The organism is Desulfosarcina sp. (genome assembly GCF_046496365.1).
Taxonomy (GTDB): Bacteria; Desulfobacterota; Desulfobacteria; order Desulfobacterales; family Desulfosarcinaceae; genus Desulfosarcina.
Genome location: NZ_JAWOHB010000205.1, coordinates 1 through 57,671 on the forward strand (window position 1 = coordinate 1; position 57,671 = coordinate 57,671).

The 57,671-nt window shown below is 57.6% G+C and carries 50 protein-coding genes, 1 tRNA gene and 1 other RNA gene (1 of these 52 running past the window's edge); 20 read left to right on the top strand and 32 right to left on the bottom strand.

Features of this window, described 5'->3' with window-relative positions:
• The 6 genes from R6V78_RS19405 to R6V78_RS19430 all read right to left on the bottom strand — a co-directional run.
• A partial coding sequence (locus R6V78_RS19405) for a fibronectin type III domain-containing protein (protein WP_410291043.1) occupies positions 1-1,316 on the bottom strand: 1,316 nt, incomplete at its 3' end.
• 181 nt (positions 1,317-1,497) lie between these two features.
• A complete protein-coding gene (locus tag R6V78_RS19410) occupies positions 1,498-2,334 on the bottom strand; it encodes a rhodanese-like domain-containing protein (RefSeq protein ID WP_410291177.1) in 837 nt (278 codons plus the stop codon).
• 84 nt (positions 2,335-2,418) lie between these two features.
• A complete protein-coding gene (locus tag R6V78_RS19415; RefSeq protein WP_410291044.1) occupies positions 2,419-8,670 on the bottom strand; it encodes a hypothetical protein in 6,252 nt (2,083 codons plus the stop codon).
• Positions 8,671-8,705: 35 nt separating this feature from the next.
• The gene (locus R6V78_RS19420; RefSeq protein WP_410291045.1) at positions 8,706-9,614 is read right to left on the bottom strand and encodes a transglutaminase-like domain-containing protein; all 909 of its coding nucleotides are present in this window, start codon (positions 9,612-9,614) and stop codon (positions 8,706-8,708) included.
• Between the two features lie 369 nt (positions 9,615-9,983).
• The gene (locus R6V78_RS19425) at positions 9,984-11,681 is read right to left on the bottom strand and encodes an ABC1 kinase family protein (protein ID WP_410291046.1); all 1,698 of its coding nucleotides are present in this window, start codon (positions 11,679-11,681) and stop codon (positions 9,984-9,986) included.
• A gap of 10 nt (positions 11,682-11,691) precedes the next feature.
• Positions 11,692-12,009: a phasin family protein gene (locus R6V78_RS19430; RefSeq protein WP_410291047.1), complete on the bottom strand. Its 318-nt coding sequence runs from the start codon at positions 12,007-12,009 to the stop codon at positions 11,692-11,694.
• A 417-nt stretch (positions 12,010-12,426) separates the two neighbouring features.
• Between R6V78_RS19430 and R6V78_RS19435 the strand changes: the two genes are divergently transcribed.
• From R6V78_RS19435 to R6V78_RS19500, 14 genes are all read left to right on the top strand, one after another.
• Entirely contained in the window at positions 12,427-13,176 is a 750-nt protein-coding gene (locus R6V78_RS19435) for an AAA family ATPase (RefSeq protein WP_410291048.1), read from the top strand.
• Between the two features lie 27 nt (positions 13,177-13,203).
• Positions 13,204-14,154 (top strand): histone deacetylase, encoded by a 951-nt coding sequence (locus tag R6V78_RS19440; RefSeq protein ID WP_410291049.1) that lies wholly within the window; start codon positions 13,204-13,206, stop codon positions 14,152-14,154.
• 44 nt (positions 14,155-14,198) lie between these two features.
• Positions 14,199-14,873, top strand: a complete 675-nt coding sequence (locus R6V78_RS19445; protein WP_410291050.1) for a CBS domain-containing protein — start codon at positions 14,199-14,201, stop codon at positions 14,871-14,873.
• Between the two features lie 16 nt (positions 14,874-14,889).
• Positions 14,890-15,723 carry a 50S ribosomal protein L11 methyltransferase gene (locus R6V78_RS19450; protein WP_410291051.1) on the top strand — a complete coding sequence of 278 codons (834 nt, stop codon included), beginning with the start codon at positions 14,890-14,892 and terminating at the stop codon, positions 15,721-15,723.
• 25 nt (positions 15,724-15,748) lie between these two features.
• Complete coding sequence (locus R6V78_RS19455) at positions 15,749-16,588, top strand: MBL fold metallo-hydrolase (RefSeq protein ID WP_410291052.1); 840 nt, start codon at positions 15,749-15,751, stop codon at positions 16,586-16,588.
• Between the two features lie 99 nt (positions 16,589-16,687).
• A complete protein-coding gene (locus R6V78_RS19460; protein ID WP_410291053.1) occupies positions 16,688-17,443 on the top strand; it encodes an SIR2 family NAD-dependent protein deacylase in 756 nt (251 codons plus the stop codon).
• Between the two features lie 35 nt (positions 17,444-17,478).
• Positions 17,479-19,038, top strand: a complete 1,560-nt coding sequence (locus R6V78_RS19465) for an ASKHA domain-containing protein (protein WP_410291054.1) — start codon at positions 17,479-17,481, stop codon at positions 19,036-19,038.
• Positions 19,039-19,401: 363 nt separating this feature from the next.
• On the top strand, positions 19,402-19,848 hold the full coding sequence (locus R6V78_RS19470) for a cytochrome c3 family protein (protein ID WP_410291055.1): 447 nt from the start codon (positions 19,402-19,404) through the stop codon (positions 19,846-19,848).
• A 74-nt stretch (positions 19,849-19,922) separates the two neighbouring features.
• A complete protein-coding gene (locus tag R6V78_RS19475; protein WP_410291056.1) occupies positions 19,923-21,206 on the top strand; it encodes a 4Fe-4S dicluster domain-containing protein in 1,284 nt (427 codons plus the stop codon).
• Positions 21,196-22,158 carry an RnfABCDGE type electron transport complex subunit D gene (locus R6V78_RS19480; RefSeq protein WP_410291057.1) on the top strand — a complete coding sequence of 321 codons (963 nt, stop codon included), beginning with the start codon at positions 21,196-21,198 and terminating at the stop codon, positions 22,156-22,158. The genes R6V78_RS19475 and R6V78_RS19480 overlap by 11 nt, the downstream gene beginning before the upstream one ends.
• A gap of 1 nt (position 22,159) precedes the next feature.
• A complete protein-coding gene (gene rnfG / locus R6V78_RS19485; RefSeq protein ID WP_410291058.1) occupies positions 22,160-22,753 on the top strand; it encodes an RnfABCDGE type electron transport complex subunit G in 594 nt (197 codons plus the stop codon).
• A 13-nt stretch (positions 22,754-22,766) separates the two neighbouring features.
• Complete coding sequence (gene rsxE / locus R6V78_RS19490) at positions 22,767-23,390, top strand: electron transport complex subunit RsxE (protein WP_410291059.1); 624 nt, start codon at positions 22,767-22,769, stop codon at positions 23,388-23,390.
• Between the two features lie 20 nt (positions 23,391-23,410).
• A complete protein-coding gene (locus R6V78_RS19495; RefSeq protein ID WP_410291060.1) occupies positions 23,411-23,983 on the top strand; it encodes an electron transport complex protein RnfA in 573 nt (190 codons plus the stop codon).
• A gap of 20 nt (positions 23,984-24,003) precedes the next feature.
• Entirely contained in the window at positions 24,004-26,088 is a 2,085-nt protein-coding gene (locus R6V78_RS19500; RefSeq protein ID WP_410291061.1) for an FAD-dependent oxidoreductase, read from the top strand.
• Between the two features lie 90 nt (positions 26,089-26,178).
• On the opposite strand, the gene R6V78_RS19505 is transcribed toward R6V78_RS19500, so the two are convergent.
• The 14 genes from R6V78_RS19505 to ffs form a co-directional block, all read right to left on the bottom strand.
• A complete protein-coding gene (locus R6V78_RS19505) occupies positions 26,179-27,159 on the bottom strand; it encodes an RluA family pseudouridine synthase (RefSeq protein ID WP_410291062.1) in 981 nt (326 codons plus the stop codon).
• Positions 27,160-27,170: 11 nt separating this feature from the next.
• Complete coding sequence (locus tag R6V78_RS19510; protein ID WP_410291063.1) at positions 27,171-27,716, bottom strand: CarD family transcriptional regulator; 546 nt, start codon at positions 27,714-27,716, stop codon at positions 27,171-27,173.
• A 261-nt stretch (positions 27,717-27,977) separates the two neighbouring features.
• On the bottom strand, positions 27,978-30,002 hold the full coding sequence (locus R6V78_RS19515) for a sodium-translocating pyrophosphatase (protein ID WP_410291064.1): 2,025 nt from the start codon (positions 30,000-30,002) through the stop codon (positions 27,978-27,980).
• Positions 30,003-30,020: 18 nt separating this feature from the next.
• Positions 30,021-30,605, bottom strand: coding sequence for an aminoacyl-tRNA hydrolase (pth, locus tag R6V78_RS19520; RefSeq protein WP_410291065.1), 585 nt, complete (start codon positions 30,603-30,605; stop codon positions 30,021-30,023).
• 48 nt (positions 30,606-30,653) lie between these two features.
• On the bottom strand, positions 30,654-31,271 hold the full coding sequence (locus R6V78_RS19525; protein WP_410291178.1) for a 50S ribosomal protein L25/general stress protein Ctc: 618 nt from the start codon (positions 31,269-31,271) through the stop codon (positions 30,654-30,656).
• A gap of 33 nt (positions 31,272-31,304) precedes the next feature.
• Positions 31,305-32,255, bottom strand: a complete 951-nt coding sequence (locus R6V78_RS19530) for a ribose-phosphate diphosphokinase (protein WP_410291066.1) — start codon at positions 32,253-32,255, stop codon at positions 31,305-31,307.
• 32 nt (positions 32,256-32,287) lie between these two features.
• Positions 32,288-32,362 (bottom strand) — tRNA-Gln (locus R6V78_RS19535).
• Positions 32,363-32,380: 18 nt separating this feature from the next.
• Positions 32,381-33,283, bottom strand: coding sequence for a 4-(cytidine 5'-diphospho)-2-C-methyl-D-erythritol kinase (gene ispE / locus R6V78_RS19540; RefSeq protein WP_410291067.1), 903 nt, complete (start codon positions 33,281-33,283; stop codon positions 32,381-32,383).
• Positions 33,284-33,306: 23 nt separating this feature from the next.
• Positions 33,307-33,627 (bottom strand): DUF1844 domain-containing protein, encoded by a 321-nt coding sequence (locus tag R6V78_RS19545; protein ID WP_410291068.1) that lies wholly within the window; start codon positions 33,625-33,627, stop codon positions 33,307-33,309.
• Positions 33,628-33,827: 200 nt separating this feature from the next.
• Complete coding sequence (gene serA, locus R6V78_RS19550; RefSeq protein ID WP_410291069.1) at positions 33,828-35,408, bottom strand: phosphoglycerate dehydrogenase; 1,581 nt, start codon at positions 35,406-35,408, stop codon at positions 33,828-33,830.
• A gap of 251 nt (positions 35,409-35,659) precedes the next feature.
• On the bottom strand, positions 35,660-36,049 hold the full coding sequence (locus R6V78_RS19555; protein WP_410291070.1) for a hypothetical protein: 390 nt from the start codon (positions 36,047-36,049) through the stop codon (positions 35,660-35,662).
• A 242-nt stretch (positions 36,050-36,291) separates the two neighbouring features.
• Positions 36,292-38,217, bottom strand: coding sequence for a molecular chaperone DnaK (gene dnaK / locus R6V78_RS19560; protein WP_410291071.1), 1,926 nt, complete (start codon positions 38,215-38,217; stop codon positions 36,292-36,294).
• Between the two features lie 44 nt (positions 38,218-38,261).
• Complete coding sequence (gene grpE, locus R6V78_RS19565; protein ID WP_410291072.1) at positions 38,262-38,894, bottom strand: nucleotide exchange factor GrpE; 633 nt, start codon at positions 38,892-38,894, stop codon at positions 38,262-38,264.
• A gap of 234 nt (positions 38,895-39,128) precedes the next feature.
• Positions 39,129-39,373, bottom strand: an RNA gene (ffs, locus tag R6V78_RS19570) — signal recognition particle sRNA large type.
• A 194-nt stretch (positions 39,374-39,567) separates the two neighbouring features.
• On the opposite strand from ffs, the gene R6V78_RS19575 reads away from it, so the two are divergent.
• From R6V78_RS19575 to R6V78_RS19595, 5 genes are all read left to right on the top strand, one after another.
• Positions 39,568-39,954: a DUF3568 family protein gene (locus R6V78_RS19575; RefSeq protein ID WP_410291073.1), complete on the top strand. Its 387-nt coding sequence runs from the start codon at positions 39,568-39,570 to the stop codon at positions 39,952-39,954.
• Positions 39,929-41,401, top strand: coding sequence for a tRNA lysidine(34) synthetase TilS (tilS, locus tag R6V78_RS19580; RefSeq protein ID WP_410291074.1), 1,473 nt, complete (start codon positions 39,929-39,931; stop codon positions 41,399-41,401). The genes R6V78_RS19575 and tilS overlap by 26 nt, the downstream gene beginning before the upstream one ends.
• Positions 41,402-41,475: 74 nt before the next feature.
• Entirely contained in the window at positions 41,476-43,428 is a 1,953-nt protein-coding gene (ftsH, locus tag R6V78_RS19585) for an ATP-dependent zinc metalloprotease FtsH (protein WP_410291075.1), read from the top strand.
• Positions 43,429-43,544: 116 nt separating this feature from the next.
• Positions 43,545-44,432 (top strand): dihydropteroate synthase, encoded by an 888-nt coding sequence (gene folP, locus R6V78_RS19590; RefSeq protein ID WP_410291076.1) that lies wholly within the window; start codon positions 43,545-43,547, stop codon positions 44,430-44,432.
• Positions 44,433-44,573: 141 nt separating this feature from the next.
• Positions 44,574-45,347 (top strand): type III pantothenate kinase, encoded by a 774-nt coding sequence (locus R6V78_RS19595; RefSeq protein WP_410291077.1) that lies wholly within the window; start codon positions 44,574-44,576, stop codon positions 45,345-45,347.
• A 74-nt stretch (positions 45,348-45,421) separates the two neighbouring features.
• Here the strand turns inward: R6V78_RS19595 and R6V78_RS19600 are convergent, their stop codons facing one another.
• The 12 genes from R6V78_RS19600 to R6V78_RS19655 all read right to left on the bottom strand — a co-directional run bounded on the left by R6V78_RS19600 (position 45,422) and on the right by R6V78_RS19655 (position 57,070).
• Positions 45,422-46,366 carry an MBL fold metallo-hydrolase gene (locus tag R6V78_RS19600; RefSeq protein ID WP_410291078.1) on the bottom strand — a complete coding sequence of 315 codons (945 nt, stop codon included), beginning with the start codon at positions 46,364-46,366 and terminating at the stop codon, positions 45,422-45,424.
• A gap of 3 nt (positions 46,367-46,369) precedes the next feature.
• Positions 46,370-46,528 (bottom strand): hypothetical protein, encoded by a 159-nt coding sequence (locus R6V78_RS19605; RefSeq protein WP_410291079.1) that lies wholly within the window; start codon positions 46,526-46,528, stop codon positions 46,370-46,372.
• A gap of 49 nt (positions 46,529-46,577) precedes the next feature.
• A complete protein-coding gene (locus R6V78_RS19610) occupies positions 46,578-47,234 on the bottom strand; it encodes a zinc-ribbon domain-containing protein (RefSeq protein ID WP_410291080.1) in 657 nt (218 codons plus the stop codon).
• 48 nt (positions 47,235-47,282) lie between these two features.
• Positions 47,283-48,446, bottom strand: a complete 1,164-nt coding sequence (locus R6V78_RS19615) for a type IV pilus twitching motility protein PilT (protein ID WP_410291081.1) — start codon at positions 48,444-48,446, stop codon at positions 47,283-47,285.
• A gap of 45 nt (positions 48,447-48,491) precedes the next feature.
• Positions 48,492-49,574 (bottom strand): type IV pilus twitching motility protein PilT, encoded by a 1,083-nt coding sequence (locus R6V78_RS19620; RefSeq protein WP_410291082.1) that lies wholly within the window; start codon positions 49,572-49,574, stop codon positions 48,492-48,494.
• Between the two features lie 107 nt (positions 49,575-49,681).
• On the bottom strand, positions 49,682-50,179 hold the full coding sequence (locus tag R6V78_RS19625; protein ID WP_410291083.1) for a DivIVA domain-containing protein: 498 nt from the start codon (positions 50,177-50,179) through the stop codon (positions 49,682-49,684).
• A gap of 24 nt (positions 50,180-50,203) precedes the next feature.
• A complete protein-coding gene (locus R6V78_RS19630) occupies positions 50,204-50,503 on the bottom strand; it encodes a YggT family protein (RefSeq protein ID WP_410291084.1) in 300 nt (99 codons plus the stop codon).
• A gap of 239 nt (positions 50,504-50,742) precedes the next feature.
• Entirely contained in the window at positions 50,743-50,940 is a 198-nt protein-coding gene (locus R6V78_RS19635) for a MoaD/ThiS family protein (RefSeq protein WP_410291085.1), read from the bottom strand.
• Complete coding sequence (locus R6V78_RS19640) at positions 50,941-53,079, bottom strand: aldehyde ferredoxin oxidoreductase family protein (protein ID WP_410291086.1); 2,139 nt, start codon at positions 53,077-53,079, stop codon at positions 50,941-50,943. It abuts the gene before it with no gap.
• Between the two features lie 34 nt (positions 53,080-53,113).
• Entirely contained in the window at positions 53,114-54,268 is a 1,155-nt protein-coding gene (locus R6V78_RS19645) for an NAD(P)/FAD-dependent oxidoreductase (RefSeq protein ID WP_410291087.1), read from the bottom strand.
• A complete protein-coding gene (locus R6V78_RS19650) occupies positions 54,261-56,351 on the bottom strand; it encodes an FAD-dependent oxidoreductase (protein WP_410291088.1) in 2,091 nt (696 codons plus the stop codon). Before R6V78_RS19650 ends, R6V78_RS19645 begins: the two co-directional genes overlap by 8 nt.
• Before the next feature lie 5 nt (positions 56,352-56,356).
• The gene (locus R6V78_RS19655) at positions 56,357-57,070 is read right to left on the bottom strand and encodes a FadR/GntR family transcriptional regulator (protein ID WP_410291089.1); all 714 of its coding nucleotides are present in this window, start codon (positions 57,068-57,070) and stop codon (positions 56,357-56,359) included.
• Between the two features lie 304 nt (positions 57,071-57,374).
• Between R6V78_RS19655 and proC the strand changes: the two genes are divergently transcribed.
• On the top strand, positions 57,375-57,671 hold the start of the coding sequence (gene proC, locus R6V78_RS19660; protein ID WP_410291090.1) for a pyrroline-5-carboxylate reductase. The gene runs 558 nt beyond the window's last position; the window shows 297 of its 855 coding nt (coding positions 1-297); its start codon is at positions 57,375-57,377; the stop codon falls past the right edge of the window.

Sequence of the window (57,671 nt, forward strand, 5' to 3'; positions counted from 1 at the left end):
GCGTCATGGGTGGCATTTCGAAAAACAATCCCCTTCCAGTCTCCCGGCTGCGGAGAGGCGGCATTGGAAGTGAAAAGGACGGGCTCGGCCTCCGTTCCCTGAACCGACAGCGCGCCGTGATAGCCCCGCGTGCCGTAATAGTGCGAACCGATATAAAGCCCTGTGCCCGGTTCGAACCGAACCTCCACGCCAGGCTCAATCGTCAGGGTTACTGAGGCCGGCGCTGTGTGTGTGTAATAATCGTAGTTCGAATGTCGCACCGTTATGTCACCCGTCACCACGTAAGGGCTGTTATCCATGCTCCAGGTCGTATTCTGAGCAATATTTCCGCTAACGGCAGTGCCAGGCATAAGGGGCGCCGCAATGGTCGTCACAGCCTCATCCACTCCTCCCGACAGATTCACCGCAACCACCGCAAAATAATAAGTCCGCCCGCTCTCCATCCCGCCGATCGTCACGGTGGAATCGGTTGAGGTCTTACGGGCAGTCATACCCTGGATGGTGAGAAAATCGGTCTCGCCCACGTAAACAACATAGTGATCCACGTAAGCTTCAGGAGAAGGCGATTCCCAGGAGAGATCCACAAACGCCGGTCGCGAGGCGGCAACTAGGCCGACAGGGTTCTCCATTACGGTGTAACCGGTAACGGATACGCCCTCGCTTTCGTTGCCGGCATGGTCGTAGGCGGTGATTCTGATATCGTAAGCCGAAGCGGGCGAAAGGCCGGCTTTCTGCATGCTCGACTGGGCGGCGGGCAACAGTTCGGCTTCGGTCGCGCCGTTGAAATAGAGCTTGTAGCCTGCCAGGTCGCCGATGGTATTGACCGAATGGCTCCATGCAAAGGTGAGGGATGTCTTCCGGCTGTCGGTCAGCGCCAAGCCGGAGATATTCTCGGGAGGGTTGTAGTCGCTGATCGCGGGCAGATCCGCGCTGAGGGTGTTGTTATCCTCGTTGATTTCGCTGATTGCATTGCCGCTGTCCACCGTTACGGTAACGACCCGGTCACTGGCGTACAGCGTGGTATCGAACGCCACCGTTACCGTTGCACCGGGTCCCAGGGGGAATTCGGTGGTGGTAACATTCATGTCGCCCAGGTTGGCCGCGTCCACGCTAAAATTCACGCTGAATGTGGCCGCAAAACTATCCGTGTCCGCATTTTGAATCTCCGCGATCAGGGTGATATCCTGACCTTCCTGAAGATCGGTGGCCGGGTCCCAGGTAATGGAGGTAACCACCAGATCGGCGGCCATTGCGGAGCCCATGCCAAAGATTAGCACCGCGATCAGTGTCAGAACGAGTTCACGAAGGCGTTGCATGTTGATCCTCTCTTGATGGTTTCCTTGGTGGATCTTCCGCGCATGAAGCTTCACTACAACCTTGAAAACACCCCCACCCTGCCCCTCTCACCAAATCGGCGCGGAGACATGAAAGCCACTTTTTACCGACTTTTTTGGACCAGGCAGTATCACGGTTTCCCTCCCTCGAACCCTCAAATCCTCATTCCTTCTCCCCACATCCCCCGCACGGACTGAACATCACCAACCGCTCACTGCGCGGGCGCCACGACTGTGACAGACCTTCCAGGTATTCCCCGTAAGCCTTGATGCCGCCATCGAGATAGAACACATTTTTTAGGCCGGCGCGGTCAAAGGCGCTTCGAAAATTGGGATACCCTTTCCCGTTTTCGTTGACCACCAGAACTGTAAACGACCCTTTGCGGGTATGGGTTGCTTTGAAATTCGCAACCTGAGTGGTCAGATCACCCGGATCGCCAGCCAAGGGCAGGTGGATAGCGTAGGGCATCAGTTGAACCGATGCGGGCGAGTGCGCGGCAGACGCGTCGCAGACAATGTGCCCGGGATCATTTTTCTCCAGGAAGAAGTCCGCCGGGGCAAGGCGGTCATAGGCCATCTGCCGCACCGGGTCTCCCGCCATGGGGCCGCCGTGGCTGCGCCACGCGTGCATGCCGCCGTCGAGAATGCGGAGGTCGAAGCCTTGGTTTCTCAGTTCCCGGCAGGCGGGCGACAGACGCTGCGAAGAGAGGCCCTGATCCACCAATACGATGGGAGCGGATTTGAGGTGCGGCTTGGTTTTAATGAAATGCAGGGAGAGATTGATGGCTCCGGGAATATGCAGCGCGGCGTATTCCGGAGCGCTCCTGATATCAATAAGCAGCAGTTTCTCGCCGTTTTGGACCCTGGCGATAAGCGACTGCGCGGACACCACCAGATCAGTGTCTTGAGTGCGTGTGATTCTCTTTATCAGGTCGGCGGAAATCGGATCGGCATCGACCCTGGCGATGGACAGCAATGGAATCAGGCCGATCAATGGCACCAAATATGTGCTGATTATCCTGATCGATCGGTTAGTCAAAATATGGATATGAAAATTCATTGATGCTTCCTGTTTTTCGATGGCTTATTCCAAAATTACATCCAGCGCGGTTTCCAGGTCGGCTGCAATGGTGATGACATCGCTCCATTGCTGCCGGCCGTCCAGGTCCGTTCTGAAACGGTACCGGCCTTCGGGCAGAATGAATTGCACATTGCCGCCGCCGTCGGTGTTCTCATAGCGTCCCAGGTAACTATCCGTGGCACTGAACAGGTACACCCGCGCGTTTTCCAGCGACTCGCCCGAGCGGGTCACATGGATGGCGACTTTGCCCTGGTAAATGGTCACCGTGGTATCGGCCGCCTGGAAATCATCGGACCAGTATTGCTGCCCGAGGTTGTCACAGCGGACCTGGTAAGGCTGGTCCGGCAGGCTGAACACGGCTCTGCCGGCGGCATCGGTTGTCCGATACTGTCCCAGGTAGGCGCCGGACGGAGAGAATAGGTAGGCCCGCCGGCCGTCCAGAGGCTGAATGACCCCCTGGTAATCCCCATGCAAGGTGACCGTAACGTCCGTGTGATCGATGACCATGGTTTGGGCCAGGGTGTCGGGAATGCTCACCACACCGCTCCAGTATGGGTACCCCAGGTAGTCCGCCCGGAACCGAATGGTGCCGTTGGCCAGGTCGAAAGCCACCCGGCCGTCGTGCCCGGTCGCGCCTTTCAGGCCGAGGTAAGCACCACTTTCAGAGAAGGCATAGCAGTTGATCCCGAACATGGGCGCACCGGCGTCCCTTTCCAGGGTCAGGGAAACATTCCCGCCGCCGACACTGATCAACACCTGGTTTTCCGCATCGGCCGCCAGCGCCGCAACTTCACTCCAGTAGTGACTGGCCTGGTAGTCCGCCCTGAATTTGAAACTCCCGGCGGGAACCCAAAACCGCACCGCGCCCGTTTCATCAGTGGTTGCATAGCGGCCCAGGTAGGCATCGCCGGCGGAGAACAGGTAGACCTTGACCCCCGCGGCCGGCAGCCCTGCACCGGTCACCGACACCACGGCATCGGCTATGGGAATGCGCACCGTCGGGTCCACCCAGTTGAAGGGATCGGACCAGAATTTACTGCCGCTATAATCGACCCGTACCATGTAAGGCTTGTCAGGCAGGTCGAAAACGACCCGTCCCTGAACATCCGTGTCGCCATGAATACCGAGATACGCACCAGTATGGCTGAAAAGATGGGTCGGTATCCCCGCAAGGGCCGTGTCCACCCCCTGATGGTCGCCCACCACACTAACCGCCACCGGCTGGAGAGCGATGGTCAAGACAACATCCACATCGGAGAAAACCTGGATACTCTCCTGCCAGAAGGAATATCCCAGGGTGTTGGTGCGCACCCGGTAGGTCCCTTCGGGGACGCTGAATTCAACGCTGCCGTCCTCGACGGTCTGGGCTGACAAGCCCAGGTATGCGCCGTTTTCAGAGAACAGGTACACCTTGAGGCCGGCAAAGGGCCTACCGGAATCGGTTTGCACAGTTACCCGCATGCGACCGCCGCCGGCATCGACCACTACCGGGGACATATCCTGCGCCACAGCAACGTCCCCACTCCAGTAGTGGCTGCCGAGGATATCGGCCCGGAAGCGGAAGGTGATGCCGCTGGGCAGGTCGAATTGCACCTGGCCGTTGATGTCAGTCGTCGCATAGCGTCCCAGGTAGGCCTCCGCCTCGGAGAAAAGATGGACCTTGACACCGTGAACGGCTGTCTGGGACGCTATTACCTGAACGCGAACCTGCGTTGCGGGGATGGCCATTACTTGGGAGACACTGCCGGGAATCGCGACCGGTTCGCTCCAGAACTGGTGCCCCAGGTAATCCACACGGAACCGGTATGCGCCGTCAGCCAAGTCAAAGGTGGCAGAACCGGTTTCACCGGTGGATGCGGCCAGACCGAGGTAGACCTCATTTTCATTGAAAACATGACACTTGAGGCCAACCAGGGGGACATCGTCGTCGGTCTTCACGGTCAACAGGAAGGTACCGCCGCCAACGGCAATATCGACATCGTTGACCCCACCCCCGGCCAGCACTCGCTCACGGTCCCAGAACTGGCTGCCCTGGAAATCCGCCCGGAAATCGTAGCTGCCTTCGGGAAGGCGGAAGGAAGTCTGCCCGTCGGCATCCGTGACGGCATGGATGCCCAGGTAGCTTCCGGACTCGGAAAAGACGTAAACCAACGCCCCTTCCTTGGGCCGCCCTGCGCCACTGACGGTCACGCGGGCGTCGGCCAGGGGAATCGTGATAGACGGATCTTCCCAGGTGAACGCTTCCGACCAGTATTGACCACCCAGGTAGTCAGCGCGGACCCTGTAGTCCTGCTGGGGCAGGTCGAAGCGGGCCTGTCCATTCAAATCGGTCTTTAAGGTCTGACCCAGATAGGCGTTGGAACCGGAGAACAGGTAGACCGTAACGCCCGGCATCGGTTCAACGGCGTCGCCGAAAAGGCCCTGGACCGACACCCGGGATGACTGATGGGCGATCCGGATGGTTTGGGTGGTATCGGTAACCACATGCACCGGTTCGCTCCAGAACCGGTACCCCAGGTAATCGGCACGCAGCCGGTAATCGCCCTCGGTCACATTGAAGCTGACCTGGCCGGCCTCGTCTGTGGCGGCACTGACGCCCAGGTAAGCCTGGCCGCCGTTGAACAGGTATACCCGGATAGCGGACATGGGTGTGATCTCATCCTGCTGGACCACCACGTGAAGCCGGCCCCCACCCGCATCGACGTCGGCGGTGTTGCCGCCGCCGTCGACAACGATGGTCGCAGCGCTCCAATACCGGCTGCCCAGGACATCGGCCCGAAACTGGTAGGTTCCACTCTCGGGAAGATCGAAAAAAACTTGCCCGCTGGCGTCGGTCTGCAGATACTGTCCCAGATAGGCGCCGCTATCGGAATACAGGTAGACCCGTACACCCGTGACCACGCCCGCTGCGGAGTGGACGGTGACGGCCACGCGCTCTTCCGCGATTTCGATGGGAATCGTCAGGCTGTCCGGCAGGGCGACCACTTCGGACCAGAAGCGGCTGCCCAGGACATCGGCCCGGAACTGGTAGGCGGAAGGTGCCAGGGCGTCGATATCGAAAAGCGCCTTTCCGTCCGACCCGGTGGTGGCGTATACACCCGCATAGGAACCCGAGGCGGTGTAAGCGTAAACCCTGACACCCTCAAGGAACCTTCCCTTGTCCGTGGCGACGACGACTGCGATGGTATCGGGCTGGAGCGGTTCCTCCTCTCTCACGAAAAATGAAGCCGTCGGCATCCAGTTCCCGTCAAGGCCATGCTCGTCCGTGGCGCGCGCTCGCCAGTAGTAGCGGGTTTTATCGGTCAGATCGGTGACCACGCTCCAGCGGGTGGATGGGGTCTCGCCCCAGGCCACCAGGTTGTCCAGGGTCGGTTCGGTATAAACTTCATAGCGGTAGGTTAACGAATCCCGGTCCGCATCCGCGCCGTCGGCCAGGGCGAGCTCCGCGGCCAGGACACCAACCCAGGCGGCTTGGCCGGGATTTTTCAGAACGGGCTCGTCCGGACCGTCGTTGGCCGTGTTGACGAAAAAGCGCCCGACCACCCAGCGGCTGGGCGCCGCGGTATCCGTGGCCCTGGCCCGCCAGTAATAGGTGGTGTTGTCGGTCAGGTTGGCCACCGGGCAGGCAGTGACGCCTAAACCTTCACCGATCATGACCGAGGCCTGTTTGTCTGCACCGCTAAAGCCCGGCAGCGGATCAATTTCAAAATAGTACCAGAGCGCATCTCCGTCGGCATCGACGGCATTGGCCACGCTCAGTTCCACATCAATGGCCGATATTTCCGCACCGTCGGCCGGGAAACCGATGGTCGGCGCCGTCGGTGCGCGGTTGGTCGTGTCCACCGTAAATGCCGCCGGGGCCGTTGCCGACGCGAGGCCTTGCCCATCAAGGACAATGGCCCGCCAGTAATAACGGGTGTTGTCGTCCAGGGGGGGCTCCACCGTCCAACGGACCGTACCGTCGCCGGGAACCACCAGGCCGTGATCCGCGGTTACCGGCAGGGTCAGAGCTTCGTCTGCATAGATTTCAATGGAGCAGGTCAGCCCCTCGTCATCAGGGTCCGCGGCCCCGCTCACTTCGAGCTGCGGGGTCAGGCTGTCCACATCGGCGCCGTCCGGCGGGAAGCTGACCGCCAGACCGCCGGGCGGATCATTGGCCGCGTTGACCCAAAACCTTCCGTAGACCCACAGGCTGTAACTGTACCCGTCGGTGGCCCGCACGCGCCAGAAATAGTGCTGGTTTTCGGTCAGTTCCACCGGCGGGCTCCAGGCGGTGGTGGCGGTGGTTTCGGCCACGGCGTGGTCGGCGGCCGTCAGGCGGGTGAAGCGAGGATCCGCGTACACTTCGAATTCATAGGTGATCCCATCGCCGTCGGCATCGGTGCTGTTTTCAATGACCAGCTGCGGAGTCAATGTGGCCACCGGTTCATCCCGGGCCGGTGAGACAATCACCGGCATGCTGGGGGCATGGTCCGCGGCCGTCGGATCGGATCCGGTCAGGAACTCGTCCAGGTCGCTGATGCCGTCACCGTCGAAATCACCGCCGCCGTCGCGATCCAGGCTGCCGAAATAAGCCATCTCCCAGGCATCATTGATCCCGTCGCCATCGCTGTCGTGGATGGAACGAATCGAGAACTGCACCTGCCGGGTGTCGGCCAGCACACCGTCAAAAGCCTTGAAGGCAACCGGATAAGTCCCTGCCTGGCCGACGGCCGGGGTCCATTCGAAGACGGCGCTGCCGTCGCCGGCATCGCTGAAGGCCGCACCTGCAGGCAATGGGGCAGCGGACAAAACCGGCATGGTGCCGTCCGGATCACTGGCCTGCACGATAAACCCGATCCGTTGGCCCTCGACGGCAACCACGTTTTCGACAGGTTGCAGCACCGGTGCTTCGGGCATCGCCACCGGATCGGCAAAGCTCACGGTATAGCTGCCCGTGGATGCCGCATCGAACAGGTTGACCCAGTATTTCCAGTTCTGCCCGTCGCGGGTCTTGGAGAGCCAGACGTTGTCGGGTTTGATCTGTTTGCCGTCACCGCGAAAGGCCGCATGAATGGCTTTATTACCGTTGAAGGGGTCCGGCAGGCGCACATAGATGAATCCGTCATCTACCGGGGTTGAAAGGGAATAGGCAATGCGCCCGTCCTGTAGGCCTTTGTATTGCAGGGTCGATGCGGCGGACGTGTCTGTGACCGGCGCATCGACGCTCTCGGATTCGTACACCCGGAAGATGTCGCCGTCGCGGGCCAGGAAGTCTTGAATCGAGTCCCTGCCGGCCACATCGACCCGTACATCGCGAACCAGCAAATGGGTTGCGACGGCATCGATCAGGGAGGTCAATTCGCCGCCGAGTTCATCGGAATGGGAAAAGTCCGCCTCGAATTTCACCAAACGACCCGAAAGGGTGCAGGTGATGATCCAGCGGGCCATGCCCGATGAGCCGGGCGAGATGTCCCCGAAGTCGGCCAGCAGGCTTGGAGTGGCTGTTTGCCCATTGACCTGGCTGCCCTGGATGGAAAAACCGATCAGCAGTCCATGCTCGTTTTCGGCAATGTGGGGTTGAGCGGAGGCGATCTTCAATTGCCGGGCCGTCCCATGGCCGCTGTTTTTTACCCTTACGCCTAACGAAAACGGTAAGGATGCTTCGATGGCCTCCGTAAAGGCGTCGTCCCCATAAACCTCAGTCGGCAGAAAATAATCCAGGGTGATCTGCGGCATGGGTTTTACATGGATATAATCCGGAGTCACCTCGGTGGTATGGGCTTCACCACCGAGGCTATAGGTCAAGGTCGCCCCCACATAATAAAGGGTCCCGCTCGACAGGCCGTTGGACGCCCCGGGCGCCGGGATGATCAGCCAGTGGATGTCCGCCGAGGTGGACGGAGCCACCGTGCCGGTCCCGTTCACATTGCCGATATTGGTCATGGAATCCACCCGGATAAAGAAGCGCGCAGACCTATCGGCGGGATCGGCGGTGGCCTGGACCACATGGCCGTCGGCATCGCTGAAATGCACGGCAATACTCACATCCTCCAGAGAGATGTGTCCGAGGCCGTTTTTGATGCGCAAGTGGGCATCGAAGGCCTGACGTTCCAGGGTCAGTTCCTGCTTGATCTCTATCTTGACCTCGGCACACACGGCCTCCGAGGCATGGCAACGGGCGGTCCAGTGGAAAAACGGGGCGGAGCATGCTAGCCAACAAAGCATCCATCCAAACAGCGCCGGCCATTGATTCGATTCAACTGCCTTCTTCATCGCTTCCTCCGTGGTGATGGAAATGGATCCATGGATCATGAATCCATCTTTGCCTTCAGCCCTTTCCCGCGGACGTAGAATAGTTGAAAGTCACCAATCGGTGAGGTAGGGGGCAAATGATCGTAAATCCTCATGGCGATGTAATCGGGGTAGCGTGCATCGAAATTGCGCTGCTGGGCGTCGGCGATGCGCCATACGCCGTTTTCGAAGAATTCGGCCCAGTCGTGATAATCCGCAGGCCTGAGAACGCTGTTTTCATGGGCAAGATACCCTGAAACCCTTCGCGCCGGTATATCCACGGCACGCGCCAGGGCGACAAACAAATCGGCAAACTCGGTACAGTCCCCCTGGCGGTTTGAAAGCGCACTGCGTGCCCCTTTCGCCTCACGGGAATACCCGGTATAGGCAATGTGGTCCACGACCCAGGCATACAAATTTGCCGCGGTGGCATGGGCCGTTCCGGATGTGAGCCGGGACGCCAGGTGGCGCAGCGCAATATCGTCTGCATGGGCATCCTTTGCAGGGCCGGCAAACCGTGCTGCGTCGCAACCACCGAGCCCCATGGGCGTTGGGGCACGCATCAGATTGGCGCGTACGGAAACAATTTTGGAGGCGTAGGGAGGAAAGGTGTCGAAGGTGAACTTCAGCAGTTGGTTGCCGAGGCGATCGGTGACCCGCTCGAAGGGATGAGAGGCGTCGATATGATCACACTGCTGGGTGCTGGTTTGCTTCAGGGGGGCATGCACGAAAAAGTAGGCGTCGGCAACCGGCCGGTTGGTGGTGTTGCGGATCAGAAATCGGTAATGAACGGTTTTGGGTGATAAATTTGGAATAAAGTTATCATCGGGCAACCGTTGACCCTTAATCAGGACAAGGATGATGCCGATGGTCAAACCGGCAATGGCTATGGATCTCAGATCTTTTGCATTTATTTTTCCGCCCACGTGCCGCCTCAGCATGCAAATTCTGATTAAACCGGTATGGCGCCCGGCTGCAGCAAACAGTCACTGCGCTGGTTGACCGCCAAATGAATTTTATATGTTTTCTGGCTATTTAAGCCGGTCATCCTCAGGAAAAAACAGGCCTGTCCATTTCAAGATGCAAAAAGATTCAGAATCAGCGCAAAAGGCTACCTGGGCTAAATGAGATGAGTTCGGGTTGCATTGGACAAGGATTAGGACTGCAGGGAATGTACCAGATGAGAATTTAACACGCATTCATTGCAATTTAAAATTCTTGCGTGTGCCAAGCCAGGAGGGGCGCAGGCATTCTGGATACTATTTGTATACAAATTGACTAAAATCGTCCGCGGTCTACAGCCTGCCCTTTTTAATGATCGCCACCAGCAGCCAGACGCCCATGACCGCGGCGGCCAGAAAACCGATGATGCCGATTAAGGAGATGCCGTATAGCAGCGGGGGGGTTTTGGAAATGACGATCAGCGCCGAGCCGATGATCAGGGCGGCGATGATGATCGAAAAGGAGATGCGGTTGCTGATCTGATCGTGGGTGTGAAGCATGCTCTCCATGCTTTTCAACTCCAGCATGAAGGTGAACTTCTTCTGCCGGATGGTGCGCGTGATCTCTAAAAGGTCCTTGGGAAACTCCTGGACGAAGTCCATGTACTGGGCGAAAATGCTCACGGCATCGCTGCCCAGGCGTTTGGGAGATAAACGCGAGAGCTTGACTTGCTTGATGAACGGTTCGGCGTGGGCGATCATGTCGAAATCGGGATCCAGCGAGAGGCCCACGCCTTCGACGGTACTGATGGCCTTCATCATCAGAAAGATCTCCGGCGGAATGCGCAGCCGATGCTGGGCAGCCAGCTCGAGCATGTTGTGCAGCAGCCGGCCGATCCGGATGTCCTTGAGCGGCCTGTAGAGGTGCTCCCCCATGAAGTCGGCCACGTCTTTCCCCAGCAGGCGCAGATCAGGCTCCTCTTCCCACAGGGTCAGTTTGAGCAGCACCTGGGAGGTGCGCGGTTCATCCCGACGCACCACGGCGTCAATCAACTCCACGAAGGCCTCGCGGGTGTTGCGGTCCACGGTACCCATCATGCCGAAATCCAGCAGACAGACCACGTTGCCGGGCAGGATGAAGAGATTGCCGGGGTGGGGGTCGGCGTGAAAGAACCCGTGGTCGAAGATCTGGGTCAGCAGGATGTCGGCGCCGCGACGCGTAATCAGCCGGCGGTCGTAACCGTTTTCGTCCAGCCGGTCCAGCAGGGAAACCTTGATGCCGTCCACGAATTCAGTGGTCAGCACGCGCTCGGTGGTTGCCTCCCGGTAAACCTTGGGAATGTATACCGTGTCGTCGTGCAGGAAAGAACGGGCCACCCGCTCCATGCTTATGGCTTCCAGGGTGTAGTCCATCTCCTTTTCGATGGACCGGGCGAACTCCTCAACGATCTTCACCGGCCGGTGGTGGGCGAGCTCTTCGATGTGGCGCTCGGCCAGGGTGGCCAGATGGAGCATGATCTCCAGATCCACTTCCACCAGCTTGCGGATCCCCGGCCGCTGGATCTTGACCGCCACATCCTCGCCGTCTTTCAGCCGGGCCCGATGGACCTGGCCGATGGAGGCGGATGCCAGGGGCTCGGCGACCAGCTGGTCGAACAGGTCATCGACCGGGCGACCGGTCTCTTCGCGGATAATTCGGTGCACGTCGGAAAAGGGAAAGGCGGGGACTTTATCCTGCAGCCGGGCCAACTCTGTGATGAAGTCCACGGGCACCAGGTCCGGCCGGGTGGAGAGGATCTGGCCCATCTTGATGTAGGTCGGCCCCAGCTCTTCAATGGCCAGCCGAACCCGCGCCGCTCTGGAGAGGCGTTCCATGCGCTCGCCACGGTTGCGTGAAATCATCTGCAGGCCGATCTCGATATACTGATCGATCTTGAGCAATTCCACGATATCATCGAAACCGTATTTGAGGAGTACTGCCAGAATCTGCCGGTAGCGGTTCAGGTTTCGATAGGTGCGGCCGAGCACACCGATTTTGCGTATACTGATCATCCGGGCCGGGTCAGGGCTTTTCCTCCTCGGTCTGGCTGTTGATCAGCTTCTTCAGATCGCGGATCTCTTTTTTGAGCCCCTTGAGCTCGTCCTGGGTCACCACATCGGCTTTCTTGAGCAGTTCCTTGACGCTTTTTTCGACACGCTCTTCCAGCTTCTTCTGGGCGTCTTCGTAGCGGTCCTGCAGCTCGTCAATAAACTTGCGGCCTTCTTTTTCGGTCATTTTGCTCTGTTCGGCCACTTCCTTGGCCAGGTCCTCCACCTCGTCCCAGGCTTTGAGGGCCAGGCCCACACCGGCTAGCATGCTCTTTCTGACCAGATCAAACATAGCTGTCTCCTTACTTTACAGGTAAACGGTCGTCATCGAACCAGCGGCCATGGGCAGCGTGTCCGCCGGCTGTAGAATCCAGGCGTTGCATCATGACGGGCAGGGGCGAATCGGGAAACGCGTTGGCAGCCCATCATCCGATCGAAGCGATGATGGCCGGAATTTAGCACAAGGCCCCTGTCTTATCAAGGCGTTTGCTTTACAACGGATTTAAACGTCCAGGCGCAGATAATGACGCAATTGAAGGTTCTGGGTGGCACCGGGCACCGGTTCCAAGGGGGGTTCCACCACCGTCAACCATCACCCCGGACAATCCCCTTGACTGTTTTCCATAACTGGCTTACCTATTTGTGCGAAATGCGGCGGAGACCGACCGCCCTGGAAAGCAAATAGCGTTTGAAAAAGGAGTGAAAAATCATGCCCGTATCCATTGCCATGGCCGGAAAAGGCGGAACCGGAAAAACCACCGTCTCCGGCATGCTGATCAAATACCTGGTCAGCCGGGGCAAGTCCCCGGTGCTGGCCGTCGATGCCGATGCCAACGCCAACCTGAACGACGTCCTGGGGATTGAGGTTACCGAAACCCTGGGCAATGCCCGCGAGGAGATGAAAAAGGGAATTGTGCCCAGCGGCATGACCAAGGACGTTTTCATATCCATGAAGCTGGAGCAGGCCGTCATGGAAAAGCAGGGCTTCGACCTGGTGGTCATGGGTCAGCCTGAGGGCGCCGGATGCTACTGCGCCGCCAACACCCTGCTGTCCGGTTTTCTGGAGCGCCTCTCGGGAAACTACCCCTATGTGGTCATGGACAATGAGGCGGGCATGGAGCATTTGAGCCGGCTCACCACCAAGAACATGGACTTGCTGCTGATTGTCACCGACACCTCCCGCAGGGGGCTGGAGGCTGGGCTGCGCATCCACAAACTGGCCAGAGACCTCAACCTCGGTGTGGGGAAAAGCTACATCATTATCAACCAGGCCAAAAGCGACCCGGCCGACGAGGTCAAGGAGATGCTCGGCAGCAACGGGCTCGAACTGGCCGGTGTGATCCCGGATGACCAGCAGGTGTATGAATTCGACATGGACGGCCGACCCACCATCGAGATCGATGAAACCAACCCGGCCCTGACGGCGGCCTACTCGATTTTCGATAAAATCATCCCCTGAAAACGAATCGACCGGAAGAGGAGGCCCATGAAAAGAACCGGCTATTTGCATGACACCAGGTATCTGCTTCACGACACGGGACCCTATCATCCGGAAATGGCCGACCGGCTCACCGCCGTCTACAACGGCATCAAAGACGCCGGGTTGCTGGACCGGCTGACCCTTATCCCGGCGGTTCGCGCCGATCCGAAGTGGGTCGAGACGGTTCACGACCCCGGCTACATCCGTCGCTTCGAGGAGGTCTGCCTGTCCGGCAACCGCACCTTCGACTATCCCGACAACCAGATGTGCATCGACACCTATGAAACCGCATACCTGGCAGCGGGCGGCATCCTGGAAGCCGCCCGGCGGATCATGGCGGGCGAACTCGACAACGCTTTCTGCGCCGTCCGCCCACCCGGCCACCATGCTGAGCCTAACCAGGCCATGGGTTTTTGCTATTTCAACAATGTGGCCGTTGCCGCCCGCTACCTGCAGGTGGAACACGCCATCCAGCGGGTGGGCATCATTGACTTCGACGTCCACCACGGCAATGGCACCCAGCATATATTCGAAACCGATCCCACGGTCTTCTACTACTCCATTCACCAGCACCCCTCCTTCGCCTTTCCAGGCACCGGCCGCGAATTCGAGGAAGGCACCGCAGCGGGAAAGGGGTATACAAAAAATTCACTGGTGTTGCCCGGTCAGGGGGACGACATATACAAACAGTTGATCCAACGCGATCTTCTGCCCGCCTTTGAGCGGTTCAAACCGGAAGTCATTATCGCCTCCACCGGCTTCGACGGCCACCGGGACGACGACATGTCCGACATCAACCTCTCCACCGAGGGGTACTCCTGGATCATGGAAACCATCATGAACCTGGGCAACCGATACGCAGCCGGCCGGGTGATTTCGGTGCTTGAGGGCGGTTACTGCCTGGAGCGGCTGGGAGAACTGGCCGCCAACCACGTCAGGATTCTGCTCAACGGCTAAGGCTGCGGAAAAAGCAAACCAACACCGACCACTTGGAGGATATTATGTTTGTCAGCCGATCCATGGTTTCACAAGTCATTACCATCGACAAGGATGCGTCCATTTTCGAGGCCCAGGAAAAAATGGCCGCCCACGGCATCCGCCACCTGCCCGTCGTGGACCCGGACAACCGTCTGATCGGCATCGTCACAGACCGGGATATCCGCAGCAGCATGCCCTACAGCCTGATCAGGGAGGAAAGCGCCGCCCGCGAGCGGGAAAAGCTGGCCCAGCTGAAAGTGGCCGATATCATGACCCGCGACCCCAAAACCATCTCGCCCATGTACACCATCCAGGATGCCCTGCTGATGATCCAAAAGGAGAAGGTAGGCGCCTTCCCCGTCGTGGACGACGAGGGCAAACTCAAAGGGATTCTGTCCGTGCGTGACCTCCTGCGGGCCTTCATCAATGTGCTGGGCATCGGCCAGCCCGGAACCCTGGTAGGCATTGAAGTCGAAGAGAAGGTGGGGCAGCTGAAGAAAATTGTGGACGCCATCACCGCGGAGAACATCTCCTTCGGCAGCGTCCTGGTGGCCCGGACCTGGGAAGCGGGCAAACGAGCGGTGTTTCCCTACCTGCTGACCAACAACGTGGCCAGGGTCAAAAAAAAGCTGACTGCCTTGGGCTATAAACTGATTGACCCCATGGACTGGTACCTGGATAAGCTGCCGAAAGAATAACCGGTGCGCCGCAGCCATGACACCCGCTCTCATAGCAGCCAATCCTTACCAGGATCTTTACATCTACTACCTCTCCGGGCGGTTCCGGCCGGGTCGCGATTTTAAACCGGACGACTATATCGGCAGCTGGGAGGAGAGCGATTTCTCTTTTCTCTTTTTCACCCGACCCAACCTGGCCTTCGTGGAAACGACCATAAATAGGCTTCCGGACCTGAAAGTGCTGGACCACTACCACATGACCTACGACCAGTGGCAGGGCGGCGACATCGTTCCCTGCCGCATCGGCCGATTTACCATTTTGCCGCCGTGGTTCGCGGTGGATGAAAACGACATCGACACCCCGATCCTACTCGACCCGGGGGTCGTCTTCGGCACCGGCACCCACCCTACCACACGGGACTGCCTGGAGGCCCTCCAGCTGGCCATGGCAGACCGGTCCATGCGCACTGTTTTGGACCTGGGAACAGGCACCGGCCTGCTGGCGCTTGCGGCGGCCCGGCTGGGTTGTCCCAAAGTGCTGGCCACCGATCTTACCCTGCTGGCCGCCCGGACCGCCGCGCGGAACGTGGCCCTCAATGGTCTGGCAGACCAGATACTCGTCGCCCAGGGAGATGCCGAGAAATTTATGGACTTTACGAGCGACCTTGTGGTATCGAACATCCATTACGACGTCATGAAAAACCTGCTTTGCAAACCGGGTTTTCTGAAGAAAAAGCGCTTCATTCTGTCCGGGCTGATGCGCAGTGAAGCCGCACGTATCGAATCGAAACTGGCCGGTCTCCCCGTGCAAATCATTCGCCGATGGGATCAAGACGGCATCTGGACCACCTTCTACGGTGCGACAAATTGACCTGCGGGATTAAAAGGGACTGACCATGTTCATTACGTGCTGGGGTTCCAGAGGGTCTATACCCGTCTCCGGTATAGAGTACATCAAGTACGGCGGGGACACCACCTGCATGGATATCCGCACCGACAGCGACGACATCATCATCGTGGATGCAGGCACCGGCATTCGACGCCTGGGAAACCACCTCATCGATCAGGGTCGCTACCGCTACAACTTTCTGCTCACCCATGGCCACTGGGACCACCTCATGGGTTTCCCCTTCTTCAAGCCGCTGTTTCTCAGCCGCACCGAGATTCACATGCACCGGGCGCCGTTCCACAAAAAGTTCATGGAGAGCATGTTTTCCAAGGTGATGGCACCGCCTAATTTTCCGGTACGCTACTCGGACCTCAAAGCGAAGATTGTCTGGGAGGAGGGTCACCCGGCCGAGTTTCGGATCGGGTCGGCAACCGTGGTGCCCATTCCCATCAGTCATCCCAACACCGGCAAGGGTTACAAGTTCATTGAAAACGGCAAGGCCTTCGTCTTCCTCACGGACAATGAATTGGGATTCGTGCATCCCGGCGGCCTGCCCTTTCAGGCGTATGTGGATTTCTGCAAAGGAACGGACCTGCTGATTCACGATGGAGAGTACACCGAATCCGAATACAGCAAGCTGTCCGAATGGGGGCATTCTTCCTACACCGACACCCTGAAGCTGGCATTCGCCGCAGGCGTCAAGCGCCTGGGCCTGTTTCACCTGAACCAGGAACGCACCGACGACCAGATGGATGAAATCGTGGACCGCTGCCAAAAAATCATCGCCCAGCAAGGGCAAACCCTGGAGTGCTTCGCCGTGGGCCGGGATATGCAATTCAGGCTATAGGCAGTCAGCCTGAAGACTGAAGGCAACCGCCGGACAGGGACCCCACAGCGCTGAAGACCCCATCGGTTTTTACGAAAGACCTTTTACCTGATCACCATGATGACCGATCCCATCGAACACGCCGCCGACATTCTGTCCAAAGCCAAATCCACCGTGGCGCTCACCGGCGCCGGTATTTCAGTGGAAAGCGGCATTCCCCCCTTTCGGGGAAAAGGGGGCCTGTGGGAAAAGATCGACCCCATGAAATACGCCCATATCGATGCCTTCCTGGACAATCCTGAAACCGTGTGGAAGGTGTTGATCAAAGACATGAAGACCCTGCTGGACACCGCACGGCCCAACCCCGGACACACCGGTCTGGCCGATATGGAACGGCTCGGAATTCTGAAAACCGTCATTACCCAGAATGTGGACGGCCTCCATCAAATGGCGGGAAGTTGCGACGTCATCGAATTTCACGGCAATTTTGCCTGGCAATCCTGCCTGGACTGCAACCGGCGTGTTGAAACATCCCAGGTGGATCTGACACGGATGCCCCCCCGATGCATCTGCGGCGGCATCCTTCGCCCCGACTGTGTCTTCTTCGGCGAAATGATCCCTGACGAAGCGTTGGTCCGGTCCCAGCAGGTGTCGGCAGCCTGCGACGTCATGCTGGTCGTCGGCACCTCGGCCATGGTTCAACCGGCAGCCACCATGCCGTTCATCGCCAAGGACAACGGTGCCGTCATCATCGAAATCAACCCCGAACCCACACCGCTCACCGCACGCATCAGCAACCTGCCCCTGCTGGGTGGAGCCGGCTGGATCATGCCCCGGCTGGTGGAGGCCATCCGGCGACGGCTGACCTGCCCCTGAACCCCTGACAGCATTGGACAGCCACAGGACAACCCATGACCCGAACGTCTGACGACAGCTGGGTGCGACCCGTCACCCTCCCGTATCCATCCCTGGGGGACAACACCGCCGACGCCGACCGGCTCGAATCGGCATTGAAAAAGGCCCTGGGGACCCGGACGGTCCACATGGACCTGGACCTCCTCAAACAGCTGCCGCTTTGCCTGCGGGAGTGGAATTATCGCGCCACCGCCGTATTGTTCAAGGATCCAGCCGGCAACGGCCTCCTGACGCATCTGGCCCCCCCGGATACCACCGAGGACCTGTGCGGTCTGGCCGTCGATCTGGGCACCACCCGGGTGGCGCTGCGCATCATCGATCTTGCCTCCGGTACACGCCGGGGTGAATCGGTATGCGACAATCCCCAGACCGCCCTGGGTCCCGATGTGCTGACCCGCATCCATCACGTGGAAAAACCCGGCGGTCTGAACCGACTCAATCGGCTGATCATCGACGGCATCAACACGCAGTTGCTTGTTTTGTGTACCCGCTGCGGCATCTCACCCGAAGCCATTCACCTGGTCGCCGTTGCCGGCAACACGGCCATGACCCACCTGCTGCTGGGCCTCAACCCCCGCTGGATGATCCGTGAACCCTACATCCCCGCCGTAAACCGGCCCGGCGTGTTCAAGGCAACCGAATTGGGTCTAACGGTTCATCCAAACGCCCGGGTGCTGATCTTTCCCAATGTAGGCAGCTACTTCGGCGGCGACCTGGTTGCCGGAATCCTCTATTGCGACATGGACCAGCGGGAGGAGACGGCCATCCTGGTGGATGTGGGCACCAATGCCGAAGTCGTACTGGGCAACCGCAGCTGGATGATGGCCTGCGCCGGGGCCGCAGGACCGGCATTGGAGGGGGGCGTCACCCCCATGGGCACCACGGCCGGTCCCGGGGTCATCGACCGCATTGCCATCGATCCAGACTCCCTGAATTTAGACATCCACACCATCGACGACCAGCCGCCCCGGGGCATCTGCGGCTCCGGGGTCATCGACCTTGCCGCCGGCCTGTTCCGGTCTGCAATGATCGACATACGGGGAAAACTGCTGCCCGAGCGCTGCGCGGATCGCTGGTCCATGAAAGACGGCATGGCACACCTGACCATCGTTCCGGCCGACCAGTCGGCCACGGGTAAAGCCCTTTGCATCACCCAGGCGGATTTGGACAGCCTGATCCGCTCCAAAGCCGCCATGTACACCATCCTGGAAACCATCACCGACAGCGTCGGTATGCAGCCACAGGACCTGGAGCGTTTTTTCGTGGCCGGAACTTTCGGTGCCTATATCGACCCCGCATCCGCCATCGCGATCGGCATGATCCCGGACCTGCCCCTGCAGCGTTACCACAGCCTGGGAAACAGTTCCCTGGGGGGCGCTGCGCGGGTGTTGGAAGATCCAGCCTGCTTCGACCGGATCAACCAAATCCGCGACGGCATCACCTATCTGGAGTTAAACGTGAACCTGGATTTCATGAACCGCTTCTCAGCAGCTAAATTTCTGCCCCATACGGATAACTCCCGGTTTCCGTCAGTTCGATCGCCTGTCGATCGTTAACCGTCTTTTGCGGGAACCGCGGCACAAGGACGCCGCAGCGCTGTCCAAAGACAAGCGGCCTCATCCAATTGGCTGCCGCCCGTTTGGCGCCCGGCGCCCTTTCGGGTTGCCGAAAACGCAGCGACGCGGCCCACGATCTTCGGGTGTTCATCGGCCCCGGCAGCTGCCGCGTCAATCCAGCATCCGGTGGTCTGGAGCAGTCATTTTTTCCGCGCTAAAAAAGGCCCAATCCGTATTCTTTTCAGCATGTTGATTCCACTCAAATAAAGCCTTGAAAGGTTTTGTGCATTATGATAGTCGATGGGTTGATTTTTTCTGCCCACATTGTTTTCACAAACCAACTCCAAAAAGGATCAAGACCACATGACGTCGAAGAAACAGTTGCTGTTTGCTTACGGTCTGGCAATCCACCTGTTGCTTGTCGGTATTATCTGCTATGCCGCCTTTCCGGCCAAAGCACCCGATGAACCCATTCGGATCATGTACCAGACCAATGCGGGGAAAGTCCTTTTTGATCACCACACGCACACGGCCGCATCCGGTTTCGGGGCATCCTGCTTCGACTGCCACCATCATCCCAGTGAAGACGAAGGTGCACTGATTGCCTGTGGTGAGTGCCATCAGGCGCCGGCCGAAGCGGGTTCACAGCCGGAACGATGTCTGGACTGCCATGATGACAGCGATATCGAGGATACGGAAATGGTCTCACGGGCGGACGCCTTCCACCAACAGTGCATCGAATGCCATGAACAGTTTGGCAAAGGCCCGCAGTCCGGTTCGGAAAACTGCGCCAAATGTCACATCCTGTAATCGAGGCAGTCAGCGTTCATGGATCTGTTTCAACGGTTTCATTTATCACCGCGGCCCTAACAAAAGGTTGAACTATGCGAAAACGATCATTCTTCGGTTTGTCCAAACCTTGCTTTCACTACGAACTGGCCACCGATGCCGCAGCAGAACCGGCGGTCATCCCGACTCCGGAGACCGTTACCCTGTACATCAAGCAGGAACTGAAACGAACAAGCAACAGTTTGAAAGTGGGCACACCGGTAAAAACCGGTCAACGGCTGGCGCTCAACGCAGACGATGAAATCTGCGCCATCTCATCGGTTACCGGCACCGTATGTGCCGTGGCCCCCTTTCTGGCCGATTACGGAAAGGCCTGGACCGCCGTAACCATCAAGACCGCCGCAGGTGATACCCCGGACACCGAGTTTTCCGAAGCCAGCCTGGAACCGTCTCTGGAGTCGCTTAACCGCTATCTGGCAGCCTGCCCGGGGGAGCCGGCCATCACACCGTTGATGGATGAACGCAACCCCGTTCACACCATTGTGGTTTACGGCGGCAATGCGGATCTTCTGATCGATACCAGTCTTTATGTGCTCAAGCACAGCGCCGAAGCCCTCAATGCAGGCATCGAAGTCCTGAGAAAAGCCACCGGGATCGAAAACATCGTCATCGTGGTTCCCGAAGAGAGCGTGCAGAACTACTCCGGCCATCTGGATGCCCGAATCCAGCCGTTTCCTCGCCAGTACCCCTTCGCCCAGCCACTCATGGTACTTTTCAATCTGACGGGCCGCCTGCCCGATGAAAAGGGTATTGCACCCATGGGCGTTCATTTCATCTGTGCGGAAGCCGTAGCCACCATCGGTCAGGCCTTCTCGTCGGGCCGCCTGCCCGTGGAAAAAACAGTGGCCGTGTTCGACAAGAACGGAACCCGGCATTTGGCACGCGCTCGGGTGGGTACGCCGGTAGGCGTTTTGCTCAAGACGTTTGGCGTCGAAATCAACGACCAGGACAAGATCATTTTCGGCGGCCCCATGACCGGCAAGGCCATCTACAGCGAAGACCTGCCCATCGGACCGGACACCGATGCCATCCTGGTTCAGGACAAAAGCGTTATTCCCCTTTACAGCGATTATCCGTGCATCAACTGCGGCGACTGTGTGCGCATCTGCCCGGCCAATGTACCGGTGAACCTGCTGGTTCGTTTTCTGGAAGCCGGACAATACACTGAAGGCGCCGATCTCTACGATCTTTACTCGTGCATCGAGTGTGGTCTGTGCAGCTACGTTTGTGTATCCCGCATCCCCATCTATCAGTATATTAAACTGGCAAAATACGAATTGGGCCGGACCTTATCTGCGGAGGAGATGAATGAACAGTAAGAAAACGCTAATTGTTTCCCACGCGCCTTTCTGGCATGACGGCAGCGGGATTCCCGAGCGCAGCTACCACACCATCATCGCCGCCCTTCCCGCAGCGATCGTGGGAATCGCCTATTACGGGGCCCCGGCGCTGGGCGTCATCAGCCTGGCCATTGCCTCGGCGATTATCTGGGAACTGCTGCTCAACTACGCAAGCAAACAGCCGGTTACCGTAGGCAACGGCAATGCCGCCCTGATCGGATTGCTGATGGCCATGGTGCTTCCCGCATCAGCCCCCTGGTGGCTCGTCCTCATCGGTACCTTCCTGGCCATCGTTATCGGCATGCAGATTTTCGGCGGCATCGGTGCCAACCCGTTCAATCCGGTGGCCCTGGCGATCGCCATTTTAATAGTGTCCTACAAAAACCATCTCGATTTCGACGCCGCATTGGTCAATTTCTCGCTCGACTTCCCTTCCACGACGGATCCGCTGGCCGCCCTGAAGGCCTTCGGCCCGGCGGCTGTAGAGAACCTCAACCCCATTGACCTGTTCATGGGGCGGCAGGTGGGCGGGCTGGGCAGTTCCTGCGGTTTGGCCATCGCCATCGGCGGCATCTACCTCATGCTTCGGGGAATCATCCGCTGGGAAATCAGCATCGCTTTTATAGTCGGCGTCTTCATCTGCGCCTTGCTGTTCAATATGTCCGATCCGGTCCGCTACGCCCCGCCGGCATTCCACCTGCTTACCGGATACACCCTGATCGGCGCCTTTTTCCTGGCCACCGAATCCTCATCCTCACCGGTCAACTTCATTCCCATGCTCGTCTACGGCGCGCTTGGCGGTGTGATGACGGTTCTGATCCGTAACATCGGTGCCTATGTGGATGGCGTGATCTTCTCAATTCTCCTGATCAATCTGATAAATCCGCTGATCGACAAGATCAGACCCAAGGCAATTGGAAAGGTGGCGTGACATGGGTGAAATGATCAAAATGGTTGTGGTGTTGACCATTCTCAGTGTCATTTCAGGCGGCGGCTTGAAAGGGCTGGAGGAATGGGCCAAACCCAGGATTGAAAACAATGTCATGAACCTGGTCAAGGGGCCTGCCATCCGACAGATCCTAGATGCGGCCGACAACGATCCCGTTGCAGACCGCTTCAAGATTGCAGACGGTGACCAGGAACGCAATATCTTCGTGGGTGTATTCGGCGGTGCGGCCGATACCGTCGTGGTCGAGGCCAGCGCCAGCGGGTATGGGGACCAGGTCGGTATGGTGGTGGCCATCAATATGACTGACGAAACCCTGCGCGGCATGGCTGTAACCACCCATAAAGAGACCCCCGGCCTGGGCGCCAGGGCCAAAGACGATCCAAGCTTTGCCGCCCAATTTGCTGGCAAAACCATCACCAGTCCGTTCAGCATCACCACCGACGGCGGTCAGATCAGCGCCCTGAGCGGGGCCACGATCACTTCACAGGCCGTGTGCGTCGGGGTCAACAACGCCATCGAGACTTACAATAGGCTGAAACCAAAGCTGGAAGAACAAATCAAAGGCATGGGCAAGTAAAGGAGTTTACTCAATGGCCAAATCGTTCGCTTCTGAATTTACCAAGGGCCTATGGAAAGAGGTCCCGCCATTCCGCTTGGTTCTCGGTCTCTGCCCGGTATTGGGAGTGACCACTTCCTTGAAAAACGGCATCGGCATGGGACTAGCCACCACCTTCGTCCTGCTCTGTTCAAACATCCTGGTCAGCCTATTGAGGAAGGTCATCCCCGCCAAGGTGCGCATCGCCTGCTTCATCATCATCATCGCCACCTTCGTCATCGTGGTCGAACAGATGATGCAGGCTTTTGCCTATACCCTTTTCCAAGACTTGGGCGTGTTCATCCCCCTGATTGTGGTCAACTGTATCGTCCTGGGCCGTGCCGAGGCCTTTGCCTCGAAAAACGGGGTTATCAAGTCCACCGCCGACGGTCTGGGCATCGGCCTCGGATTCACTTGGGCGTTGGGTTTGTTGGGTACTGTACGTGAACTGATCGGAACCGGTTCCTTGAAAGGAGACGTGTTCGGGCTGGTCCATTGGGACATACCCAACATCTTCGGTGCCGCTTTCGAACCATTCGGTTTCGCCGTCCAAGCGCCGGGGGCGTTTGTGATCCTGGGATTGTTGCTCTGCGCGATGAACCTGATCCCCAGCAAATAGCATCGAGGAGTTAATCCACCATGGAATATATCGAAATCATCGTCGCCACCATTTTCGTCAACAACATTCTGCTGGCACAGTTCCTTGGCAACTGCCCGTTTCTGGGCACCTCCAAGAAGATGGAAACGGCTGCAGGCATGGCCATGGCGGTCATCTTCGTTCTGGTGATGGCCGGTGTCATGACCTGGGTCATCTACGAATGGCTGCTGGTGCCGTATAAATTGGAATTTTTACGGACCATCGCTTTCATTCTGGTCATTGCATCGCTGGTTCAGTTCGTCGAGATGTTTCTCAAAAAGAGCATTCCGGCCCTGTATGCCGGCCTGGGCATTTTCCTGCCATTGATCACCACCAACTGTGCGGTGTTTGGTGTCTGCGTACTCAACATCGACAAGAAGCTCGGTTTTTTACCAGCCCTGGTCACATCCTTCGGATATGCCGCCGGCTTCGGCCTGGCCCTGATTCTTTTCGCCGGGGTGCGCGAGCGCATCCTGCTGGCGCGGGTGCCCAAACCCTTGCAGGATACCTCCATCGCCCTGGTCACCGCCGGAATTTTTTCGCTGAGTTTTTATGCCTTTCGGGGCATGGTATAGATTGAACCAAGGAGGTTTTCGTGACCATCGCTATTCTCGTTATGCTGGGCATTGGCGCAACCTGCGGCATTATCCTCAGTGTTGCCTCCAAAGTCTTTTATGTTTATGAAGACCCCCGCATCGGCCAGGTCGAGTACTTCCTTGCCGGCGCCAACTGCGGCGGATGCGGCTTTGCCGGGTGCAGTGCCGCGGCCGTATCCATCGTCGAAGGCAAGGCCGGACCGGGCATCTGCGTGGCCGCGGACTCGGAAGCGGCCATCAATATCGCTGCTGTCATGGGTGTGGACCCGGGAACGGCTGAACCCCTGAAATCCCTCAACCCCTGCAGCGGCGGCAACCGTGCCGACGATAAATTCATTTACAATGGCGCCATGACCTGCGCTGCCATGACGGCCCTATACGGAGGCAAACGGGTATGCACCATTGGTTGTCTGGGCATGGGAGACTGCGTCCGGTCATGTAAATTCAATGCCATCTTCATGGGGCCGGAAGGTTTCCCGGTGATTGACGAGTGGAAATGCGTGGGTTGCGGGGCATGTGCGGCGGTATGTCCCAAGGATCTCCTCTCCGTCAAAACCATGTCCCAGCGGCTGTTGGTATTCAACCAGGAAGACCACGCGCTGGCGCCCTGCCAGCAGACCTGCCCGGCGGAAATCGACATTCCCCGCTATATTCGCCTGATCAAGGAGGGCGACTACGAAGGCGCCGTCAATACCATCCGCGAGCGCAACCCGCTGCTGCTATCCTGCGGCCGGGTCTGCCCCCATCCCTGCGAAAATTATTGCCGCCGCGGCATCGAAGATGAAGCGGTCTCGATCAACCAGCTCAAACGGTTCGTGGCCGACTATGAGATGAACAGCGGCAGACGCTTTCCCATCACCTGCGCACCGGATACCGGCAAGCGCGTGGCCGTAATCGGCGGCGGACCGGCCGGCATCAGCTGCGCCTATTTTCTGCGGCGCCTGGGCCACCATCCCACCATATACGATGCCATGCCCAAACTGGGCGGCATCACCCGTTACGGCATTCCCGAATACCGCCTGCCGGACAAGGTGCTGGATTGGGAGATCGAGGGCGTTTTGAATCTGGGAATTGATGTGCACTACAATACCTGTCTGGGCAAGGATTTTACCATTCAGTCCCTGCGTGACGAAGGCTATGAAGCCATTTTCATGGGCATTGGCGCATGGAAGGACTACAAGCTCGGCATAAAGGGTGAAGATCTAAAAGGGGTCTCGCAGGGCATCAGTTTCCTCTCATCCGTGGCCAGTTCACCCGACAAAAAGGTTCCCATCGGCAAACGGGCGGCGGTCGTGGGCGGCGGCAACTCGGCTATCGACTGCGTGCGGACCCTGCTGCGCCTGGGGTGTGAAGCGGTCTATATCGTTTACCGCCGGACCCGCAAGGAGATGCCTGCAAATGTGGTCGAAATCGAGGCAGCCGAGCATGAGGGCGTCAAATTCCAGTTTCTGGCCGCCCCCACCCAGGTCATCGATGACGGCCAGGGCAACGTCAAGGGGCTTGAATACCTGCAGATGAAGCTGGGTGAACCCGACGCCAGCGGCCGGCGCCGGCCGGTGCCCATCGAGGGATCGGAGACGGTTCTCGACGTGGACATGGTCATTTCCGCCATCAGCCAGCAGCCCGACCTCAGCTTCATGGAAAAGGAGCCGGAGAAGGAGAACATCACCATCACCCGCTGGAACACCTTTGACAACGACCCGGAAACCCTGCAGTGCAGCGCGCCCTACCTGTTTACCGGTGGGGATGTGGCTACCGGCCCGTCTCTGGTGGTGGATGCCATCGGCGGCGGACGGCGCGCCGCACGGGCCATCCATCAATACATTTCCGGTGAAAAGATCAAAGGCTCTCCAAAATCCCTGCGCAAACGGCACATTCCCGAATCCTTGTTCGAAAGCGTTCCCGGGGTAATCAAGTCACCCCGAACACCCATGCCCGAACTACCCGTGGCCGAGCGAATCGACTCCATGATCGAGGTTGACCAGGTAATCACCGAGGCCAATGCCAAATACGAATCCTGCCGCTGTCTCGATTGCTGCCGGCTGTGCTACAACCCGGAGCGGCAGGACCAGAACGCCGCCTGATCAGATTCTGTGAGACCAAATAGGTGCCACCCGCACACACACGGCTGCACCTATTTGGTCTCCGCCGGGCGCGTGCTTTCCATATCGGTTTCAGGTGCGTGCTGAAATCGATCTGAACCGCTGGATCAATTGGGCCATCTCCTTGGGCAAGGGCGCTTCCACAGTTATTCGTTGGGCAGTCACAGGATGCACGAATGACAGCTGCCAAGCGTGCAGCATCTGACGGTCCAACCCCATGACCGCTTGACCAATCTCATCTGAAACCCCCGCCAGTCGCTTGCCGTCACCCCGGTTGCCATACACCGGATCCCCGATTACCGGGTGCCCCATGGATTTGCAGTGCACTCGGATCTGATGGGTCCGTCCTGTGAGGATATCCAGTTCCATCAGGCATGCCCCGGCAAACTGCTCAATTACGCGCCAATGGGTCAACGCCGAACGGGGCGTCCGGGTGGTCACGGACATTTTTTTGCGGTCTACCGGGTGACGGCCGATCGGCAAGTCCACGCGGCCTTTATCAGCACGTGGATTACCATACACCAAGGCCAGGTAAAGCTTGCGAATTTCCCGGGATTTGAATTGGGCGGCGAGGTGGTGCATGGACCGGCTGTTTTTAGCCACGACCAGCGCACCTGAGGTATCCTTGTCCAGGCGGTGGACGATGCCCGGCCTGAGGCTCCCGCATATGCCCTTTAGATCCACGCAATGGTGCATGAGCGCGTTGGCCAGGGTACCGCAGTTGTGACCGGGAGCAGGATGGACGACCATTCCCGGCGGCTTGTTTACCACCAGCAACTCGGCGTCCTCATAGAGGATTTGAAGGGCGATGGGCTCAGGTTGGAGGCTTGGGGTCTCGGGCGGGGGAATTCTGCCGGAAACGGTTTCGCCGGCCTTTACCGTGTAACCGGGTTTTTTAGCCCCACCGTTGACGGTGATGTGGGCCTGCCGGATCAGGCAAGCGGCAAACGAGCGCGAGCAATGGTCGATTTCAGCGGCAACCAGGCAGTCCAGGCGATTGCCCGCCTGGGTTGGCCCCACGCAAATGGTAAAGGACAGTGGTGGGTTGGACATATGGGCGAGGTTCAGCTGCCATCGGTTTTGAACAGTGCTTCAATCTCGCTGATCACCACCTTTTCATTTTTATTTTTGGCGGTGGATAGTTCCTTGACCAGAAGGTTCTGGGCGGTGTCATAAAGTTTCCGTTCTCCGAAGGAGAGGTCTTTGGTCAATTTCAGCAGGGACAGATCCCGATAAACCTCAGCCACTTCGAAAAGGGAACCGGTTTTGATTTTTTCCATATACTCGCGGTAGCGTCGATTCCAGGTTTGATTGTCTATGGGCTGTTCCTGCCGGGAGCGCATCACATCAAAAATTTTAGGGATGTCCTTTTTCTGGATCACGTCCCGCAAACCCACCGAATCCACGTTCCAGGTGGGAATCATGATCACCATAGCATTTTCAATGACTTTCATGATGTAAAAGTCGTGTTCCTCACCGTTGACGACCTTCGTTTCGATGGCTTCGATGCGACCGACACCGTGGGCCGGGTATACAGCAAGATCACCAACCTTGAATCGTTTTTGGGATGCTGTGCCTTTGGAACTGTCCTTGACCGATTTATCTGCCATGTGGGTACCAGTGATCAGGGGTTAAAACCAGCTTGTGGAGACTGCGTTTCCGGATTGAAAACCGTGTATTACAAGTGACCTGCTTGAAAATGAATCCCGTAAGGAGAGATCCCCGCTGCCTGCCGGGGAAGCAAATAATAACCATATGGAATAGCAGAATATACCATTGCACCCGCCAATAATCAATAAAAAAAGGATTGGCGCCGTCCGGCGCCAATCCTTTTAAACTGCAGGATTTACGGATCAGATCCGCATTTGTGACTACATCAGGAACGGAACCATCAGCAGCGCCACGACGTTGAGGATCTTGATCATGGGGTTGATGGCCGGGCCGGCGGTATCCTTGTAGGGATCGCCGACGGTGTCACCGGTAACGGCGGCTTTATGGGCATCGGAGCCCTTGCCGCCCAGGTGGCCGTCTTCGATGTATTTTTTGGCATTGTCCCAGGCAGCACCACCGGTGGTCATGGACAGGGCCACGAAGACACCCGTAACGATGGAGCCGATCAGCAGGCCGCCGAGGGCGACTTTGCCCAGCAGGAAGCCCACCAGCAGGGGAGCGACGACGGGCAGCAGTGCGGGTATCAGCATCTCTTTCAAGGCGAACTTGGTGACGATATCCACGCAGGCGCCGTAATCCGGCTTGGCGGTGCCTTCCATGATGCCCGGAATTTCGCGGAACTGACGGCGAACTTCCTCAACCACGGCACCGCCGGCGTTGCCGACGGCTTTCATGGCGATGGAGGCGAACAAGTAGGGCAGCAAGCCGCCGATGAACAGGCCGATAATGACGTTGACATCGGATAGATCGAAGACCAAAACTTCCTTACCGCCGCCTCTGACCTTGAATTCCATGACGTAGGCAGCGAACAGCACCAATGCGGCCAGACCGGCGGAACCGATGGCGTAACCCTTGGTAACGGCCTTGGTCGTGTTGCCGACCGCATCCAGAGGATCGGTGACGGCGCGGACACTCTCTTCCATGTTGGCCATTTCGGCAATACCGCCGGCGTTGTCGGTGATGGGACCGTAGGCGTCGATGGCGATGACCATACCGGTCATGGAGAGCATGGACATGGCAGCCATGGCGATGCCGTACAGTCCGCCAAAATTGTGGGCCAGGAAGATGGCCAGACAGATGGCCAGCACCGGCGCCGCAGTGGCCTGCATGGACACGGCCAGACCGGCAATGATGTTGGTGCCGTGGCCGGTTGTGGACGCGTTGGCGATGCCGATGACCGGTGCATATTTGCCGGTGTAGTACTCGGTAATGATGACGAGCACGACGGTCAGGATCAACCCGATCAGGGTGCAGTAATAGATGTTCATGGCCGAGATATCGGGCACGTTAGCCATGTATTTGGTACAGGCATAGTAAAATGCCACTGCCGCAATGATGGCGGAACCGAACATGCCTTTATAAAGGGCGCCCATGATGTACCCGCCACTGCCCAGACGGACAAAGAAAACCGCGATCATCGAAGCGATGATGGAAATCGCGCCGAGAATCAGCGGGAACTCAGTTGCCATTTGGATTTTGGGGAACAGCAGATGGCCGATCAGCATGGCGGCAACGGCGGTAACGGCGTAGGTCTCGAAAAGGTCGGCGGCCATACCGGCGCAGTCACCCACGTTGTCGCCGACGTTATCGGCGATTGTGGCTGGGTTTCTGGGGTCGTCTTCGGGAATTCCGGCCTCGACCTTGCCCACCAGGTCGGCGCCCACGTCGGCGCCTTTGGTGAAGATGCCGCCGCCCAGACGGGCGAAGATGGAGATCAGGCTGCCGCCGAATCCGAGGGCGACCAGCGCAATGACGTCATGGGTGGCGGCGTAGTAACCCGCCACGGAGGTCAGGGCCAGTCCGGCAACGATCATACCGGTTACGGAACCACCCTTGAAAGCCATGGATAAACCGGCGGCCATGCCTTTTCTGGCTGCCTCCGCGGTTCTCACGTTAGCGATGACAGAGACCCGCATGCCGATGTAACCGGCCATGAACGAGGCGACCGCACCAATCATGAATCCGAAGGCGGTTTTAGCACCCATGGTGACAAAGATGACACCAAAAATGATGATGCCGGCGATGCCCATGCTTTTCAACTGGCGGTTCAGGTAGGCAATGGCGCCTTCCTGAATGGCACCGGCGATAGCCTGCATTTTCTCGTTTCCGGCTGGTGCGCCTTTAACGACAACTGCAAGGATAATCGCAAAGATAACACCAGCAACACCGACCAACGTACAAACGAGCGGTATGTTGTTCATTACAACTTCCATTCTTTCCTCCATTCAGTGATTAGCGTGAAATCAAGGTTTCCGGTTGAACAGATTCATGGCTTCCTTTGCTCCCTCACAAAGGATTGCAACTGCGGCCTCGACCGCCCGTGACAGAAAAGGTTCCAGCGTTGTTCGCTGCCTGGCATCGAATTCCCCCAGAACGTAATCCGCCGCCCCAATGCCGGCTTCGGGCCGCCCGACACCCATGCGCACCCTCACGAAAGCCTCGGTCCCCAGGGCGTCGATCAGGGACCTTAGTCCATTGTGTCCTCCATCCCCCCCTTTCTCTTTGATTTTCAATCTTTCATAAGCAAGGTCAATGTCATCGTGGATGACGACCAAATCCTCGCATTGGATCCCGTCTGTTCGAACGATATCACCCACCGGGCCTCCGGACCGGTTCATGTAGGTCAACGGCTTGACCACCAGAACCGGAATCCCGGCTATATCCCCTTCGGCGATGGCTGCATCGATTCGGCTGCGTCTGGCCGTCAGACCGAATCTGCACGCCAACAGGTCAACCGTCATGAACCCGATATTGTGCCGAGTTTGCGCATACGCCGGGCCTGGATTACCCAAACCGACGACCACGTGCGGTCTGTTCTCAGCCATCATGGCAATGGCAAGCCGTGCCGGAAATCCCCAGACGATGAATCGACAATACTAGCCGGCAGCCGGTTCTTCTGCTGCATCGCCCTCTTCTTCGCCCTCCTCCGCACCTGCCTCCTCAGCCTTCGGGCTGAGAATGGTCAAAATGGTGAAGTTGACATCGGCAGCCACTTCAACATCCTCCTCCAAGGGGAGGTCTTCGACATGGAACGAGTCGCCGACATCAAGGTCGGTGACATCGATGGTGATCTTTTCTGGTATCCGGCCGGGCAGGCAGAAGACTTCCAGCTCCCGACGAATAATCTGCAGCATGCCACCCTGCTCAACGCCGACGCTCTTGCCGGTGACCACCACGGGAACCATGACCTTGATCTTCTGGTCCATGCTCACTTCATAAAGGTCCAGGTGAAGCAGCTGGTGGGAGACGGGATGTTTTTGCATCTCTTTGATCATGACGTTCCGGGTACCGTCGATACCGTCAATTTGAAGTTTCAACAGTTTCTGGGCCACGGCACCGGACTTGAAGATCGGTTCCAGCTCGAGTTTGTCGATGCTCAGTTTAACGGGGTCGGTTTTGGGGCCGTACAATATGGCGGGTACTTTGGCATCTCGTCGCAGCACGCGTGAAGGCCCGTTACCCACGGACTCCCGCAGGTTTGCGTTCAGGTTCATTATTTCCAACGATCTTTTCCTCCTTGAATTATATTACACAAACAGGGACGTCACCGAATCCCCGGTGTAACTTCTGATAATGGCTTCCCCCACCAGGCTGGAGATGGAAAGCACTTTGATTTTATTACAGGCAGCCGCCTTCGGGTCCAGCGGAATCGTGTCCGTGCAGACGACACTGGTAATGGGTGAAGCGTTTATTCGGTCCACGGCAGGCCCTGACAAAACCGCATGGGCACAACAGGCATGGACTTCCCGGGCACCGTTTTCGATGATCACATTCACAGCCTCGGTAAGGGTGCCGGCGGTATCGATCATGTCGTCCTGGATGATGACAATCTTGCCTTTCACATCACCGATTACAGCCATGGCGCGGGCCTTGTTGGGGGCCGACCGCCGCTTGTCCACAATAGCCAGCCCGGCATTGAGCCTTTTGGCAAAGGCACGGGCGCGTTCAACGCCGCCGGCGTCCGGCGAAACGATGACCAGGTCTTCGTTGAAGTTGCCTTTGATGTATTCCAGCAGCACCGGCGCCGCATAAAGGTTGTCCACCGGAATATTGAAAAACCCCTGGATCTGCCCGGCATGCAGGTCCATGGTGATCACACGGGTGGCACCTGCAGTCGTCAGCAGATCGGCAACCAGCTTGGCGCTGATGGGCACTCGGGGCGCCACTTTTTTGTCCTGCCGGGCATAACCGTAGTAAGGAATGACGGCGGTGATGCGTCGCGCCGAAGCCCGTTTGAGTGCATCGATCATGAGAAGCAGTTCAACCAGGTTGTCATTGACCGGACTGCAGGTGGACTGAATGACGAAAACGTCTTTGGTACGCACATTTTCATCGATCTCAATCTGAATTTCACCGTCACTGAATCGTTTGACGACGGCTCCGCACAGCGGCATATTTAGGTATCCGCCGATCTTGCCCGCCAAGTCGGGGTTGGAATTACCCGTAAATATACAGAAATTTTGTTTTTTCGCTGTCACGTTCTGAACGCTGCTCCCCTGTACGACGAGATTGGCTGGGGCGGGAGGATTCGAACCTCCGAATGCAGGAACCAAAATCCTGTGTCTTTCCGCTTGACGACGCCCCAGCAGAAATAACCGGTGCCCTATATCCGGACGTGGGCAACAACCGGCCCCTGAATCAATAGATCCGCAACATAAAGCTTCCAGTTTTGACTTTGCTGATTTTTACACAAGGCAGTACGAGCTGAAATGGCTCGGTCGGAGTCCGCAAAGAGTCCGAACACCGTTGAACCGCTGCCGGACATCATGGCCCCGGCCGCTCCATGTGCCAGCAGCAAACGCTTTATCCTTTTAATGACCGGAAACGCCCCTTCGGTCACCGGTTCCAAATCGTTGACCAGATGCTCATCGACGTTGAAAAATCGGCCATCAAAGTGAAATTTACTAATTTTTTTTTCACCTTTTGTCAATCTTAAATTCAGATTTTTGTAGACCCAGGCAGTGGATACCGCCTCATTGGGATAAACCAGCAGGGCCGTCCACGGCGTCAGATGCAAAAAGGGATTCAGCCGGTCCCCGATTCCTGTCGCCAGTGCGGGGGCCCCCAGGATAAAGAAAGGAACATCGGCACCGATGCGTGCACCCAGGGCCATGAGTTCCGGCCTGGAAAGGGGTTTCCCAAAATGATCGTTCAAGGCCGTCAAGACGGCCGCGGCGTCACTGCTGCCACCCCCAAGCCCAGCCCCCACGGGAATTTTTTTTTCAATATGGATTGTCAGGCCGGAAACCGGAAGCGGTCTTTCCACAAAAGCGGTCGTTAAAAACAACCGGGCCGCAAGCGCCGCCAGGTTGGACGCGTCCTGCGGCACGCCGGGATGGTCGCAGACGACCCCGATGCCGGTGCCACCTAAAGTCAGGGTCAGCATGTCATACAGGGCCAACGGACACATGAGGGAATATACGTCATGGTAGCCGTCAGGACGTCTGCCGGTGACGCGAAGAAACAGGTTGATCTTCGCCGGCGCCTTTAGGCTAATCATTTGCATGGCTGATTGCCGGCCGCGTCCTGCTATCGTTTCTCTTTGACGTATAGGATCCGCAGGTCGTATAGGATGTTCTTGAGCATCGCCGCCTCGTCCGCATCCAGGTTTCCGCGGGTCTTTTCTTCCAGCATGGAAAGAATGTCGATGGTCTGCTTGGCAAGCGGCAGGTTCCTGGTTTTTTCATTGGTCATCGGGTCTTCGAGCATCCCCAGTTGAACCAGGGCCGATGAGTTGAGAGAAAATACAAACGTCGCGAAATTGATGGTCGGCAGCGGCGAGGATGCTGCGGATTTGAAATGGTTGCCCGACCCTGCATTAGCGGTGTTCTCCGGTTTTTCGTCTGTCATAGCGAACGCTCCTTGAAAGTACAAAATATCCCCCCCACCGGCATCGCCAAAGCACAGACGGCTTACCAGGGGTGTTAACGAATCGTCATGAGCGCAGGCAAAACCAATTTCGTCGGCAAAGCGGCGCTTATGGGTGAAAAAAGCTTAACATGAGAGCGATCCCAACGCCGTCGAACCAGGCGCACGCGTTGTCCAACTATTCAAAATTCCAGTGGGGTAACCGTCTTCACCAAGGAGAGTTGGCGCATCTCCGCCACCACCTCCTCGGGAATGGGCGTGTCGGTGGTCAGAAAGATGATATTGCGATCCCCCTCTTCCTCCTGGCCTACCTGCATCCTGCCGATATTGATATGGTGTCGGCCCAGGGTCGTGCCGATCTCACCGATGGAACCGGGCTTGTCGATGTTCTGAATCAATGCCATGTGGCCGTGGGGAATCATCTCCAGACGGAACTTGTTGATCTTGACAATCCGCGGATCCTTTTTCCCGAAAATGGTACCGGAAACCACGCTTTGCATTTCGGTTGTGATCGCCCGGATGGTGATCTGGTTCACATAATAGTCCGAATCGGCACTGCTGGTTTCGGTGACCTTGATACCCCGCTGTTGTGCCATGACATGCGCATTGACAAAGTTAACATCGTCCTTGACCACCGGTGTCAGAAGACCCTTGAGCACCGCCGTGGATACGGGCGAGAGATCGAGGTCCTTGAAGTCACCATGAAATTCCACGACCACTTCCTTGATGGGACCTTGGACCAGCTGGGCCTGCAGACACCCCATGCGATCGGCCAGGGTGAGATAAGGGCCAATTTTTTCCAGCGCTTCACCGGTCACCGAGGGCATGTTCACCGCATTGACCACCGTGCCGGCGGTCAGAAAATCGATAATCTGCCGGGCAATGGCCACGGCCACATTGGTTTGGGCCTCGCGGGTGGAGGCCCCCAGGTGGGGTGTGCAGATGACCCGTTCATGGGTGATCAGGGGACTCTGACCCGGCGGTTCGGTTTCAAACACATCCAGGGCCGCCCCGGCAACCTTGCCGGAAACGATGGCATCGTAAAGATCGCTCTCATTGACGATTCCGCCCCGGGCACAATTGATGATCATGACCCCGGGTTTCATCTTGTCAAACGCTTCCTTGTGAATCATCCCGACCGTATTTTTCAGCTTGGGAACATGCACACTGATGTAATCGGCCCGTTGATACAAGGCATCCAGATCCACACTCTCGAATCCCGCCTTCTGGATTTGTTCCGGGGTGACAAAGGGATCGTGGATTATCACGTTCATCTTCAACCCGCGGGCGCGGTCAGCCACAATAGCGCCTATCTTGCCGAATCCGATGATACCCAGGACTTTGTTGAAGATCTCGCGACCCTGAAGTTTTTTCTTCTCCCAACGGCCTTCCCGCAGGGAGGCGGTTCCTGTGGGAATATTGCGTGTAAGGGCCAGCATCATGGCGATTGCATGCTCTGCCGTCGTGATAACATTGCCCGTGGGGGTGTTCATGACCACTACCCCGCGCCGGGTAGCTGCCGGAATATCCACGTTGTCCAGACCGATACCGGCTCGGCCCACGACCTTGAGCCGCATGGCCTCCTTGAGCAGATCTTCGGTCACATGGGTGGAACTTCGAATCACCAGGGCGTCGTAATCGGCGATGATCGCCTTGAGCGCCTCAGGGGCCAAGCCGGTCTTCACGTCCACATCAATGCCGGCGGCCTCCTGAAACATTTGAACGCCGTCCTCACCCAGGTTGTCACTCACCAGTACCTTCATTATCGGTTTCTTTCTCATCGTATTTGGTTGACGGCCAACGCACGCCTGCGACACCACCCATGACCCGACCGGCACAGCCCCCGCCATTGGGAAGCAGACGAACCCTGATGCGCAGCGATCCAACACCAGCGCTGCGGATACCAAAAGCGCCCCGACGGGTTGCCTTCTGTTTGGAGGCGCATATTAGTGAAAACCGATCTAACATTCAACCCATATTTTGGCAAACCATCCGATGATCAATTCGGAGCCTGTCAGCACCAGGGGGCCACAGCGGCCCGTTCATTGTCTAATATCGGCCGCCAGGCAACGCTGTAGCGGATGTCCGCGTCTTGATACCGGGGCGTAAACAAAGCCACATATAGCGCGCCTGGAAGATCGGGAAACGCTTCAACCCACAGCAGGTCATCCACCGCGAGGCCAAAATCCCCGCAGATTCTCTTTCCCAGGCTTTCGGCACAGCTGGACTTGAAAAAACCGTTTTCTTTTCGGAACGCCAATACGGCATAGGGACGGATGTGAGGATGATGGGGATCGCCGGATTTAAAGTCGATGATTTTCACCCGCCAGGAACAGGCATGGATCGGGGTTGTTCCGGGGTCCTCTTTTCTTTCGAGCCTATACGTCCCGTCAAAGACAAGCATGCCTCCCCCTTTTTTGGCCGATGGCGTCTCAGGCGGCAGTCTAATGAACCCCGAGTAGTACGCCGGACCAACCGAAAGCTTCCAGATCTGAGCTCGACCCGCCGGATCGCACCCGTCAATCCCCGCCGAATCCGGAACCAACCGGTGCCGATTATCCGGACAAAAAAAACCCGCACCCTTCAAGCCGGTGCGGGTTTTATCATCATGGGCACAGGGTGCGGCCTCATCCCGGCGCCCCAGGTCTATTTTTTGTCCTGAACCTCTTCGAAATCGGCGTCCACCACGTCGTCGTCAGCCCCTGTAGATCCGGCATCCGCACCCGCATCCCCCTCAGGTCCGCCCGGTCCCTCGGCTCCCGACTGCGAAGCCTGCTTGTACATGGCTTCGGCCACCTTGTGAGATGCCTGGGTGAGCTCTTCGCTAAGCCGCTGGATCTCCTTGACGTCTTCGCCTTCCATGGCCTTCTTCAGGGCTGCTGAAGCGGTTTCGATATTGCTGCGCGTTGGGGCATCCACCTTGTCCCCAAGATCCTTGAGAGATTTTTCGGTGCTGTAGATAAGCGTATCGGCGTGGTTCTTGGCTTCGACCAGCTCCTTTTTCTTCTTATCCTCATCCGCGTGCATTTCGGCGTCCTTGACCAGCTTGTCGATCTCTTCCTTGGAAAGACCACTGGAGGCCGTGATCTGAATGGATTGCTCCTTGGCCGTGGCCATATCCTTGGCGGACACATTGACAATTCCGTTGGCATCGATATCAAAAGTCACTTCTATCTGGGGAACGCCGCGGGGGGCAGGCGGTATGCCAACCAGCTCAAATCGCCCCAGGGTCTTGTTGTTGGCAGCCATTTCGCGCTCTCCCTGAAGCACGTGAATGGAAACCGCCGGCTGGCTATCCGCCGCCGTTGAGAAGACCTGACTTTTACGTGTAGGGATGGTTGTGTTCTTTTCAATGAGCCGCGTCATGATACCACCCAGGGTCTCGATCCCCAGCGAAAGCGGCGTGACATCCAGCAGGAGCACATCCTTCACGTCACCTTTGAGCACACCGCCCTGAATAGCCGCACCCAGCGCCACCACCTCATCGGGGTTGACGCCTCGATGGGGCTCTTTGCCAAAAAGCCGCTTTACCCGATCCTGGACCGCGGGCATACGGGTCATGCCGCCCACCAGAATCACTTCATTGATCTCCCCGATGGACAGGCCGGCGTCTTTCAGCGCCGTCCGGCAGGGCGACTCCAGTTTGTCCAGCAGATCGGCAACCAGGCCCTCGAGTTTGGCCCGGGTAATCTTGACGTTCAAATGCTTGGGGCCACTGGCATCCGCAGTGATGAATGGCAGGTTCACATCGGTTTCCATAGACGAGGAGAGTTCCATCTTGGCTTTTTCCGCCGCCTCTTTGAGCCGCTGCAGGGCCATTTTGTCATTTCTCAGGTCGATGCCCTGGTCTTTCTTGAACTCATCGGCCAAATAATTGATCAACCGCAGATCAAAATCCTCACCTCCAAGATGGGTGTCCCCGTTGGTGGCCTTGACTTCAAAAACCCCTTCGCCAATCTCCAGAATGGAGACGTCGAAAGTACCGCCACCCAGGTCGAACACGGCGATCTTCTCTTCTTTGCGTTTATCCAAACCATAGGCCAGTGAAGCGGCGGTAGGTTCGTTGATGATGCGCAAAACATTGAGGCCGGCGATTTTACCCGCATCCTTGGTGGACTGCCGCTGGCTGTCGTTAAAATATGCCGGTACAGTAATGACCGCGTCTGTGACCGTCTCTCCCAGGTAGTCCTCCGCATATTTTTTGATGTACGCCAGAATGAACGAAGAAATTTCCGCCGGGCTGTGAAGCTTGCCCCTCAGATCGATGCGAACATCACCGTTTTCGGCCTGCTTGATATGGTAAGGGAGGTTCTTAATGTCATTTTGGACCTCGGAAGACGAAAATTTTCTGCCGATGAGCCGCTTGACCGCAAAAACCGTATTCTCCGGGTTGGTGATGGCCTGCCGCTTGGCGATCTGCCCCACCATCCGCTCACCGCTTTCGCTGACGGCCACAATGGACGGTGTGGTTCGTCCGCCTTCCGGGTTGGTAATCACTTTGGCATCGCCACCCTCCATGATGGCCACACATGAGTTGGTGGTCCCGAGATCAATTCCGATAATCTTGCCCATCTGATATTCCTCCTTACCTTCGACGATCCTAATAAGATGATGAATTACGCGTTGGTATCAACCGACTTTGCTGTGGAATCCCCGTTCTGGGCGGCCTTTGAAACCACCACCATGGCGGGGCGAAGCAACCGGTCGTGAATTAAATATCCCTTTTGGAACTCCTGAACCACCGTATTGGGCGGCTGATCGGTGCACTCCTCCTGACACATGGCCTGGTGGAAAGCTGGATCAAAGGGCTCTCCCAAGGCCTGGATGGGGCTGACATGGTGTCCGTCAAGAATCTTGTTGATCTCGGCCAGGGTCAGGGCAACCCCATTGACCAGGCTCTGTCCGTTTTCGTTATCCGATTTGGCTGAAGCGATGGCCCGCTCCAGATTGTCGACCACGGTGAGCATTTGTCGGATCAGATTTTCGGTGGCGTATTTCTTAAGATCCTCCAACTCACGGGCAGCCCGCTTTTTGTAGTTGTCGAGTTCGGCGGCCATGCGCAGCATGCGGTCCCGGTTTTCACTGGCTTCAACCTGGGCGGCAGCCAGCTTGACCGCCATCTCCTCCAGCGGATCAGGCGCATCCTGCGCTTCATCAGCGGCACTTTCAGGTTCCGAAGGCGTCGATGGGGCTTGCTGGGTTGCGCCATCGTTCTCTTCATCAACAACTATTTTCTTCTTGTTTGCCATCAGCTCCTGTGTCTCCCGTTTAACTGGATTTTCTCATCTTGCGGTCGGTGGGTTCCCAATCGGACCGAAACACTATAATTTTATGCGCTTGGATACGAACGGGTCCGCAAAGTTGACAAAAAATAAGACCAGATGATAGCTTGTCAAGGACAAGTCCGGCCTTGTCCGACTAATAATAATCAATTGTAAATTTGATGGGTTGAAAGTATCGCGGGCGGTGTATGGATGAGTTGGTTGTGCACCCCCCGTCGAGCTGATCCGAAAAGTTGGGGCCACAACATGACCGGGATCGATCCACGACACAGACTGCATCCCTTATCGCTGCTTCCTTCCGGACCTGACGAGGTTCGAGACCGTCTGTTGCGCGGCGGCCGGTCAAAATGACCCTATTTTCTCGGGATTAACCCTAAAAGGGGAATTCAGCCCCGCGTGAAGCGGATTTCGGGTAAAGGGCACCGCTGGCTCCCCGCCTAGCACAACCGGGGCAACCTTAATATGATCCCGGCTTCTTTTTCAAGAGCTAAGTGAACCGCTTCTGTCAACGGCAGGGTTGCCGGTCAATCCGCGCGCCGTCAGGTATGCGGTATTGACTTCCCCTGCGGCATGCAATAGATCAGACCATGGTTGCTTGTTGAGAACAAAGCTGCCTTCAGATCCAAAAGGAGCCCAAAGGGTGCGAAACATCATTGCCATCACCTTGTCGCTGGCCCTGCTGTTTTCAGCCGGCTGCGCGGCCATCATTGTCGGTGCCGGGGCCGGTGCGGGGGTGTACACCTGGGTCAAGGGAGAATTGAGTCGCTCCTTCGCGAAGGACTTCGCTCACACCGAAACCGCAGTTATCCAGAGCCTGGATCACCTGCAGATCGACATCGACGAGAAAACCCAGACGGCCAGCGCAACCACCATCAAGGCCCATCGGAGCGACGGATCTCCGGTGACGGTGAGAATCAGCACCATTCGTTATGACATGACGGAGGTGTCGGTCAGGTGTGGTTATCTGGGCTACTGGGATCGGAAAAACGCCGAACTGATTCATGCCACCATCCTCAACACCATCTGATCCGGATGACCTTCTGGCCACGGTCGAAAAAACCTTGGCCACCCATCAGATGCTGGCGCCGGGAGATCGGGTGCTGGTGGGTGTTTCCGGCGGCCCCGATTCCATGACGCTGCTCCACCTGCTCAGCCGGCTGGCACCCGATTTGGAAATCCGGTTGGACGTGGCCCATCTGAATCATTGCCTTCGGGGTGCATCGGCGGACAGGGATGCTCAGGTAGTGCAACAGGCGGCGGAGGCATTGGGGCTTGCCTGTCATATCGGACGCGCCCGCGTTTTAAAGGTAAAACAACAGCTGGGGCTTTCCCTGGAAGCAGCCGCCCGCCGGGTGCGCTACGCGTTTTTTAATACAATCATGCGCAACACCGGCTGCAACAAACTGGCCCTTGGCCACCATCAGGATGACAATGCCGAGCAGATGCTCATGGTCCTGCTGCGCGGGGCCGGGCCTCGGGGACTCTCCGGCATCGTTCCGGTGCGGGACGACCATATCATCCGCCCCCTGATCAATGCCCGCCGTTCACAGATCGAAGCCTATGTCAAGGAAGAAAACATCACCTGCGTACGGGATGCCTCCAACAATGACCTCCGTCTGATGCGGAATCGCATCCGACATCGTCTGCTGCCGCTGCTTGCATCGGAATACAACCCGCGAATCGAGGAACATCTGAACCGTTTGGCCGATTTGATGCGCACCGAGGAGACATGGATTGACGGGCTGACGTCAAGGTCATATGAAAAAGCGCTGCTGTCGCGTGAAAAAAAAATCATCGCGCTCTCTGCCGACAGGGTGCGTCAGGCTCACACCGCTCTGGCCCGGCGTTTGATTCGAATGGCGCTTCAGGATCTCACCGGCTCCCTGCAGCGGATCAGTTTTTCACACATCCAGTCGGTGCTCCACCTGTTGACGATCGACGGCCATGCAAAGGAGATCCATCTGCCCAGCGGGATCCGCGTCCGTCGACGTGATGATCGGCTCGAGCTGTCGGTGACAGGAGATCGTCGCCGGACGGCTGCCAGGCGGAAGCATGCAACCGAGTCATCGCCGGAAAGGCCCGTAGGCGGTCCTTTTCCCGCCACTGTAAAGATACCAGCCATGGGCATAGAATTGCACTTCTCGCTCTGCCAGCCGCACCAGCTGCCCCGCTGGCGCGGGGTACCCCTGAACCGGGCCTATTTCGATATGGGCCGGCTGTCCCTGCCCTTGGCCGTTCGCCCCCCAAAAGCCGGCGACCGCTTCACTCCCTTGGGGGCGCAGGGATCCCAGAAACTGAAAAAATTTTTCATCGACCACCGGATTCCCCGGCAGGCCAGATCCATGGCCCCGGTATTGATAGACCGGCGTCGCATCATCTGGCTGGTGGGGCAGCGCATCGACGATCACGTTAAAGTAACCACCGCCACATCCCAGGTCCTCAAGGTTGAATTTTTCTTGCTTGACAACCGATGATGGTTAATATGAGCCTAACTCAAAATCCGGAAAACGCTTTGCGGTCATGAAGCATCTCGAGGAGGAAATCGCTTTTGAATCCATTTTACAAGAACTTGGCCCTATGGCTGGTCATCACCTTGATGATGGTCATGCTTTACAACCTGTTCAATCAGCAGCAGCTCGCCCAGAACGAAATCAGCTATTCGGAGTTTCTGGCCATGGTAGAGGCCGACCGCGTCTCCGAGGTCGTCATCCAGGGCCAGGAGATCCGGGTCACTGACCTCAACCGCAGCAACTTCAGGATCTATGCTCCCCAGGATCCTGCCTTGATTCAACGGTTGAAGGACAAGGGCGTCAGTATCAATGCCAAACCACCGGCCGAATCGCCCTGGTACATGTCGGTGCTGGTCTCCTGGTTCCCCATGATCGTACTCATCGGCGTCTGGATTTTTTTCATGCGCCAGATGCAAAGCGGCGGCGGCAAGGCCATGTCCTTCGGTAAAAGCAGGGCCCGCCTGCTCTCCGACCAGCAGGAAAAAGTCACTTTCGAAGATGTGGCCGGCATCGATGAAGCCAAGGAGGAGTTGGAGGAAATCGTCGCGTTCCTTAAAGATCCGAAAAAATTCACCCGTTTGGGTGGCCGCATTCCCAAGGGCGTACTGCTCATGGGCCCCCCGGGTACCGGCAAGACCCTTTTGGCCCGGGCCATCGCCGGAGAGGCCGGTGTGCCTTTCTTCAGCATCAGCGGGTCGGATTTTGTGGAAATGTTTGTGGGCGTTGGGGCCTCCCGGGTGCGTGATCTTTTCGTCCAGGGCAAGAAAAATGCTCCGTGCATCATCTTCATTGACGAGATCGACGCCGTCGGGCGCCACCGCGGGGCGGGATTGGGCGGAGGCCATGACGAGCGCGAGCAGACCCTTAATCAGCTGCTGGTCGAGATGGATGGGTTCGAGTCCAACGAAGGCGTTATTTTGATCTCCGCCACCAACCGGCCGGATGTGCTGGATCCGGCTTTGCTGCGCCCCGGGCGATTCGACCGCCAGGTCGTGGTGTCGCTGCCGGACATCAAGGGACGTGAGAAGATCCTGCGGGTGCACATGAAGCGCACCCCCATCGCTTCTGACGTGAATCCAGTGGTGCTGGCCAAAGGCACTCCCGGCTTTTCCGGCGCGGATCTGGAAAACCTAGTCAATGAAGCCGCTCTTCTGGCAGCCAAACGGGACAAGGAAAGGCTGGACATGATGGATTTCGAGGACTCCAAGGACAAGGTATACATGGGGCTCGAAAGGAAATCCAAGGTAATCAGGGAAGAGGACCGGCTGACCACGGCCTATCATGAAGGCGGTCATGCTCTGGTGGCGCGATTCATTCCCGGCACCGACGCGGTCAACAAAATCACCATCATCCCCCGCGGGCGCGCCGCCGGTGTAACCTGGTTTTTGCCCGAAGAAAGGGACTTTCGCTACAAGGACCAGCTGGAAGCCGAACTGGCCATCGCCTTCGGCGGCCGGGTGGCTGAAGAGATTGTTTTCAGCCGTATCAGCACAGGTGCCTCCAACGACATCAAAAAAGCCACCGAATTGGCTCAACAAATGGTTCGCAGTTGGGGCATGAGTGAAGCCTTAGGGCCGCTCTCATTTGCCAAGAATGAAGAGCAGGTCTTTCTGGGCAGGGAAATCGCCCAGCACCGTGACTACTCGGAAGAGACCGCCAGAAAAATCGATGAAGAGGTCAACAGTCTGGTCATGCGTTCGTACGAACGTGCCAGATCCGTGTTGACCGAACACATCGACGTACTGCACAAACTGGCCAAACAGCTTCTGGAGAAAGAGACCATCCTGGGTGCCGAACTGGATGAATTGATCCTTCAGGTGCGGCCCGGCATCCAGCTTCCTGAAAAACCCGCCGACAGGGAGGAGCCGCCGAGTGAAAAGAGTTCGGCGTCATCCGGCGCAGCTGCTGACGCAGACACACGAAAGACCGATACTTCCGCAGGTGAGGCACCAGGACCATCGGATAGCGGAAAAAAAAGTGAACCGCAATAAGTGCAACCGGATGTGAGCCCAAACCACCCTGAAACGCGGCCTTCCATGGTAAATCACGGGAAGACCGCATTTAAAATGCACCAGGAACCGGGCAGCTGCCTTACCCCACTACGCAAATGACCGCGCCAATACCAATCGCCACGATTACCTGTGGAGCACGAACGCTGGAGCTGGGGCCGCGCACGCTGATCATGGGCATCGTCAACGTTACCCCGGACTCTTTTTCTGACGGCGGTCATTTTTTCTCGCGCGAACGGGCCGTGGCCCAGGCCATCCAACTGGTCGAGGAAGGCGCGGATATTCTGGACATCGGCGGTGAATCCACGCGTCCCTTTTCCGACGCGGTGAGTGAATCGGAAGAGCTGGATCGCGTCCTGCCGGTAATCGAAGGCCTTTCCAGCCGGGTGTCTGTTCCCATCTCCATTGACACCACCAAAGCATCCGTGGCCCGCCAGGCCGTGGCAGCCGGTGCGACCCTGATCAATGATGTCAGTGCCCTTCGAATGGATCCGCAGATGGCCGCCACAGCCGCCCAATGCCGGGTGCCCCTGATTCTCATGCATATGAAAGGCACCCCCAAAACCATGCAGGTTGACCCGGTTTATGAAGACCTGATCGCCGACATCAAGGCATTTCTTGCCAATGCCGTCCACATGGCCGTGAAGGCGGGTGTGGATCGCTCAGCCATCATTCTCGATCCGGGAATCGGCTTCGGCAAAACGATTCACCACAACCTTAAAATCATCCGCAATCTGGGCCGGTTTCATGACCTGCACGCCCCGCTGCTTATCGGCCCGTCGCGCAAAATGTTTATTCGCCAACTGCTCAAAAAACCGGGTGCAAAGGAGATGGATCCGCTGGGCACGGAAGTGGCCCGCGGCACCCAGGCAGCAGTGGCGGCAGCTGCCATGCAGGGCGTCCACATGGTGCGGGTTCACGATGTCGCCCGTACCCGGATCACCCTTGCCATTGTCAACGCCATCACCTCCGGCGTGATTCCATGACGACCGCCCCCCTCCAAAAATGTGTACACCGGGCAGTTGGATTGAACCCTCCCCGCGGCAAGGAGCGGGGAATGTGCTCGCTGTCGCGGTTCAATCCAAAACAGTTTTCTGTAACCATTACTCATTAAGGTAGAGACGATTATGCTGCTAGTCATCGATGTGGGCAACACCAACACGGTTATGGGAATTTATCGCAAAACAGCGTTGATCAAGGATTGGCGGATCCGGACAGAACGCAAAACGACGGAAGACGAGTTCAACGTCATTGTCACCGGCCTTTTCGCCATCGGCGGAATCGATGCCGCATCCATCCGACAAACCGTCATTTCCTGTGTTGTCCCTCCCATGGTCACCATACTTGACTCTTTCTGCAGGAAATATTTAGGCCATGCCCCACGGTGGGTGGATGCCCGTTCGTACAGCCGCATGCCCATTTTGATCAACAACCCCGCTGAACTGGGAGCAGACCGCATCGTCAACTCGGTGGCTGCCTACCACAAGTATGGCAAAAGCCTGATCATTATCGATTTCGGTACGGCCACCACCTTCGACGTGGTTTCGGAAAAGGGGGAATACCTGGGTGGTGCCATCAGCCCGGGCATCATGATCGCCTCCGAGGCCCTGTTCCGTGAGGCATCCAAGCTGCCGCGGGTTGAGATCTTCGAACCGCCGGAAAACGTGGTGGGCAAGGATACCGCCGGCAGCATCAAATCCGGAATAATTTTCGGCTATGCCGGCCTGGTGGACGGGATTGTCGGTCGGATAAAGGCGCAGATGGATACGGTGCCCATGGTGCTAGCTACGGGAGGCCTCGCGCCGCTGATGGCCAATGTAGCCATGAGCATCGAAAAGGTGGAGTCTTCCCTGACCCTCGAGGGGCTCCGGATCATCAGTGACAGCCTGAAAGGGCAATGATGAATGCGTAATTCGTAATTTTCAATACAGGTATTCGGACGCTAAAAAAAAGACCGAATCCATTGGGTCCGCGTTCACCATTGAAAATTAGAAATGGGGCTATCTTCCAGGCTGGCCAGATAACCGGCAAATCCTTTGGCACTGTTCAGGAGGAAACCCCGCTCCCGCGCCTGTACCGCGGGTGCCAGTTGTGAAAACCCGTGCAGCAGCGGATCTGCCGCCAACAGCAGATCCACCCAGTGGTTGGCGATCCTGGCCTCATCCATACCTCCGCGGACGGCTTCGCCGGAAAGGATCTCGTGCCAGAGATTCAACTGCTGCCGGTGCCTGGCCAGCATATTCGTCCCGTCTTTGCGCATTCCGAAATGCCCGTAGCACAAGGCTCCGGGGCCGACAGCCATGAGCTTATCGATGCTGGCCAATGAAGTTTCCAGGAAAAACCGTGGTGGTGTCGCCGGACGCAGGTAGAAATCTCCCGATGGCAGCGCCAGACACACGCCGCCGGCTTCTCCAGCGAACAGACAACCCTCGGCTGCGATGGCATAATGGTGCGGCGAATGGCCGGGGGTGTCCAGCAGTTGAAAAGGTGCCGCTGCCGTTTGCCCGTCAGTGGCGATGGCTGCCGGGTCCACCGGCAGCATCCGCCGGTAGGCGCGGCCGGTCTCTCCCAGGGTCTTCACCGTGCCCTGCCAGAGGCGCTCCGGATCGATGATATGCGCAATGCCCTTGGGATGGCAAACCACCTTCGCATTTGGGAACTGTCTGGTCAGATGGCCCACCGCACCGGCATGGTCGAGATGAATATGGGTCAGGCAGATGTAATCCAGGTGATCCACGCCCAACCCGGAGATCGAATCGACCAGTTGGTCCGCCGTTGCCGCAGGCCCCACATCGACTAGATAAACCGCATTCGGCCCAGCCACCAGCCAGGCACCGATAAAGCCCTGGAATCCGATGATGGGGGGCGTTAATGCGATCAGATACAGGTTGGGAGCAAGGTGATGCGTGGTGGCGGCCATGTTTCAATCCATCCCCATCTGGCGCTCCAATTCGCGAATTTTCTCGGCAAGCCGAATCCGTTCCGTTTCCGCAAGCCCCGGCGCTTCCAGCTGCCGCTTCCACCCCAGCAGCAGCATCTCTTGGCGATAGGCCGCGCAGGTAAATTTCCCGGAGGGTCTCATGGTGATTGTTTCCAGAATCGGAGGCGCGGATGGTCAAGGAACAGACGCATCAGGTGAGACAATCCTTGTAAGCCTGGTAAAAAATACCGAAGTCGGCCATGCCCCGTCTCAGAATCTTGTCGAAATCGGAGATATTGTCCACATTCACAATTATATTGACGCTCTTTTGAAACGCCGCCATATGATCCATGGTGCGAAATCGACGGGTGATCAAGGCGACGAAGACATTTCGGCGTATGGACATATTGAGGCGCTCCAGATAAATCAACACCCCGTTGGCGTCGGGGTTCTTGGCATCGAAATACTCATTGACCACAATCAGGTCGTAGCTGTGGTAGCGCATGTTTTTTAATGCTTCACGGCTGTTTGTGACCTCGGTGACATGATATTCGAGAACATCCAGCACCGGCAGGATGGTCTTTTTCAGCATGGGATCCAGTTCGCACAAGAGCGCGGTTTTGCCCTCTTCCTCCACGAAATCAAAGGGCTTGTCCGACGCATCGTAGCCATCGCTTTCATCCTCGTCAAAGGAAAAAAAGTCCTCCTCGATGTCCGGCTGACCGGTTCCGCCGGCATCCTTGGCCACCGGCGCCACACTGATGCGATTTTTGCATTTGGGGCATTTCAGGAACGCCGTTTTATCCTTGGGGAGCTTTTCATCGGCAATCCTGAACTTGCTCTGGCAGCTTTCACAGATAATTTCCATGCTTTTCAACCGATCCTTTCCGTCTTCGAGGCGACTGCCGGCCGGCAATCAGACCTTGTCGTAGTGGCGGTCTATCTCAAGGTTGTCAATATCTGTGGTCGATTCGCCCCGGGCGCTCTTAACTTTGTCGATGCCGCGGCCGGCCACACCCTTTTGCGACGCATACGTCAGGGCGGTCTCCTGGGTGATCAGCCCCTGCTCGTACAATCCGACGATATAGTAGTCGAATGTGGTCATGCCGAATGGCCGTCCCGCTTCCATGATTTCATAAAAGGTCTTGCCTTCCGACTCACCGTTTAGAACAGCGTCCTTGACCCGCAGGTTGGTTCCCAGGATCTCGAAGGCGGCCACCCGGCCGCCGCCGATTTTCGGAAGCAGACGCTGACCAACGATCCAGCGTACGGTATCGGCCAGACGGATGCGGATCTGTTTCTCCTCTTCGTTGGGAAACATGCCCAGAATACGGTTGATGGTCTGCCCGGCATCGACGGTGTGCAGGGTGGTCAGCACGAGGTGACCGGTCTCGGCGGCATTCAGTCCGATTTCGACCGTCTCCCGATCGCGCATCTCGCCCACCAAAATGACCTTGGGAGCCTGGCGAAGGGACGCCCTGAGCCCACTGGCGAAATTGTCGAAATCGGTGCCCAGTTCACGCTGGTTGAAGGTGGCCTTCTTGTGGGGGTGCTGGTATTCGATGGGATCTTCAAGGGTTACCACGTGAACGGATCGAGCCTCGTTGACCGCTTCCAGAATCGCCGCCAGGGAAGTGGACTTGCCCGAACCAGTGGCACCGGTAACGAAAACAATGCCGTTGAGTTCCTTGGCGATCTTGTAAAACGTGTCCGGAAGGTTCAGATCCCGAATCGTGGGGATTTTGGACTCCAGCTTCCGCAAGACGATTGAGTAGTGGCCCGTCTGCGAAAAGATGTTTATGCGGAAGCGGGCTTTTCCAGGCAGGGAATAGGAGAGATCACAGGAGCCGGTCTTTATCAAGGTCTCCGTAAGGCGACGGTCCCCACTGATCAGGTTCAAGGCAAACGCCTCTGTCTGGAAGGGGGTCAGTTCCTTGATTTCCGGCTTGATCTCAACGGGCACCAGCTCACCGGAGCTTTCCACCTGAAGCGGTTTTCCCACGGTAAGATTGAGGTCGGAAACATTGCTGTGCGAATCCAGCATCCGGGTCAGAATATGATCGACTTCCTGCTTTTTCATGGTTTCCCTTCAATGGCGGCCATTGGGGTCTGGGCCACTGTCACGTCATGCTTCGGTAAAATCCGTTGGCGGCGATTTGAGCAGCGGCCGGAAACGGCCCTTGTCGTTTGCCTTGGTGTAGGCATCCTCGGCGCTGATCCGCCCCTTGCTGTATAGATCCATTATGGCGTCGTCAAGAAGCTGCATGCCGTATTTTTTACCGGTCTGCATCATGGAAGGCAGCTGGTGGGATTTGGATTCACGGATCAGGTTGCGAACGGCCGGGGTGGCAATGAGAATCTCCAGGGCCGGTACACGGCCCCTTTTGTCGATGCGCTTGAACAGGGTCTGGGAAATGATGGCCCGGATGCCGTCGGCCAGGGTGGAGCGGATCTGGGCCTGTTCCTGGGCAGGAAACACTTCGACGATGCGGTCCACGGTTTTGGGCGCGCTGGTGGTATGCAGGGTGCCGAACACCAGATGGCCGGTGGCGCTTGCCTCGATGGCCAGGGAGATGGTCTCCAGATCCCGCATTTCGCCCACCAGAATGATGTCCGGGTCCTCCCGAAGGGCACCGCGCAGGGCGGCGGAAAAAGATTTGGTATGCAGCCCCACCTCGCGGTGGTTGACCAGACAATTCCGGCTTTTGTGAACAAACTCAATGGGGTCCTCAACAGTGATGATATGGTCGCTGCGGGTTCTGTTGGCCACATCGATAATGGCGGCCAGGGTGGTGGATTTGCCCGAACCGGTGGGACCGGTTACAATTACCAGTCCGCGGGGAAGCGATGCCAGTTTGGAAATGACCGCCGGCAGCCCCAGCTGCTCGGCGGTCATAATGGTGCTGGGAATTTCGCGGAATACGGCCCCGATCCCGTTCTTCTGCATGAAGTAGTTGGCACGGTAACGGGCCAGACCGGCAATCTCATAACCGAAGTCCACATCACCGGTTTCCTCGAAACGCTTGACTTTATCTTCGGGGGTGATCTCGTAGAGCATGGTGCGAAGGTCGTCGTTGTCCAGCACCTTGTATTTCACCCGTTCGATGTCGCCGTGGATGCGCAGCGCAGGAGGTTGGCCGGACAGCAGGTGAAGGTCGGAGGCATTCTGTTCGTGCATGAGCTTGAAAAAAGCATCGATCTTGGCCATATACGTCTCCCGGTAGTAATTTAAAATCAGCAGCCGAGGACCAGTCGGCAGCGCACCTGAACCATGCCCTGCCGACGCATGATCGCCGGCGGCGGCCGATCCCGCGTTTATTTGTTAAGCACCTTGATTTTGGTGTCTTCCGCGTCAAGGGCGTCCATGCCCTCTTTCCCGATTTCCAGCATCTTGGTGTGGGTGTCGATGATGGCCCGGATCTGCACCTCTATCTGGACCCGTTGGCGCTTGAGTTCGGCAATGTCTTCGTGGAGCTGAGAGAGACGGCTGTGGGCCCGATTGAGAATTTTTTCGGCCTTGACCTCTGCATCGGCGATGATGATCTCCGCCGATTTTCGGGCATTTTCCTTCATCTGCTCCAGGACTTTCTGGGAGTTGAGCATGGCCCGCTTGAAGGTCTCTTCCCGCTCCTTGTAACCCTGTTTTTCGAGCTTCAGGCGGCGAATCTCCTCCTCCTGCCGCTTCGTGGCGTCCTGAATGGCGGAAAAGGCATCGGCGGCCTGCTCCAGAAACCGGTCCACCTCACGCACGTCAAATCCCCGGAATCGGACCTTGAATTGCTGCTGCTGAATGTCCAAGGGCGTTAATTTCATGCCAGCGTCCCTGTCTGTTTGATATTAAATGAGCCCGGCAGCCAAGCGCAAAAGGCTATTGACGACGAAGGTTCGCAAAAAAATGACCGCAAGCAGAACGATGATGGGAGAAAAATCGATCCCCCCAAAGTTAATCGGCAGTTTCGACCGGATCGGGTAGAGTATCGGCTCAGTAACATTGTTGATAAATCGAACAATGGCGTTGTAGGGATCCGGATTGACCCAGGAGAGGATCGCCCGGAAGATGACTATCCACATGAAGAAAAGCAGTACGACATCCATGACCTTGGCTGCCGCCATCAGAAAGTAGCCCGCGATGTACATTTAATAATTGTCCTCGACGCTAAAGGGTTGACCGACACGCCAAAGGGCGCACCGGGTCACGACAGGGGGAAAATACGACCTTTTACTCGGATAAGTCAAGGTTTTTCATGGGGTTGGAGGGTTCCCATGAAAAACCATGGGTGTGTTTGGATCCCCGAAATGGCATGCCGCCCGCGTTTTCTAAAACCGCCGGCGGCATGGTTGATCGGCCGCGTGCACAGGACAAAGAGAGGGGACCGCTATCCGCCGGCGATCATGGGCACAGGCGCCACCCGGGCACCGTCGGATACCGGCGTCGTGCTGAAATGGGGCCGGGAAACCAGCTTGCCATCCAGTTTTACGACGGCATAGACATGGCCGTCCTTCAGTTTTCCAAGCAGGCTGGCGACGGTCATCCCCTCCTGCCAGGGCAAGGCCTGTTCGCCGACATAAACCATTTATTTCACCCCGTTTGCAGCCAACACCGCCAGAACCTCGGGAAAATCAATGCCCAGCCGTTTAACGGTCGCAACCGTGGGGATCCCGTTGGCCGTCCATCCACGGCGCTGGTATACCGCATCCTTGAGCGTTTCATACTGGGCTTCGCGCCGTTTTCTGAGCGCTGCCACTTTCCAGGCGGTATCCTTGCCCGCGACGTCCAAAGCGTACTTTTCGGTGAGCTCGCCGTCGTAGCGGTCCTGCCGGGATGCATACTCTTCCGCGGTAACCGGACCCACGGCGCGATAAGGCAGCGTGTCGTGGTCCCGGGTGCCGTAGCCCATCTTCAGGTTAAAGACGCGCTGGAAGTTATAGACCGCCTCACTCATGACAATCAGGTCCTCGGGGGTGGCTTTCTCACCGGTCACGGCGGTATAGTATTCGGCATACCAGTTCACATGTTTCATGACTTTGGCCGGCTCGAGGGTATCCTTGTTGTCCTCGGGGACGATGTCGTTCCAGGGCAGCTTGCACAGGCCGCACAGGCCGAACCAGGTGCGGAACATGGGAAACCAGTGCAAGGCCTCGGCCTTCTGTTCGAAGGTGGGCATGAAGTTGTGGACCATGTCCAGAAAAATCAGCCAGGCTTCGTCATGCTGGGGACCCTTGAGCGCCAGGCCGTATCCGCCTTGCTGGGCCAGGGATTCCTTGGTCATGTATTCTGAAAATTCCAGCCCCTTGGACTCCATGCCAATATCCTGCAACATGGCCGGGTCGGCGCCGAATTGGTCGGCAAATATAGCCTTCATCCGGCGAATGCCCTGCCCGACGATGGCACCGAAGCCCTTGCCGGCGGCCATCTGGTGAACCAGTTCCAACGCGTTGAGGCGGTTGCCGAAAGAAAGGTCCATGCCGCCGGTGTGGTCAGGGTTGATCAGCCCCCGCTCGAAACACTCCATGACGAAGGCGATGCCCGTACCCACGCTGATGGTATCCAGGCCATAGGCATCGCAGTAAAAGTTGATCTCCAGGATGGTGAAAGGGTCGAAAATCCCCAAATTGGAGCCGCAGCCGGCGATGGTCTCATACTCAGGCCCGTCCACGAAAACCTTGCGGCCTTGGTATGCACCGGTATAGGGCACGAAGTCCTTGACGCCGTGGGCACAGGCCACGGTACAGCCCTTCCAGCAGCCGTCATAACCCGGATCGAACAGCTTTTCAAAGGCCTCCCGGCCGATAAGCGAGGCTTTTGAATGCGAACCGTACTGAAAGTTGTTGGTGGGCAGCAGATCAAAATCGTTCATGATCGGCACCAAATGGACCGTGCCGAGGCGGGCCATTTCGTTCTGTTTGGGATCCAGTTCCGCGATTTCTTTAGCGTGGCACCTGGCCACCGCCTTGAGCGCCTCCAGATCGGCGGGGTTGTTGGTTTTCAGGGAAACCTGTTCCCAGCGCGCCACCACGGCCTTGATGCCCTTGTCGGCAAACACCGTTCCAATACCCCCGCGCCCCGCCTGTTTGTAACGCACCCGCTTGCGGGCGTTGTCATACCAGGAAAAATTCAGACAGCCGATGCGCGTATTGGCCGCCCCGGGGCCGGCGGAAATCACCGAAATCCCAACCTTTTTGCCTTTGGAGAAATGGTCTGTCAGCACCGCGGACAGTGCATAGGCATCCTCAGGCAATCCGGAGATCTGCAGGATTTCAACCTTCTCTTCGATACCGTCGATGAACACCACTGCATCGTTTTTTGCCTTTCCGGTAATCCGAAGCGCGTCGAATCCGGAAAACTTGAGGTAAGGACCGAAATAGCCGCCCACGTTGGAATCGATCACCGAACCGGTGAGCGGAGAGATCGAGGTCACGATGCTTTTGCCCGAACCGGGATAGGCAGGAGTGCCCCCCATGGGACCCGAAGCGATGCAGATGGCATTTTGCGGGTCGTTCCATTTGTCGTCGCCTTGGACGGCATCCCATAGCAGCCACAAGTCGAAACCTTTTCCGCCGATGAAAGTTTTTTTGATCTTCTCATCGATGGAGCCGGTGGCAATGCTGCCGGCTGACAAATTCACATCCAGATACTGATTGGTGTAGCCTTTATCGACATCATGCCGCCGATAGGTTTGGGTCTTGACGGTGGTGGTGTTCATGGGGGTCATTGAGTTCCTCCTTGATAAATTTCGTTTCTTTACGCTATTTAAGTTCCTCGCGGACTTCAGAAAACTGCCGGGCCGGAGAAAAAAGTTCAATGGCGGTCTTGTCCTGCTCGGATGGGTTTGCGACGATCATCCGCGCGGCCAGTTCACCCATGCCCGGCCCCAGCATGAAGCCCTGCCCGCACATACCGGTGACATGAAACAGGCCCTCGATTTCAGGATTCCAACCGACAATGGGCGCTCCGTCGGGGCTCATGGGATAGCACCCACGCCATACCCGCCGCACCCGCAGGGTCTTCAAACGTGGAATCAGGGACACCATACGGGCGGCGACCTGGGGCAAGAATACGGATGTTTCGCGCGTATCGGTACCCACAATGGGCGGATCGGGGGTGATACAGAACACCACCTGGCCATGAATGTTCTGGTAGAAGTAGTAGTTCTTCGACCCCGGACCAGGCCGCAGGTCCACCACCATGCAGGTGAACATGCGGGCCACAGGTTCGGTAATGGCCCCTTCGTGGGAGTCCGGAACCACCGGGATGTCCACGCCCGCACGTCGACAAAGCGGCCGGGAATAGGCCCCGGCCGCATCAACGACCACTGGCGCCCGATAGATTCCCTTGTCCGTCCCGATCCCCACCACCCGACCCTTTTCCACCAGCAGGGTGTTTATGCGTTCATTAAAATGGAATCGAACACCATTTTCAAGCGCTTTTCGGGTAAAGGCGTTGACAGCCAGCAACGGTGAAGCTGAACCGTCATCCGGAGAGAAAGTGCCGCCGATCAGATCATCGGGATCAATGCCCGGAACGATTCGGCGCAGCTGCCGCGGATCGATGAAGTCAATGTTCAGACCGAAGCGCTTCTGCAGGGGCAAAAGCTTCATCAGGGCACCTGCCTCCCTATCCCGGTACACGGGAAAAAGGTAACCGCCCCTGAACCATTCGATATCGTCGCCATGCGTCTCTTTCCACGTGGAGAAGATCTCAAGCGAACGCAGGCCCACGAGGATTTTACCAGGATCCGAATGGGTGGCCCGGATCCCGCCGATGGCCCGTTTGTTGTCCCCCTGGCCTGGGGACGCATTCGCGTCAACCACCAGGGTCTTCACCCCGATCGCTCCCAGGGCCATTGCCGTGGGGACACCTGCCGAACCGGCCCCTGCAATAATGACATCCACGTTATGCATCCCGGTCACCCGTCCTCTCTCCGGCCAGCGTCCCCAGGGCGACCTCCACGAAGAGGGGGCGATCCACCCGGTCGGTGACCCTTTGCAGATCCACCCCCTCTTCCTGGAAAATCCGCCAGATCATCGGCCGGCAGGTCTTCGACCCGCAGGCCCCCATGCCGGCCCGGTTCAGCGCCTTCATCTGATTGATGTCCCTTACACCGCTGCGAATGGCTGATCGGATCTCGCCGGCGGAAATGCGCTCGCAACGGCAGATCACCGCCTCATCCGGCAGGGGAGCGTTCTCGTAGATGAAAGCAGGATCCACCTGGGCCTCCTGAACCCGGATGCCGACGGCCCGTTTGGCCGCCGCCCGCTCCATTTTGACTTTGATCAGCAGGGTGCCAGGGTATTTTTTACGGTTGGCCACCACCCGCTGGACAGGGTAATAACCGAGGATGGCCCCGTCGCCATCGGTCACCGGCACACGCTGGCCCTTTTCCACCTGCTCACGCCGGATCTCGTAGGGCAGGGTAACCGTCGGGTGATCCGGATCCTTGCGATAGTCCACCAAGGTGACTGCCAGTCCCGGACAGATGGCCACACAGGCCATGCATCCCTGGCACAGGCTGCCTTCCACCCAGTAGGGCAGCCCGGTGATCCGGTCGCCTTCGGTGCGGATGGCCCTTTCGGGGCATACGGACGTACAGGGGTTGCAGGGCACCTCCTGTTGGCAGTGGAAGACAGGCATCACCCCCGCCTCACCCGGCGGCGGTTCGCGATGCATGGGTTTTCCCGGCCGGGATTTTAGAATAGTGGCCTTCTCGTCCCATTCGGCCGGGATCCCACCCAGGTAGCGTCCCAGGGCTTTTGCAATTTTCAACCCTTCGATCCTGCCGGTGAACATGGCAGCCGAGGCCTCGGCGATCTCCTGGGCATCACCGGCGGCGTAAACATCCATCTCCCATTGTTTGGCTTTCAGATAGAATTCGTTGACCTCGGCCAGACCCACGGCTATCAAAACGGTATCCACATCCAAGCGCTTGTGGCTACCGGGAACAATCTGCCAGGCGTCGTCCAGCCCCGCAATCGTGACCCTGTTCACATGCGTCTGACCGTGGGCGGCCACCACCGTATGCCGGGTGTGAATCGGAACGCCCAGCCGCATCAGCTTGTCCGCATGAACCTTATAACCGCCCACCTGGGGCAGGGCCTCGATCAGTGCCGCCACATGGATTCCCGCCTGGATGGCATGGTACCCGGCAATCAGCCCCACATTGCCTCCGCCGACGATGAGTACGCGTTCTGAGGATTTGACCAGATCCCGGTTCACCAGCGTCTGAAACGCCCCCGCACCGTAAACACCAGGCAGGGTATTGCCCGGAAAGGAGAGCATTTTCTCGCGGGCCCCGGTGGTCACCAGCAGCTTTTGTGGACGTATTTTACGGTAGACATTGTGTTGTACCACCCCTACAATACCGTCGGAAAAGACCCCCACGGCGGTGGACGACAGCCAGACCTCAACCGACGGCAGCGCCCGCAGCTGCGCCTCCAGAATGGTTCCGATTTCAAAACCCCGTGTCCCGGCGTGGGAGTCCTCCACGGAACCAAAAAACTTATGGGTCTGCAGAACCAGCTTGCCGCCCAGGCGGTCCTTGTCGTCGATGATCAGGGTTTCAATACCCAGTTTTCCCAGTTCGATGGCTGCACTCAATCCCGCAGGCCCTCCCCCGATAATCAATACCGGGACCGACTTTTCCGCCGCCGGCGACAGGACCGGCTTCTGCCTGACTTCCGGCAGGCAGGGGAGGCCTTCCACAGATTGTACCGCCATCCCCGCTTTCAAGGGGGTCATGCAGGATTTGACCGGAACCCCGTCGGCGATGACCATGCACTGGGCGCATTGTCCGTTGGCGCAGAACAGTCCCTGTGGGCTGCCATCCTTGTGGTGATGGCCAAATACGTGAATATTGTTGGCAAACAACGCCGACGAGATCATTTCACCGTCCCTTCCGGTCAGGCGGGTGCCATTCCAAACAAAGGAGACCGCATCGTTTTCCGGAACATCCACAATGGGATGAGATTGAATGCGTTTGATCGACATGACCGCTATACCTCCCGGTTTTCCATGTAATGATTGAATCGCAGGACGTGGGCTTCGGCCAGCTGCCGCGCCGCGTCGACCTCATTTTTCGCCACGGCATCGATGATGCTGCCCAGATCGGCGAGATTTTCCTCCAACTCGCGCTGCTTCATGGACAAAAAACTTTCATAGTACTGGTCGATGTTGTCATGGACCGTATGATGCAAGGAGATGTATACCGGGTTGCCTGAAATCTCAGCCAGGGCCAGATGAATTTTCTTGTCCACCTCGACGAATTCCTTTTGGAAATCGCTCCCCTTTGCAGCGAACCGGCGGGCCGTTTCCAGCAGGGATTTCAACCGAAGTATATCCGCCGGCACCGCACGCGCTGCCGCCAGGGCTGACACGCGCCCCTCCACACCCACGCGGAACTCCGCAAGATGCTGCAATGAGACTTTCTGATACCGGATCAGCAGCGCCAGGCTTTCATTGATCTGGTCATAGCTGACATCCTGCACAACGGCCCCCCCTCCCACGCCCAGCTTGATCTCGATAAGGCCCTTGTGCTCGAGCACCCGCAGGGCCTCTCTCAAGGTGCCCCGACTGACCTGGAGCATCTCCTTGAGCTCCCGCTCAGGGGGCAACATTTCGCCGGGTTTGAGCCTTCCCGCAAGAATAGTCTCCTGAATCTGTTCCACCACATCCTGAAAAATCCGGTTTTGCTTGGCTGCTTTAAACATGGCACGGGCCTTTGATCCCTCCCGGACCCGTTGTCAGCGGGTCGGCGGAATGGTTAAACCATTTAACGTAATGGTCAAACCATTACAGCCAATAACCGCGCTTGTCAAGCCCGCCCGGACGTCCAGACATCACCGGCCCGTGAACCGCGAACGGGCAATCGATTGGCAGGCGGCGTGCACCGCTGTCCAGATTGCCTGCCGCCTGGACGCCCGCAGCCAACCGATGATTTCACTTGACACAGCAAAGGCATAAAACGTAGGTGAACTATCTGCCACCACCTCAGCGCAAAAGGAGATCGGATCCATGTTGAACAACAAAATAATCGGTATGATCGGCACCGGCAACATGGGCAATGCCCTGATTGACGGATTGATCCGATCCGGTGCGACCCGGGCCGAAAACATCATTTGCTCCGATGCCAGCGAACGTCAGCTGGCGCCTGTACGGGAAAAATACCAGGTGGTGACCACCACGGACAATGTCGCGGTGGTCAAGGCGGCCGATATCATCATCTATGCCATCAAGCCCCAGATTATGGCCGGCGTGCTCAAGGAGACGGCCGAATACCTGGACATGAGCAAGCTGATCATCTCGATTGCC

Excerpts from the sequence above, each read along its gene's own strand:
- R6V78_RS19615 (WP_410291081.1), bottom strand. The coding sequence starts at position 48,446 with ATGAAAAAGCAGGAAGTCGATCATATTCTGACCCGGATGCTGGATTCG.
- R6V78_RS19460 (WP_410291053.1), top strand. The coding sequence starts at position 16,688 with ATGACCGATCCCATCGAACACGCCGCCGACATTCTGTCCAAAGCCAAA.
- R6V78_RS19630 (WP_410291084.1), bottom strand. The coding sequence starts at position 50,503 with ATGTACATCGCGGGCTACTTTCTGATGGCGGCAGCCAAGGTCATGGAT.
- folP (WP_410291076.1), top strand. The coding sequence starts at position 43,545 with ATGACCGCGCCAATACCAATCGCCACGATTACCTGTGGAGCACGAACG.
- R6V78_RS19595 (WP_410291077.1), top strand. The coding sequence starts at position 44,574 with ATGCTGCTAGTCATCGATGTGGGCAACACCAACACGGTTATGGGAATT.
- R6V78_RS19610 (WP_410291080.1), bottom strand. The coding sequence starts at position 47,234 with ATGGAAATTATCTGTGAAAGCTGCCAGAGCAAGTTCAGGATTGCCGAT.
- R6V78_RS19480 (WP_410291057.1), top strand. The coding sequence starts at position 21,196 with ATGAACAGTAAGAAAACGCTAATTGTTTCCCACGCGCCTTTCTGGCAT.
- R6V78_RS19635 (WP_410291085.1), bottom strand. The coding sequence starts at position 50,940 with ATGGTTTATGTCGGCGAACAGGCCTTGCCCTGGCAGGAGGGGATGACC.
- R6V78_RS19600 (WP_410291078.1), bottom strand. The coding sequence starts at position 46,366 with ATGGCCGCCACCACGCATCACCTTGCTCCCAACCTGTATCTGATCGCA.
- R6V78_RS19435 (WP_410291048.1), top strand. The coding sequence starts at position 12,427 with ATGCCCGTATCCATTGCCATGGCCGGAAAAGGCGGAACCGGAAAAACC.
- pth (WP_410291065.1), bottom strand. The coding sequence starts at position 30,605 with ATGATGGCTGAGAACAGACCGCACGTGGTCGTCGGTTTGGGTAATCCA.
- R6V78_RS19555 (WP_410291070.1), bottom strand. The coding sequence starts at position 36,049 with ATGCTTGTCTTTGACGGGACGTATAGGCTCGAAAGAAAAGAGGACCCC.
- R6V78_RS19440 (WP_410291049.1), top strand. The coding sequence starts at position 13,204 with ATGAAAAGAACCGGCTATTTGCATGACACCAGGTATCTGCTTCACGAC.
- R6V78_RS19640 (WP_410291086.1), bottom strand. The coding sequence starts at position 53,079 with ATGACCCCCATGAACACCACCACCGTCAAGACCCAAACCTATCGGCGG.
- R6V78_RS19495 (WP_410291060.1), top strand. The coding sequence starts at position 23,411 with ATGGAATATATCGAAATCATCGTCGCCACCATTTTCGTCAACAACATT.
- grpE (WP_410291072.1), bottom strand. The coding sequence starts at position 38,894 with ATGGCAAACAAGAAGAAAATAGTTGTTGATGAAGAGAACGATGGCGCA.
- R6V78_RS19465 (WP_410291054.1), top strand. The coding sequence starts at position 17,479 with ATGACCCGAACGTCTGACGACAGCTGGGTGCGACCCGTCACCCTCCCG.
- R6V78_RS19505 (WP_410291062.1), bottom strand. The coding sequence starts at position 27,159 with ATGTCCAACCCACCACTGTCCTTTACCATTTGCGTGGGGCCAACCCAG.
- R6V78_RS19415 (WP_410291044.1), bottom strand. The coding sequence starts at position 8,670 with ATGAAGAAGGCAGTTGAATCGAATCAATGGCCGGCGCTGTTTGGATGG.
- R6V78_RS19470 (WP_410291055.1), top strand. The coding sequence starts at position 19,402 with ATGACGTCGAAGAAACAGTTGCTGTTTGCTTACGGTCTGGCAATCCAC.
- rnfG (WP_410291058.1), top strand. The coding sequence starts at position 22,160 with ATGGGTGAAATGATCAAAATGGTTGTGGTGTTGACCATTCTCAGTGTC.
- R6V78_RS19545 (WP_410291068.1), bottom strand. The coding sequence starts at position 33,627 with ATGACAGACGAAAAACCGGAGAACACCGCTAATGCAGGGTCGGGCAAC.
- tilS (WP_410291074.1), top strand. The coding sequence starts at position 39,929 with ATGCCACCATCCTCAACACCATCTGATCCGGATGACCTTCTGGCCACG.
- dnaK (WP_410291071.1), bottom strand. The coding sequence starts at position 38,217 with ATGGGCAAGATTATCGGAATTGATCTCGGGACCACCAACTCATGTGTG.
- R6V78_RS19625 (WP_410291083.1), bottom strand. The coding sequence starts at position 50,179 with ATGAAATTAACGCCCTTGGACATTCAGCAGCAGCAATTCAAGGTCCGA.
- R6V78_RS19525 (WP_410291178.1), bottom strand. The coding sequence starts at position 31,271 with ATGAACCTGAACGCAAACCTGCGGGAGTCCGTGGGTAACGGGCCTTCA.
- R6V78_RS19605 (WP_410291079.1), bottom strand. The coding sequence starts at position 46,528 with ATGAGACCCTCCGGGAAATTTACCTGCGCGGCCTATCGCCAAGAGATG.
- R6V78_RS19430 (WP_410291047.1), bottom strand. The coding sequence starts at position 12,009 with ATGTTTGATCTGGTCAGAAAGAGCATGCTAGCCGGTGTGGGCCTGGCC.
- R6V78_RS19645 (WP_410291087.1), bottom strand. The coding sequence starts at position 54,268 with ATGCATAACGTGGATGTCATTATTGCAGGGGCCGGTTCGGCAGGTGTC.
- R6V78_RS19450 (WP_410291051.1), top strand. The coding sequence starts at position 14,890 with ATGACACCCGCTCTCATAGCAGCCAATCCTTACCAGGATCTTTACATC.
- rsxE (WP_410291059.1), top strand. The coding sequence starts at position 22,767 with ATGGCCAAATCGTTCGCTTCTGAATTTACCAAGGGCCTATGGAAAGAG.
- R6V78_RS19650 (WP_410291088.1), bottom strand. The coding sequence starts at position 56,351 with ATGTCGATCAAACGCATTCAATCTCATCCCATTGTGGATGTTCCGGAA.
- R6V78_RS19425 (WP_410291046.1), bottom strand. The coding sequence starts at position 11,681 with ATGATCAGTATACGCAAAATCGGTGTGCTCGGCCGCACCTATCGAAAC.
- R6V78_RS19620 (WP_410291082.1), bottom strand. The coding sequence starts at position 49,574 with ATGGCCAAGATCGATGCTTTTTTCAAGCTCATGCACGAACAGAATGCC.
- R6V78_RS19510 (WP_410291063.1), bottom strand. The coding sequence starts at position 27,716 with ATGGCAGATAAATCGGTCAAGGACAGTTCCAAAGGCACAGCATCCCAA.
- ispE (WP_410291067.1), bottom strand. The coding sequence starts at position 33,283 with ATGCAAATGATTAGCCTAAAGGCGCCGGCGAAGATCAACCTGTTTCTT.
- R6V78_RS19475 (WP_410291056.1), top strand. The coding sequence starts at position 19,923 with ATGCGAAAACGATCATTCTTCGGTTTGTCCAAACCTTGCTTTCACTAC.
- serA (WP_410291069.1), bottom strand. The coding sequence starts at position 35,408 with ATGAAGGTACTGGTGAGTGACAACCTGGGTGAGGACGGCGTTCAAATG.
- R6V78_RS19445 (WP_410291050.1), top strand. The coding sequence starts at position 14,199 with ATGTTTGTCAGCCGATCCATGGTTTCACAAGTCATTACCATCGACAAG.
- R6V78_RS19655 (WP_410291089.1), bottom strand. The coding sequence starts at position 57,070 with ATGTTTAAAGCAGCCAAGCAAAACCGGATTTTTCAGGATGTGGTGGAA.
- R6V78_RS19515 (WP_410291064.1), bottom strand. The coding sequence starts at position 30,002 with ATGGAGGAAAGAATGGAAGTTGTAATGAACAACATACCGCTCGTTTGT.
- R6V78_RS19455 (WP_410291052.1), top strand. The coding sequence starts at position 15,749 with ATGTTCATTACGTGCTGGGGTTCCAGAGGGTCTATACCCGTCTCCGGT.